The 54,255-nt window shown below is 64.0% G+C and carries 59 protein-coding genes (2 of these 59 only partly in view); 30 read left to right on the forward strand and 29 right to left on the reverse strand.

What is annotated here, in order from left to right; translation table 11 throughout:
• The 4 genes from G9C82_RS09485 to G9C82_RS09500 all read left to right on the forward strand — a co-directional run.
• A protein-coding gene (locus G9C82_RS09485; RefSeq protein ID WP_127013965.1) for a lamin tail domain-containing protein crosses the window boundary here: on the forward strand, positions 1-93 show its 3' end. Its footprint begins 1,359 nt before the window's first position; the window shows 93 of its 1,452 coding nt (coding positions 1,360-1,452); its start codon lies off the left edge, out of view; it ends in the stop codon at positions 91-93.
• Complete coding sequence (locus G9C82_RS09490) at positions 93-377, forward strand: DUF3006 domain-containing protein (RefSeq protein ID WP_004959787.1); 285 nt, start codon at positions 93-95, stop codon at positions 375-377. Before G9C82_RS09485 ends, G9C82_RS09490 begins: the two co-directional genes overlap by 1 nt.
• A 60-nt stretch (positions 378-437) precedes the next feature.
• Positions 438-605, forward strand: a complete 168-nt coding sequence (locus tag G9C82_RS09495) for a hypothetical protein (protein ID WP_004959785.1) — start codon at positions 438-440, stop codon at positions 603-605.
• A gap of 145 nt (positions 606-750) precedes the next feature.
• On the forward strand, positions 751-1,056 hold the full coding sequence (locus G9C82_RS09500) for a hypothetical protein (RefSeq protein WP_007189535.1): 306 nt from the start codon (positions 751-753) through the stop codon (positions 1,054-1,056).
• Positions 1,057-1,151: 95 nt separating this feature from the next.
• Here G9C82_RS09500 and G9C82_RS09505 read toward each other — a convergent pair whose 3' ends face one another.
• Both G9C82_RS09505 and G9C82_RS09510 read right to left on the reverse strand, forming a co-directional pair.
• Positions 1,152-1,889: a ribonuclease H-like domain-containing protein gene (locus tag G9C82_RS09505; protein WP_007189534.1), complete on the reverse strand. Its 738-nt coding sequence runs from the start codon at positions 1,887-1,889 to the stop codon at positions 1,152-1,154.
• A gap of 85 nt (positions 1,890-1,974) precedes the next feature.
• On the reverse strand, positions 1,975-2,139 hold the full coding sequence (locus G9C82_RS09510; protein WP_161618944.1) for a hypothetical protein: 165 nt from the start codon (positions 2,137-2,139) through the stop codon (positions 1,975-1,977).
• Positions 2,140-2,286: 147 nt separating this feature from the next.
• On the opposite strand from G9C82_RS09510, the gene G9C82_RS09515 reads away from it, so the two are divergent.
• Positions 2,287-2,661, forward strand: coding sequence for a universal stress protein (locus G9C82_RS09515; RefSeq protein ID WP_127013966.1), 375 nt, complete (start codon positions 2,287-2,289; stop codon positions 2,659-2,661).
• Here the strand turns inward: G9C82_RS09515 and G9C82_RS09520 are convergent.
• The 3 genes from G9C82_RS09520 to G9C82_RS09530 are packed head-to-tail and all read right to left on the reverse strand — an operon-like array spanning position 2,658 to position 4,515.
• Positions 2,658-3,386, reverse strand: a complete 729-nt coding sequence (locus tag G9C82_RS09520; protein ID WP_004959778.1) for a ParA family protein — start codon at positions 3,384-3,386, stop codon at positions 2,658-2,660. The genes G9C82_RS09515 and G9C82_RS09520 overlap by 4 nt on opposite strands.
• A gap of 42 nt (positions 3,387-3,428) precedes the next feature.
• Positions 3,429-3,857: an HIT family protein gene (locus G9C82_RS09525; RefSeq protein WP_004959776.1), complete on the reverse strand. Its 429-nt coding sequence runs from the start codon at positions 3,855-3,857 to the stop codon at positions 3,429-3,431.
• 34 nt (positions 3,858-3,891) lie between these two features.
• Positions 3,892-4,515 (reverse strand): uracil-DNA glycosylase family protein, encoded by a 624-nt coding sequence (locus tag G9C82_RS09530; protein ID WP_127013967.1) that lies wholly within the window; start codon positions 4,513-4,515, stop codon positions 3,892-3,894.
• 100 nt (positions 4,516-4,615) lie between these two features.
• Between G9C82_RS09530 and G9C82_RS09535 the strand changes: the two genes are divergently transcribed.
• Together G9C82_RS09535 and ileS are read left to right on the forward strand one after the other, a co-directional pair.
• Positions 4,616-4,807 carry a hypothetical protein gene (locus tag G9C82_RS09535; protein WP_049944667.1) on the forward strand — a complete coding sequence of 64 codons (192 nt, stop codon included), beginning with the start codon at positions 4,616-4,618 and terminating at the stop codon, positions 4,805-4,807.
• A 52-nt stretch (positions 4,808-4,859) separates the two neighbouring features.
• Complete coding sequence (gene ileS / locus G9C82_RS09540; protein WP_127013968.1) at positions 4,860-8,084, forward strand: isoleucine--tRNA ligase; 3,225 nt, start codon at positions 4,860-4,862, stop codon at positions 8,082-8,084.
• A gap of 283 nt (positions 8,085-8,367) precedes the next feature.
• On the opposite strand, the gene G9C82_RS09545 is transcribed toward ileS, so the two are convergent.
• From G9C82_RS09545 to G9C82_RS09555, 3 genes are all read right to left on the reverse strand, one after another.
• Positions 8,368-9,222, reverse strand: a complete 855-nt coding sequence (locus tag G9C82_RS09545) for a ribose-phosphate diphosphokinase (RefSeq protein ID WP_007189529.1) — start codon at positions 9,220-9,222, stop codon at positions 8,368-8,370.
• Positions 9,223-9,331: 109 nt separating this feature from the next.
• Complete coding sequence (locus tag G9C82_RS09550; RefSeq protein WP_007189528.1) at positions 9,332-10,135, reverse strand: hypothetical protein; 804 nt, start codon at positions 10,133-10,135, stop codon at positions 9,332-9,334.
• A gap of 1 nt (position 10,136) precedes the next feature.
• On the reverse strand, positions 10,137-11,474 hold the full coding sequence (locus G9C82_RS09555) for a glutamate-1-semialdehyde 2,1-aminomutase (RefSeq protein ID WP_127013969.1): 1,338 nt from the start codon (positions 11,472-11,474) through the stop codon (positions 10,137-10,139).
• A 177-nt stretch (positions 11,475-11,651) separates the two neighbouring features.
• Between G9C82_RS09555 and nasA the strand changes: the two genes are divergently transcribed.
• From nasA to G9C82_RS09570, 3 genes are all read left to right on the forward strand, one after another.
• On the forward strand, positions 11,652-13,757 hold the full coding sequence (gene nasA / locus G9C82_RS09560; protein WP_127013970.1) for an assimilatory nitrate reductase NasA: 2,106 nt from the start codon (positions 11,652-11,654) through the stop codon (positions 13,755-13,757).
• 391 nt (positions 13,758-14,148) lie between these two features.
• Entirely contained in the window at positions 14,149-15,471 is a 1,323-nt protein-coding gene (locus G9C82_RS09565; RefSeq protein ID WP_127013971.1) for an MFS transporter, read from the forward strand.
• 421 nt (positions 15,472-15,892) lie between these two features.
• On the forward strand, positions 15,893-17,659 hold the full coding sequence (locus G9C82_RS09570; protein WP_127013972.1) for a nitrite/sulfite reductase: 1,767 nt from the start codon (positions 15,893-15,895) through the stop codon (positions 17,657-17,659).
• A 263-nt stretch (positions 17,660-17,922) separates the two neighbouring features.
• Here the strand turns inward: G9C82_RS09570 and G9C82_RS09575 are convergent, their stop codons facing one another.
• The 5 genes from G9C82_RS09575 to G9C82_RS09595 all read right to left on the reverse strand — a co-directional run bounded on the left by G9C82_RS09575 (position 17,923) and on the right by G9C82_RS09595 (position 22,457).
• The gene (locus G9C82_RS09575) at positions 17,923-19,278 is read right to left on the reverse strand and encodes a substrate-binding protein (protein ID WP_127013973.1); all 1,356 of its coding nucleotides are present in this window, start codon (positions 19,276-19,278) and stop codon (positions 17,923-17,925) included.
• Between the two features lie 171 nt (positions 19,279-19,449).
• Entirely contained in the window at positions 19,450-20,094 is a 645-nt protein-coding gene (locus G9C82_RS09580) for a chemotaxis protein CheC (RefSeq protein ID WP_004959744.1), read from the reverse strand.
• Between the two features lie 208 nt (positions 20,095-20,302).
• The gene (gene lrp, locus G9C82_RS09585) at positions 20,303-20,761 is read right to left on the reverse strand and encodes an HTH-type transcriptional regulator Lrp (protein ID WP_004959742.1); all 459 of its coding nucleotides are present in this window, start codon (positions 20,759-20,761) and stop codon (positions 20,303-20,305) included.
• A gap of 9 nt (positions 20,762-20,770) precedes the next feature.
• On the reverse strand, positions 20,771-21,136 hold the full coding sequence (locus tag G9C82_RS09590; protein ID WP_004517663.1) for a P-II family nitrogen regulator: 366 nt from the start codon (positions 21,134-21,136) through the stop codon (positions 20,771-20,773).
• On the reverse strand, positions 21,129-22,457 hold the full coding sequence (locus G9C82_RS09595) for an ammonium transporter (protein WP_004959739.1): 1,329 nt from the start codon (positions 22,455-22,457) through the stop codon (positions 21,129-21,131). Before G9C82_RS09595 ends, G9C82_RS09590 begins: the two co-directional genes overlap by 8 nt.
• Positions 22,458-22,921: 464 nt before the next feature.
• Between G9C82_RS09595 and G9C82_RS09600 the strand changes: the two genes are divergently transcribed.
• Positions 22,922-24,532, forward strand: coding sequence for a methyl-accepting chemotaxis protein (locus G9C82_RS09600; RefSeq protein WP_127013974.1), 1,611 nt, complete (start codon positions 22,922-22,924; stop codon positions 24,530-24,532).
• Positions 24,532-25,875, forward strand: a complete 1,344-nt coding sequence (locus G9C82_RS09605) for an ATP-binding protein (protein ID WP_127013975.1) — start codon at positions 24,532-24,534, stop codon at positions 25,873-25,875. The genes G9C82_RS09600 and G9C82_RS09605 overlap by 1 nt, the downstream gene beginning before the upstream one ends.
• A 70-nt stretch (positions 25,876-25,945) precedes the next feature.
• Here G9C82_RS09605 and G9C82_RS09610 read toward each other — a convergent pair whose 3' ends face one another.
• The 6 genes from G9C82_RS09610 to G9C82_RS09635 form a co-directional block, all read right to left on the reverse strand.
• On the reverse strand, positions 25,946-26,428 hold the full coding sequence (locus G9C82_RS09610; RefSeq protein WP_127013976.1) for a hypothetical protein: 483 nt from the start codon (positions 26,426-26,428) through the stop codon (positions 25,946-25,948).
• A complete protein-coding gene (locus tag G9C82_RS09615; protein ID WP_127013977.1) occupies positions 26,425-27,681 on the reverse strand; it encodes a DUF58 domain-containing protein in 1,257 nt (418 codons plus the stop codon). The genes G9C82_RS09610 and G9C82_RS09615 overlap by 4 nt, the downstream gene beginning before the upstream one ends.
• Positions 27,678-28,205 carry a hypothetical protein gene (locus G9C82_RS09620; RefSeq protein ID WP_127013978.1) on the reverse strand — a complete coding sequence of 176 codons (528 nt, stop codon included), beginning with the start codon at positions 28,203-28,205 and terminating at the stop codon, positions 27,678-27,680. Before G9C82_RS09620 ends, G9C82_RS09615 begins: the two co-directional genes overlap by 4 nt.
• Complete coding sequence (locus G9C82_RS09625) at positions 28,202-28,915, reverse strand: DUF4129 domain-containing protein (RefSeq protein WP_127013979.1); 714 nt, start codon at positions 28,913-28,915, stop codon at positions 28,202-28,204. Before G9C82_RS09625 ends, G9C82_RS09620 begins: the two co-directional genes overlap by 4 nt.
• 103 nt (positions 28,916-29,018) lie before the next feature.
• Positions 29,019-29,999, reverse strand: a complete 981-nt coding sequence (gene hemB, locus G9C82_RS09630; protein WP_127013980.1) for a porphobilinogen synthase — start codon at positions 29,997-29,999, stop codon at positions 29,019-29,021.
• A gap of 46 nt (positions 30,000-30,045) precedes the next feature.
• Positions 30,046-30,774 carry a molybdopterin-binding protein gene (locus G9C82_RS09635; protein WP_004959713.1) on the reverse strand — a complete coding sequence of 243 codons (729 nt, stop codon included), beginning with the start codon at positions 30,772-30,774 and terminating at the stop codon, positions 30,046-30,048.
• Positions 30,775-30,953: 179 nt separating this feature from the next.
• Between G9C82_RS09635 and G9C82_RS09640 the strand changes: the two genes are divergently transcribed.
• The gene (locus G9C82_RS09640; RefSeq protein ID WP_007189516.1) at positions 30,954-31,091 is read left to right on the forward strand and encodes a hypothetical protein; all 138 of its coding nucleotides are present in this window, start codon (positions 30,954-30,956) and stop codon (positions 31,089-31,091) included.
• 72 nt (positions 31,092-31,163) lie between these two features.
• Positions 31,164-31,913: a TrkA family potassium uptake protein gene (locus tag G9C82_RS09645; protein WP_004959708.1), complete on the forward strand. Its 750-nt coding sequence runs from the start codon at positions 31,164-31,166 to the stop codon at positions 31,911-31,913.
• A 1-nt stretch (position 31,914) separates the two neighbouring features.
• On the opposite strand, the gene G9C82_RS09650 is transcribed toward G9C82_RS09645, so the two are convergent.
• The gene (locus G9C82_RS09650) at positions 31,915-33,996 is read right to left on the reverse strand and encodes a (Fe-S)-binding protein (protein WP_127013981.1); all 2,082 of its coding nucleotides are present in this window, start codon (positions 33,994-33,996) and stop codon (positions 31,915-31,917) included.
• Between the two features lie 144 nt (positions 33,997-34,140).
• Here G9C82_RS09650 and G9C82_RS09655 point away from each other — a divergent pair, with 144 nt between their 5' ends.
• Both G9C82_RS09655 and G9C82_RS09660 read left to right on the forward strand, forming a co-directional pair.
• Complete coding sequence (locus G9C82_RS09655) at positions 34,141-34,761, forward strand: conditioned medium-induced protein 4 (RefSeq protein WP_127013982.1); 621 nt, start codon at positions 34,141-34,143, stop codon at positions 34,759-34,761.
• Positions 34,762-34,877: 116 nt separating this feature from the next.
• Positions 34,878-35,540 carry a hypothetical protein gene (locus tag G9C82_RS09660; protein WP_127013983.1) on the forward strand — a complete coding sequence of 221 codons (663 nt, stop codon included), beginning with the start codon at positions 34,878-34,880 and terminating at the stop codon, positions 35,538-35,540.
• A gap of 33 nt (positions 35,541-35,573) precedes the next feature.
• On the opposite strand, the gene G9C82_RS09665 is transcribed toward G9C82_RS09660, so the two are convergent.
• From G9C82_RS09665 to G9C82_RS09675, 3 genes are read right to left on the reverse strand one after another with little or no spacing between them, the layout of a single operon-like run.
• On the reverse strand, positions 35,574-36,158 hold the full coding sequence (locus tag G9C82_RS09665) for an L-threonylcarbamoyladenylate synthase (protein ID WP_004959696.1): 585 nt from the start codon (positions 36,156-36,158) through the stop codon (positions 35,574-35,576).
• Positions 36,159-36,160: 2 nt separating this feature from the next.
• A complete protein-coding gene (locus G9C82_RS09670; RefSeq protein ID WP_127013984.1) occupies positions 36,161-36,670 on the reverse strand; it encodes a redoxin domain-containing protein in 510 nt (169 codons plus the stop codon).
• Positions 36,670-36,948 (reverse strand): glutathione S-transferase N-terminal domain-containing protein, encoded by a 279-nt coding sequence (locus G9C82_RS09675; RefSeq protein WP_127013985.1) that lies wholly within the window; start codon positions 36,946-36,948, stop codon positions 36,670-36,672. Before G9C82_RS09675 ends, G9C82_RS09670 begins: the two co-directional genes overlap by 1 nt.
• 98 nt (positions 36,949-37,046) lie before the next feature.
• Between G9C82_RS09675 and G9C82_RS09680 the strand changes: the two genes are divergently transcribed.
• A complete protein-coding gene (locus tag G9C82_RS09680) occupies positions 37,047-38,432 on the forward strand; it encodes a hemolysin family protein (RefSeq protein ID WP_004959689.1) in 1,386 nt (461 codons plus the stop codon).
• A gap of 50 nt (positions 38,433-38,482) precedes the next feature.
• Complete coding sequence (locus tag G9C82_RS09685; RefSeq protein ID WP_004959687.1) at positions 38,483-38,854, forward strand: cupin domain-containing protein; 372 nt, start codon at positions 38,483-38,485, stop codon at positions 38,852-38,854.
• Positions 38,855-38,908: 54 nt separating this feature from the next.
• Here G9C82_RS09685 and G9C82_RS09690 read toward each other — a convergent pair whose 3' ends face one another.
• Positions 38,909-39,121 carry a hypothetical protein gene (locus G9C82_RS09690; protein WP_004959683.1) on the reverse strand — a complete coding sequence of 71 codons (213 nt, stop codon included), beginning with the start codon at positions 39,119-39,121 and terminating at the stop codon, positions 38,909-38,911.
• 115 nt (positions 39,122-39,236) lie between these two features.
• On the opposite strand from G9C82_RS09690, the gene G9C82_RS09695 reads away from it, so the two are divergent.
• The 3 genes from G9C82_RS09695 to G9C82_RS09705 all read left to right on the forward strand — a co-directional run bounded on the left by G9C82_RS09695 (position 39,237) and on the right by G9C82_RS09705 (position 40,302).
• Positions 39,237-39,551, forward strand: a complete 315-nt coding sequence (locus G9C82_RS09695) for a hypothetical protein (RefSeq protein ID WP_004959681.1) — start codon at positions 39,237-39,239, stop codon at positions 39,549-39,551.
• Positions 39,552-39,581: 30 nt separating this feature from the next.
• Entirely contained in the window at positions 39,582-39,995 is a 414-nt protein-coding gene (locus tag G9C82_RS09700; RefSeq protein ID WP_127013986.1) for an SRPBCC family protein, read from the forward strand.
• A 100-nt stretch (positions 39,996-40,095) separates the two neighbouring features.
• Positions 40,096-40,302, forward strand: a complete 207-nt coding sequence (locus G9C82_RS09705; RefSeq protein ID WP_004959675.1) for a hypothetical protein — start codon at positions 40,096-40,098, stop codon at positions 40,300-40,302.
• On the opposite strand, the gene G9C82_RS09710 is transcribed toward G9C82_RS09705, so the two are convergent.
• Positions 40,299-41,600 (reverse strand): GTP-binding protein, encoded by a 1,302-nt coding sequence (locus G9C82_RS09710; RefSeq protein ID WP_127013987.1) that lies wholly within the window; start codon positions 41,598-41,600, stop codon positions 40,299-40,301. The two genes, G9C82_RS09705 and G9C82_RS09710, sit on opposite strands and share 4 nt — an antisense overlap.
• 145 nt (positions 41,601-41,745) lie before the next feature.
• Here G9C82_RS09710 and G9C82_RS09715 point away from each other — a divergent pair, with 145 nt between their 5' ends.
• The 3 genes from G9C82_RS09715 (at position 41,746) to G9C82_RS09725 (ending at position 45,085) form a co-directional block, all read left to right on the forward strand.
• Positions 41,746-42,042, forward strand: coding sequence for a hypothetical protein (locus G9C82_RS09715; protein WP_004959670.1), 297 nt, complete (start codon positions 41,746-41,748; stop codon positions 42,040-42,042).
• On the forward strand, positions 42,042-43,016 hold the full coding sequence (locus tag G9C82_RS09720) for a TRC40/GET3/ArsA family transport-energizing ATPase (protein WP_127013988.1): 975 nt from the start codon (positions 42,042-42,044) through the stop codon (positions 43,014-43,016). The genes G9C82_RS09715 and G9C82_RS09720 overlap by 1 nt, the downstream gene beginning before the upstream one ends.
• A 173-nt stretch (positions 43,017-43,189) precedes the next feature.
• Entirely contained in the window at positions 43,190-45,085 is a 1,896-nt protein-coding gene (locus tag G9C82_RS09725; RefSeq protein ID WP_127013989.1) for a carbon starvation protein A, read from the forward strand.
• A 41-nt stretch (positions 45,086-45,126) separates the two neighbouring features.
• Here the strand turns inward: G9C82_RS09725 and G9C82_RS09730 are convergent, their stop codons facing one another.
• Positions 45,127-45,726: a DUF6517 family protein gene (locus G9C82_RS09730; protein ID WP_127013990.1), complete on the reverse strand. Its 600-nt coding sequence runs from the start codon at positions 45,724-45,726 to the stop codon at positions 45,127-45,129.
• The gene (locus G9C82_RS09735; protein WP_127013991.1) at positions 45,723-46,406 is read right to left on the reverse strand and encodes a hypothetical protein; all 684 of its coding nucleotides are present in this window, start codon (positions 46,404-46,406) and stop codon (positions 45,723-45,725) included. Before G9C82_RS09735 ends, G9C82_RS09730 begins: the two co-directional genes overlap by 4 nt.
• Before the next feature lie 176 nt (positions 46,407-46,582).
• On the opposite strand from G9C82_RS09735, the gene G9C82_RS09740 reads away from it, so the two are divergent.
• On the forward strand, positions 46,583-46,798 hold the full coding sequence (locus G9C82_RS09740; protein WP_007189501.1) for a hypothetical protein: 216 nt from the start codon (positions 46,583-46,585) through the stop codon (positions 46,796-46,798).
• Between the two features lie 5 nt (positions 46,799-46,803).
• Here the strand turns inward: G9C82_RS09740 and G9C82_RS09745 are convergent, their stop codons facing one another.
• Positions 46,804-48,003, reverse strand: coding sequence for an inorganic phosphate transporter (locus G9C82_RS09745; protein ID WP_007189500.1), 1,200 nt, complete (start codon positions 48,001-48,003; stop codon positions 46,804-46,806).
• A 126-nt stretch (positions 48,004-48,129) separates the two neighbouring features.
• Here G9C82_RS09745 and G9C82_RS09750 point away from each other — a divergent pair, with 126 nt between their 5' ends.
• Positions 48,130-48,411, forward strand: a complete 282-nt coding sequence (locus G9C82_RS09750; RefSeq protein WP_004959649.1) for a hypothetical protein — start codon at positions 48,130-48,132, stop codon at positions 48,409-48,411.
• 82 nt (positions 48,412-48,493) lie between these two features.
• On the opposite strand, the gene G9C82_RS09755 is transcribed toward G9C82_RS09750, so the two are convergent.
• Positions 48,494-49,192: a DUF5828 family protein gene (locus tag G9C82_RS09755; RefSeq protein WP_004959646.1), complete on the reverse strand. Its 699-nt coding sequence runs from the start codon at positions 49,190-49,192 to the stop codon at positions 48,494-48,496.
• A 258-nt stretch (positions 49,193-49,450) separates the two neighbouring features.
• Here G9C82_RS09755 and G9C82_RS09760 point away from each other — a divergent pair, with 258 nt between their 5' ends.
• From G9C82_RS09760 to G9C82_RS09775, 4 genes are all read left to right on the forward strand, one after another.
• On the forward strand, positions 49,451-50,143 hold the full coding sequence (locus G9C82_RS09760) for a type 1 glutamine amidotransferase domain-containing protein (protein ID WP_007189498.1): 693 nt from the start codon (positions 49,451-49,453) through the stop codon (positions 50,141-50,143).
• A gap of 201 nt (positions 50,144-50,344) precedes the next feature.
• On the forward strand, positions 50,345-51,382 hold the full coding sequence (locus tag G9C82_RS09765) for a TAXI family TRAP transporter solute-binding subunit (RefSeq protein ID WP_004959637.1): 1,038 nt from the start codon (positions 50,345-50,347) through the stop codon (positions 51,380-51,382).
• Between the two features lie 61 nt (positions 51,383-51,443).
• Positions 51,444-51,932, forward strand: coding sequence for a DUF1850 domain-containing protein (locus tag G9C82_RS09770; RefSeq protein WP_004959634.1), 489 nt, complete (start codon positions 51,444-51,446; stop codon positions 51,930-51,932).
• On the forward strand, positions 51,929-54,255 hold the 5' portion of the coding sequence (locus G9C82_RS09775; RefSeq protein ID WP_127013992.1) for a TRAP transporter fused permease subunit. The gene runs 475 nt beyond the window's last position; the window shows 2,327 of its 2,802 coding nt (coding positions 1-2,327); its start codon is at positions 51,929-51,931; the stop codon falls past the right edge of the window. Before G9C82_RS09770 ends, G9C82_RS09775 begins: the two co-directional genes overlap by 4 nt.

The following is a 54,255-nucleotide window of genomic DNA, read 5'->3' on the forward strand; positions in this document are numbered from 1 at the left end:
TGGGGGTCGGGGCGTCCGATATGGAACAACGGCGGCGACACAGTCACTGTGACCGACGCCGACAACGAGAACATACTGAAACGGAGCTACTAATGCTACCTGACGGAACCTACACCGCCGTCGTCGACCGGATCGAAGACGGGATCGCCACGCTGGAAGTGGACACCGAGGCCGGACTGTCTGCCCTCGACATTGCGGCGACCGAACTGCCGACCGAGGCGCGGACGGCCGACGTGGTTCTGGAAATCACTGTTGCAGACGCGGCGCTTGTGGATGTAATCCATGAGCCCGACGAAACCGATAACCGGGCGAGCGAGACACAGCGTCGGTTCGACCGATTATCCGAGCGGCCGCCACAGGACAGCGACGACACGTAAAACTGCCGCACACTCCGTAGGAGCCTGATAACAATATGTATTGAGTGCGTAGCTCGATGCATGTGGGACAGTGACACAGAAACGGTTGACCCACCGCTCGGGCAGTGTCCAGCCTGTGACGTGACGATTCCCGCAGCGAATCTCGTCATCGCGTACGACAGGGCCGGCGACTGGCCGCGGATGCTCGCCGCGTGCCCGGATTGTGGGGACGCCGTGAATCCAGTGTAATTCCTGTCACAAAATGACAGTACCTGTGGACGTGAATACACATAGACGCGCTGGCGCGGTCGTCTATCTGTGTAGTGACCATCGATTAGGTGCGGTATACTGTTGATTCGATTAATGATACCGAGGCCAGACAGGGGGAGTGAGGGTGGGGTCATCAAGCGGTGATAGCCCTCCGCTCCCGCACCGGAGCGACGCCGACAGACTGCGACTGACAGACCTCGGTCAATACCTCGATACGCTCGTGTTTGCGGCTCGCGGGGTCTGGACCGTGACACTCGTCGGTGTCCGACCGTTTGCGTTCTGGGGTGCGGTATTGCTGCCGCTGCTGTATCTCCCGTCGCTCTACGGCATCGGTACGGGGCAGAATACGGCGCTGTTCCTCGACCTCGTTGTCTGGCACGTGGCTTCTATCGTCCTCGGCCACGGCCACACGCCGTTTTGGAGTCGATAGCTCGGTAATACTCCCGCTAACACTCCACGGCTGCCAGCCACCGCCTCCGCTCCACCTGAAACAATGGGGTGTGGTGACGATTCTCGTCCCTGGAATCAGCCAACAAAAATCTGCTCATCAAGCCGCTCGGTGGCGGTTTCGGCCAGCGTCTTGAGATTCACCGTATCCTCACGGTTGTATGACACCAGTGTTTCGAGTGCCCCGTCGCGGCCCTGCTCGTGTTCCCGCCAGAGTCGCACCGCGTCTTGGCCCGAGATGTCCGGCCGGTCCCGCTCGATGCCGATGTCCTGCTCGACCTGTTTGAGTCCGCCGGAGAGTCCAATTTTCTTGCAGGTGTACATCAGGTCTAGATGCGGGCGGTCAAGGTCGACATCGAAGTTCGCTTCGAGGAAGGGCACGTCGAAGCGCTTGCCGTTGAACGTCACCAGTAAGTCCGCACCGTCGAACGCGGCCCGGAGGTTCCCGGCCGTCAGGTCGTCACCGGCGATGAGCGTCTGTGTGTCCCCGTCCTGATGGAGGCTCACCGTCGTCACCTGGTTGCGGTCCTGGTCGAGTCCGGTCGTCTCGATGTCGAAGAAGCAGGCCCGTTCACGGAAGGTCTCGTACAGCCGCCAGCGCTCGCTGCTGGGAAACGCGTGGTCAAAATAGGTAACGTCGGTCTCGGCCACCCGGTCCCGTCCCTCGTCGATGAACTGCTGGATGCGGTCGCCGCGCTGGCCGCCGACGACGGACGGTTCGAACTCGTCCCAGTGGGTGACGCCCTGCTCCCAGATGGACCGCTCGGTCTTCTCCCCGACGCCGTCGGTTCCGATGAAACTGTTCTCGACGCGCACGCTCTCGGGTACAGGTTGGGCTGTATGTAAGCCCGTCGGTGCGACTGGAGTCGTGAAGGGCCTGCAACGCGTTCGACTGGCCGGCCTACGTCCCGCACATCGAGAGGATATCGCGATACACGAACTGGTTTTCCAGCGGGACGACGACGGTACTATCGCAGTTTGCACACGTCGATTGCGGCTGGTCGAACGTCTGCTCGCAAAACGGACAGACGAACACCGACACACCGGTTGGATGGGCGTTGGACATATCTCTCGGTGGGATACCGTGTACGAGTGTTCGTCTGCTATACGTATGCGGTGGCTACGAGCCCCTGACTATGTGTATAACACTCCCCGCTGTGCGCAGCTACTGACGAGCGAAAGCACGAAGCCGAGTGGAACCCATGGACACACAATGACGACGTTTCTGCTCGCCACCAGCTCTGTCCACGTCACCGCGGCCGCCGCTGACTACCTCCAGCACCGCCTCGACCCGGCAGCCGATCACGACATCGTCGTGGTCGCGGTCCACGACCCCGATGCACCGTCGCGCGACGCCGGTGACGCCGTCAACGTCGCCCGCTCGCGGCTCGCAGCCTTCATGCCCGCGACGGAGACGCGAGACGGAGCGCCCGTAACGGAGATACTGGCGGCGGTTGACGAGCACGACCCGGACGAACTCCTCATCGGCCCCCACCGTGGGACCGACGACAGCGACGGCGTCGGGTCGATGGCTCGGGACCTCCTGACCAACGTCGACCGCCCCGTTATCGTCCTCCCATTGCCCTAGCGGGAGAACAGGCCGTCGTCCTCGAAGGTCAGACCGAGGTCGACATCGAGCAGGTCCTCGGCCATCGCGGCGACAGTTGGAGCGACATCCGACTCGGGGTCCGTCGCAAGTGGTCTGGGTGCGCCCGGTCCGATGTGTGGAACGGTGTGTGCCGCGTCTTCGACGGATTCACCGCCATCGCCGTGCACGCGGGTGGCGACAATGGCCGATGCCGGTGCGCCGATGTCACGGAGTCGGCCTCGTTGCCTCGGAAACAGGTCGCTGCCGCGCTGGCTGGCCGGCACCACGAGCGCCCGCCGCTGTGCGGTCGTGGCAGCGGCGACGGCCTGATTCGATGCGATCGGCGGCACATCGAGCAGGACGTGGTCGAACCGGCCGGCTACCTCTTCGATAGCCTGTTCGAGCGCCTGTGCGCTTTCGGCTGACTTCGCTCGCGCGAGGCGCTCAAACGGCGCGTGGGCCGGACAGAGCGCGACCCGCCCGTCGGCGTCGATATCCCACTCGAACAGTGCCTCATCGACTGACGCGTCGCCGACGGCTACCGCGGTCACGTCGGCATCGAGCCGCCCGTCGACGTACGTCGCCAGCCCCTGTGTGCCGAAGGCTGCGTCGACGACAGCGACGGACCGCCCACCCCGGGCCAGTGTCGCCGCTGTCTCGACTGTCAGCCTTGTTGTTCCAGCCCCACCAGTACACCCGACGAACGCAAGCGTCGAAACCCCCATGCGTTGCTGTTGGCGTATCTTTCGGTAAAAAGATGCGGAATTTTACGCTTGCTCAGCGACGATGTCGTTCTCGATGTCGTCCAGTTCGTCGTCAGAAATGTCGGGACGGTCGTTGACCAGCACGTGAATCGGGCGGCCGCCGTCGTCCTCGAACCGCGGGATAATGTGGCCGTGGACGTGGGGGACCTCCTGACCGGCCACCTCACCGTTGTTGAACGCAACCGTGCTGGCGGGGGCGTCGACGGCCGACTCGACGGCGGGGACGAGTTCGTGCAACGTCGACATGACTGCACTCGCCACATCGGCGGGCGTGTCGTTCAGCCGCTCGTGGTGGGCCTTCGGAATGACGAGCGTGTGGCCTGGCGAGAGCGGATTGGCGTCCAGAAACGCCAGCACGGTGTCGTCCTCGTAGACGGTGCGGCCGGGGATGTCGCCGGCAACGATCTGACAGAAGATGCAGTCCTCGCTCATGGTCGTCCCTGCGTCCGGCGGTCACAAGAAGGTTCTAGGTGTCGGCGACACCGGCGACCGCGTCCGTGAGAGCGTCGACATACGTCTCGCGGTCGTAGCCCAGCCGCGAGAGCCAGACTTCCTGATACGACGGGTGGAGCAGCGGAACCACGGGCACGCCCAGCGCCTCGCTTCGGCGGGGGTCGAGCACGCTGTCGAGGAAGCCGTCAAGCGACTCGCCGTCCAGCGCCAGTACTGTCTTCGTCGCGTGTTTCCCGGTCGCCACGACCGCAGTCGGCTCGATCGCCTCGACTTCTTCGACGAGGTAGGGCCGGCAGTTCGCCAGTTCCGCATCGGTCGGGTCGCGGTTCCCCGGCGGGTGGCACTTCACGGCGTTGGTGTAGTAGCAGTCGTCGTGACTGAACCCGGCGTCGGCGAGCAGGTCGCGGACCTTCCGGCCGGAACGCCGTGACGTGTAGGCCATCCCGGTCAGATTGCCGCCCTGCCAGTGCTCGGCCTCGGAGTCGCCCTCGGCTGGGGCCTCGCCGACTACCACGAGGTCGGCGTCCAGCGGACCGTTGCCCCACGAGATGCAGGTCCGGCTCTCGGCGAGTTCAGGGCAACGCCGACAGTCCGCTGTGAGGGTGTTTCGCTCCGCTCCGTCCGGAAACGTTGGCACATCTGTGGTAAGGGCTGTGCGTGGCAAGTCGGTGGCGGTACCGACGTACTGTCTGGGCCACCACAAGACGTTTATCGCCGGTGGCCGCTCCAGCATCTGTATGCCCTCCTACGAGTACCGCACTATCGAGGTTGACAGTGATGTCATGATCGCCGGGCTCGGCGGCGAGGTCACGCCGCCGGTCGAGCAACTGAACGAACTCGGAGCCGAGGGGTGGCATGTCGCCGCTCCGCTCACGGACAAGACCGGCGAGACGGTCAGCTTGCTCCTTCAGCGTGAGCGCGAGCGCTGAACGGCACACATACAACCGATTGTCCTTTATTGGAGGCGGCGAATGTGCCGGTATGGAACGTTTCGCCGCTGTCGATGACCAGTACGACCCCGACGCCGTCGAGGACGGCGTCTTCGAGTACTGGGACGACGTCGACGCCTACGAGCAGACGAAGGCCCACCGGGCCGACGGCGAGGACTACTTCTTCGTTGATGGACCGCCCTACACCTCCGGCGCGGCCCACATGGGCACGACGTGGAACAAGACCCTGAAGGACTGTTACATCCGCTACCTGCGGATGCAGGGCTACGACGTCACCGACCGGCCCGGCTACGACATGCACGGCCTCCCCATCGAGACGAAAGTCGAGGAGCGCCTCGACTTCGAGAACAAGAAAGACATCGAGCGCTTCGGCGAGGAGAACTTCATCGAGGAGTGCAAAGACTTCGCCGAGGAGCAACTCGAAGGCCTCCAGACGGACTTTCAGGACTTCGGCGTCTGGATGGACTGGGACGACCCGTACAAGACGGTCAACCCGGAGTATATGGAGGCCGCCTGGTGGGGCTTCCAGCAGGCTCACGAGCGCGACCTCGTCGAACAGGGCCAGCGCTCCATCAACCAGTGCCCGCGCTGTGAGACCGGCATCGCAAACAACGAGGTCGAGTACCACGACGTGGGCAAGCCGTCGATTTACGTGAAGTTCCCGCTGGCGGAACAGGATGGCAGTCTGGTCATCTGGACGACGACGCCCTGGACAATCGTCGCCAACACCTTCGTCGCCGCCGACGGTGACCTCGAATACGTGGGCGTCGACGCCGAGAAAGACGGCGACACCGAACGCCTCTATCTCGCCGAGGCCTGTGTCGAGGATGTACTGAAGGCCGGCCGGTACGACGACTACGAGGTCGTCGAGGAACTGTCCGGCGAGGAGATGGTCGGCTGGGCGTACGAGCACCCGCTGGCCGAGGAAGTGCCGGACCACGCCCAAGGCGAGGGCTCTGGGCAGGTGTACACCGCCGACTACGTCGAGGCCGACCGCACGGGCCTCGTCCACTCCGCGCCCGGCCACGGTGAGGAGGACTTCGAGCGCGGACAGGAACTCGACCTCGAAATCTTCTGTCCGGTCGGGAGCGACGGCGTTTACACCGACGACGCGGGCAAGTACGCCGGGACGTTCGTCCGCGACGCCAACGACGAGGTCATCGACGACCTCGACGAGAACGGCGTCCTGCTCTCCAGTGAATCTGGCCACACCGTCCGCGAAGGGCAGTGCTGGCGCTGTGACACCGACATCGTCCGTATCGTTACCGACCAGTGGTTCATCACGGTGACCGACATCAAGGACGAACTGCTTGCGAATATCGAGGACAGCGAGTGGTACCCGCAGTGGGCCCGCGATAACCGCTTCCGGGACTTCGTTGAGGACGCGCCGGACTGGAACGTCTCGCGGCAGCGCTACTGGGGCATCCCGATCCCCATCTGGCTCCCTGAAGACTGGTCCGGTGACATGGACGACGCCATCGTCGTCGGCGACCGCGAGGAACTCGCCGAGCGGGTCGACCAGGACATCGACCCCGAAAACGTCGACCTCCACAAGGGCACGGTCGACGACCTCACCATCACCGAGGACAGCACGACCTACACCCGTGTCGGCGACGTGTTCGACGTCTGGCTCGACTCCTCCGTCGCGACGTGGGGGACCGTCAACTACCCCGAGCAGACGGAGGACTTCGATGAACTGTGGCCCGCCGACCTCATCATGGAGGCCCACGACCAGACCCGCGGGTGGTTCTGGTCTCAGCTGGGAATGAGCACCGCCGCGACCGGCGAAATACCGTACAAGCAGGTGCTGATGCACGGCTACGCCAACATGCCCGACGGCCGTGGGATGTCCAAGTCCAAAGGCGTCCTCATCGACCCCCACGAAGTCATCGAGAAGCACGGCCGCGACCCGATGCGGCTGTTCCTGCTATCGGTGACTGCTCAGGGCGAGGACATGAACTTCTCCTGGGAGGAAACCGCCGAGATGCAGCGCCGGCTGAACATCCTCTGGAACGTCGCCCGGTTCCCGCTGCCGTACATGCGGGCCGACGACTTCGACCCCGAGGAAACGACGGTCGAGGACCTCCGCGACGACCTCGAACTCGTCGACGAGTGGGTGCTCTCCCGGCTCCAGAGCGTCACCGAGGCGATGACCGACTCGATGGACGACTTCGAGAACGACAAGGCGGTCGACGAACTGCTCGAATTCGTCGTCGAAGACGTCTCTCGCTTCTACATTCAGGTCGTCCGCGAGCGGATGTGGGAGGAGGAAAACAGCGCCTCGAAGCAGGCGGCCTACGCCACCCTCTATCGCGTGCTCGAATCCGTGGCCGCGCTGTTTGCTCCGTTCACGCCGTTCGTCGCCGAGCAGGTGTACGGCGCACTCACCGGCGACGCCGGCCACCCGACGGTCCACATGTGCGACTGGCCCGAGGTCGACGCTGACCTGCACGACCCGGCGCTCGAACGCGAAATCGAGGTCGTCCGCGAGGTCGAGGAAGCGGGTTCGAACGCTCGCCAGCAGGCCGAGCGCAAACTCCGCTGGCCCGTCACCCGTGTCGTCGTCGACGTGGACAGCGACGACGTGGCCGACGCCGTTCGAGCCCAAGAAGCAATCATCGCCGACCGGCTCAACGCCCGCGCCGTCGAGGTTGTCGGCGCTGACGACGAGTGGGGCGAACTCCAGTACTCCGCCGAGGCCGACATGAGCGAACTCGGCCCGGCCTTCGGCGACGACGCCGGCCGCGTCATGAACGCGCTCAACGAGGCCCGCGTCGCCGAGCAGTCACTCGATACCCTCGAAGGTACAGTACGCGAGGCGCTCGGTGAGGACATCGACCTCACCGAGGAAATGGTCGAATTCCGCCGCGAGACGCCCGAGGGCGTCACCGGAACGGAGTTCGCCGCGCTCGACGGCGGCGGCGTCGTCTATGTCGACACCGCGCTCACCGAGGACATCGAGAGCGAGGGGTACGCCCGCGAGGTCATCCGCCGAATCCAGGAGATGCGCAAAGACCTCGAACTGGACATCGAGGAACGCATCGCCGTGGACCTGACAATCGACGACGAGCGCGTGGATTCGCTGGTCCGCGAGCACGAGGCCCTCATCAAAGAGGAGGTTCGCGCTGACGAGCTAGACGGCGTCGAGGACGGCCATCGGAAGACGTGGGACGTCGAAGGAACTGATATGGAGATTGCGATTGCGCCGTGCGAGGCCGACCAGCGGGAGGCCTCGGAACAGGCGAGCGGCGACTAAGAGGAGCCGCGAGCCGTGGCGGCTGCGGAAGCGTCTGATTAGAACAGCACGCGACCAGCGGGAGCGTGCTGCTTTTTCGCCCACGTTTTTCGAGGAGCGGTTCGCGAGCATCGCGAGCGGACCCGACGATGAAAAAGGTGGATGCGGGATAGCGATTGCGCCGTGCGAGGCCGACCAGCGGGAGGCCTCGGAACAGGCGAGCGGCGACTAAGAGGAGCCGCGAGCCGTGGCGGCTGCCGAAGCGTTGGAGCCCTGCCCTCGTTAGAGGCGAAAGAACGAGTGACTACAACCGGTCTGCGACGACCGGCGCGGCGCTGACTTCGCTGACAGCGCGTTCGAGCGTGTCCGTCCCGTAGACGGCTTCGACGCCGGCACTGTTGAGCTTCGTCAGGGCATTGCTGGCGAGCATCGGGTGGACGCAACTGACGAACACACGCTGGGCGTCGCGGTCGTCAAGGACGCCGACGGACTCGCTCATCGTCGACCCGGTGGCGATGATGTCGTCGACAAGCACCACATCCCGGCCCTCGACCGGTGCGTCGCTGGGGCTGATTTCGATGTCGCCGGTGTTGTAGTCCCGGTCCTTCTCGAAGAAGTCCGTCTCGCCCTCACCGTATGCGTCCCGGACCGTTGTCGCGAGAGCGATTGCGCCTTCGTCGGGCGAGAGAAAGAGCGGGTCCTGCAGGTCCGCAGGCAGTGGGTCGGCGAGAACACTCGCCGCGTCAACGTTGGTAGCTGGCACGTCGAAAAAGTCACAGACGGCCGGCTCGTGTGGATTTACCGTCAGCACGCGGTCGGTTCCCGTTGAAATAGCGCGGGCCATTGCCCGCGAGGAGACCGGCTCGCCGGGCTTGAACGCCTCGTCCTGACGGGCGTAGCCCATGTATGGAATGACGGTGATAACCTCACTTGCACCGCTTTCGCGGGCCGCGTCCTGCAACTGGAGCAACTGGAGGTGTGCGTCGCTGTCGACGGTTGAGGCGACGACGACGGCACGCTCGCCGGAGACTGCTTCTGGGACCTGAACGACGTGTTCTCCGTCGGGGAACCGTTCGTACTCGACCCGTCCCAGCCGCTCGCCGGTCGCCTCGGCGAGGGTCGCCGCGAACGCCTGTGTGTCCGCCCCGGGGATAATCATATCCGGTGGGTGGCTGCCCGGGCTAAACCCTGTTTCGGTTCCGTAAGCGGATGTGGCGCGTGAGACAGGCACGCGACTGATTGGTGCTGCCGGGGTGGGCCGTGTTCGGTCAGGCGACGGCGACGCCGACGACATCGGGGACGCCCAGTGAGCGCTGTCGCCAGCCGCCCTGTCCGTCGGCTGTCGCCTCGGCCGCAGTCGCAACGAGGAAGGTCCCGTTCTCGGTGATAGCGTAGGTGTCGTCGCCGTGGGTCACGTCGACCACGCGCTCGTCGACGGGGAGCGTACACGGCTCCCACGACCCGTCGGTTAGCTCGTACAGCCCGTCCGCCGCGGCAGCGTGCACCTGCTCGCCGTCGCTTGCGACCGCCACGTGCCGGCCAGACCGCACCTCGGTCCACTCGCCGTTCTCGCCTCCGTAGCGGTACAGCCCGCTCTCGGTCGCGGCGTAGTCGCCGGACACGTCGGCCACGTCCACGAGCCCGAGTCGGTCGAGCGACGGAAGCGCGTACACGCCCTCGGCCGCAGCGAGGCGGTCGCCGTCGATGGCGTAGACGGCTTCGACCTCGCCGATACCTTGCCACTCCCCGGTGTACCGAGCGACGCGGCTGTCGCCGGCTGCGAGCAGTCCGTCGCCGTCGTAGCCGACGGCGGTGGCCGGTCCGAATCCGGTCGGGACGAAGCCGTCGTCGGTCAACACGAGCACGTCCTCGTCGGTGGCGACCGCGACTTCGCCGCTCGCCCCGGCCACATCACGGGCATTGCACCGCTCGCTCAGACTGAACCGCCCGATCTGGCCACCGGCCGTCTCGACACGGGTGACGCCCAGTCCTGACGCGACGTACGCGTGGGTCTCCGGGCGCTTCGCCCCGTACATCCGCTTCTCCGAAAGTGCGATGTCGTCGTCGCTCACCTCATATCGCCTCTTTGTACGCTTCGAGCGCATTCTCAATGTCTTCACCTGTGTGGGCATCACAGATGAACTGTGACTCGAACTGGTTCGCCGTGAGGAACACGCCCTGGTCTTTCATCGCGGGCCAGAACAGCCGCTCCCACCGCTCGGTCTCGGCCTGTGTCACGTCGTGGCCGGTCTTCGGACAGTACTCGAAGCGCGGACAGGACTCCTGTTGCTGGCAGCCAGCCTCACATTGCCCCTCGAGCGAATCCGGACCATCACGGGTGAAGATGACCTTGAACATCGAATCCCGGCCGACGACGGTATACTCGGGAGCTTGGTCTTCGAGGATGTCCTGCAAGCCTGCTCGGAGTCGTTCACCGAGGTCGTTGACGTGGCCGTATACGTCGTGTTCAGCCGCATACCGCAACGTCTCCAGGCCGGCCGCCATCGTCACGGGGTGGCCGGAGAAGGTCCCGGACTGGAACACGTCGCCGGCAGGGGTGAACTGCTCGATGATCTCGCTTTTGCCGCCGATTGCCCCGACCGGGAAGCCGCCACCGACGATCTTCCCAAAGGTGGTGATGTCGGGGTCGATGTCGAACGCGCCCTGTGCACACTGGAGACCGCCGACGCGGAAGCCGGTAATGACCTCGTCGAAGATGAGTAGGGAGCCGTGGTCGTCACACAACTGCCGGAGCGTGTCGTGATAGCCCTCGACCGGGTGGACGATGCCGTAGTTCCCGAGGATGGGTTCGGTGAGGACAGCCGCGATGTCGTCGCCGTGCTCCTCGAACACCTCGTGGGCGGCCTCTTTGTCGTTGAACGGGACAGTTAGGGTGTGTTCGGCGAAGCTTTCGGGGATGCCGGGGCTGGACGGGGCCGTGTGGTCGCCTTCGCCCTCGACCAGCGTGGACTCCTGTGCGCCGTGGTAGCCGCTCTGCATCACGACGATTTTGTCCCGCCCCGTGTAGCCACGAGCCAGTCGGACCGCCGAGACGGTCGCCTCGGTCCCGCTGTTGACGAACCGCAGCATCTCGACGCTGGGGACGTGCCGGGTGACGAACTCGGCCAGTTCGACCTCGACTTCGGTGGGTGCGCCGTACATCGGCCCCTCAGCGGCGTGTTGCTGGATGGCCGACTGGACCTGTTCGGGCAGGCTGTGGCCCAACAGGAGCGGGCCATAGCCCATGACGAAGTCGATGTAGCGGTTGCCGTCGGCGTCGATGACGTGCCCGCCGTCCCCCTTCTCGACGAAGAACGGATAGGGCCGCGTCGCTCGCACGGAGGAGTTGACGCCGCCCGACAGCACCGACAGGGCGCGGTCGTACAGCGCTCGTGACTGCTCGTGGTTCATACGCTGCCGTTTGACCGCTGTCAGAAAGAAACTGTTGTTACTTCGCGGTGCCTCCAATCTAGTGGACGGATGTCACACGCTTGCCGTTGAAATAAGTATTTCGTAAAGAGTCACTGTTATACAGTGTGTGTTCATCTATGGAAATACGATAATGGCATCCGAACGTACTGTAATATCATGCCAAACTGGACAAATGGGCGTCGAGACGGCGCGTGGGCGGCTGTGAGCGACTGGGTGCCGACGACGTGTATGCGGTGTGCCGTTGGCTGTGGCCACATGCATCAGGGCGCTGACGAGGGGTATGGTATCGACGCTGTTCGCGGCGACGCCGCGCATCCAGTCAGCCAGGGTCTCGCCTGTGCACGCGGCCTTCGAGAGAGCAAAGACCCCGACGGGGAGTGGCTCACCCGGCCGATGGTCCGCAGTGACGGCGAACTCCGCCAGACCCAGTGGGACGTGGCGCTGGCTCGCGCCGTCGAGGGCCTTCAGGCCGTCCACCAGCAGGACCCCGACGCTGTCGCCGTCCTCGGCAGCGGCCAGCAGACCAACGAGGCCGCTTACGCGCTGGGGAAGGTCGCTCGCGGCGGCTTCGGCACGACGAACTATGACGCCAACACGACGCTGTGTATGGCCAGTGCCGTCACCGCCTACTACCAGTCCTTCGGTAGCGACGCGCCGCCGTGTACCTACGCCGACATCAGCGACGCCGACCGACACGTCGTCTGGGGGGCGAACCCGGCGGTCGCCCACCCCGTGCTGTTCCGCTGGGTTCAGCAGTCCGCTGACGAGGACGGCGTCGAAATCATCGTCGTCGACCCTGTCCGCTCCGAGACTGCAGAGAACGCCGAACATCACGTCGCACCTGACCCGGGGAAGGACCTCGCACTGGCTCGCGCCGTCCTTGCCCGTATCGTCGAAACAGGGCGGGTCGACCGCGAGTTCGTCGATGAAGCGACCGACGGGTTCGAGGACCTGCTTGCGACGCTGCCCGATGCCGACGACGCGGCCGACGAGGCCGGCATCGAGATGGCCGAGGTGGACCTGCTTGCCGACGCGATGGACCAGCAGGCGCTCATCTACTGGGGCATGGGCATCAATCAGCACGTTCAGGGGACCGAGACCGCACGGGCGCTCATCGACCTGACGCTGGCGACGGGGAACCTTCGACCCGGCGGCGGCCCGTTCTCGCTGACCGGCCAGGCCAATTCCATGGGGACCCGCATCTGCTCCTCGAAAGGAACCTGGCCCGGCCAGCGGGCCTTCGAGGACCCGGACCACCGCCGCCTCGTCGCCGACCACTGGGACGTGCCGGTGGACCGCCTCCCCGACGACACCGGTCCCGGCCCGGTCGGGATGCTCGAAGGCGAACCCGAGGCCGTCTGGGCTGTCGCCACCAATCCTGTTGCCGGGATGCCCGAGGCCGAGAGCGTCCGCGAGACACTGGAAGACGCCTTCGTCGTCGTACAGGACGCCTTCCACACCGAAACGACGGAGATTGCCGACGTGGTCTTGCCGGCCGCGACGTGGGGCGAAAGCGACGGCACGACAACGAACATGGAGCGGACCATCTCCCGCGTCCGGTCGGCGACTGACGTGCCAAGCGGTGTCAGATCGGACCTTGACATCATCGCTACCATCGGTTCGCGGCTGTTCCCCGGGCTGTTCGAGTCCACGTCGCCGAACCCGTCGGCTGTGTTCGATGAGTTCACCGCCCTCACCGAGGGGACGGTCGCTGATTGCTCGGGCATCACCTACGAGCGCCTCGACGACAGCCACGCCGTGCGGTGGCCCGCGCCCGACGACGACAGCGCCGGCGGCTACCGCTACTACGACGACGAGTCGTGGTCGTTCCCGACCCCCTCGGGCCGCGCGCAGTTCTCGACCGGCCGTCAGGGGACGCTTCCGGAGCCGACCGACGACGACTACCCGCTGACGCTGACCACCGCCCGTGAGGCCGACGGATACAACACCGGTGTCCGCTCCCGCGGCGGCGAGGCCGGGGCCCTGGTGGCCCGCATCCACCCCGAGACGGTCGCGGAACACAGCGAACTCGTCACCGACGAGACACTGACCGTCGAGACCCGTCGCGGCTCTGCGACAGTCGACATCGACCGCGATGCGGGCGTTCCCCGCGGGATGGTCTGGCTGCCGATTCACCATCCGGCGACGAACCGGCTGACGCTCTCGGACCGTGACCCCCAGTCCGACGAACCGAACTTCAAGCAGTGTGCCGCCCGCCTCGTCGCCGCCGAGGCTGAACTGTCGCCGGCGACGGCTGACTGATACTGTTGGCTGTAGCTGAGACCAGATACTCGCGGTGGCGAAAGTCCCGAAAGCCGTACAGCTGACAGGCGTCCAGCTACCACGCAGCCCAGTTAGTTCGTCTGCATGATGACATCTCACTCAGTGTGAAATAACCCAATGTATGTCCAACTATACACTCGTGTGGTGGGCGTTCAATGGCCTTAAACAGGTGATATCCGATGATATATTTGCTACCTTTCCACTCAGGCGCTTTAGAATAGCCGTTATGTAAAGGGGTACTGTTATTAAATGACGAGTCTTTTGCCTATCATGTACTGATGTGGGCACACATCCAAAATATAATAGAATTGGTGGACAAAAAACCGGTAATAATCGCAAATGGCGTGCAGTCCGTAACTGAGGTGTCGGCATGGGACTGATCAAGATGACGAAGTACCGGACGCTGCTGCTAGCGACCATCGGCTTCAACTTCTCGTTCCTTATCTGGTTCTCGTTCGCGCCGTTTACTGGCCCGATGGCCGAGGAGTTCGGACTGTCGACGGCGGAGATCGGGATTCTGGCGAGTTCGGCCATCTGGATGGCTCCGTTCGGCCGAATGCTCACCGGCTGGCTCTCGGATAAGTTCGGTGCACCGGCTATCTTTGCCATCGTGCTGGCCTACGTTGGTGTGTTCTCGATCGGGAGCGCCTTCGCACAGGACTACTCCGTGTTCTTCGTGCTCCGACTCATCGTGGCGACGGCCGGCATCACGTTCGTCATCGGCATCCAGCACGTCGCCGAGTGGTTCGAGGAGGAGAACCTCGGTCTGGCGGAGGGCATATACGCTGGTGTCGGGAACGCCGGTGCCGCCGGCGGCGCGCTGATTCTCCCTCGCGTGTTCGGGTCCGGGTGGAACGGGCCGCTGTTCTCGACCAACTGGCGAGCCGCGTTCTTCTACACCGGCATCGTCTCCATCCTCCTCGCAATCGCCTACTACACGCTCGGCGAGGCCGCAAAAAGCGAGGCGAAACGTCAGGCGACCAAGGAGAACACCAACTTCAAAGGCTGGCTCCACACGGCCACGCGCTACGGCACCGTCGTCCTCGCCGCCGCGTACATCATGTCTTTCGGCCTCGAACTGTCGATGAACGGGTGGCTCGCCACCTACTACCGCGAGGCGTTCAATCAGGACAACCTCGTCATCGCGAGCACCTTCGCCGCAACGTTTTCGATTGCAGCGGGACTGCTCCGGCCGTTTGGCGGCTACGGCAGCGACCTGCTGGCCCGCAAGGAGAAGAACATCTTGCCCTTTTTTGAGGGCCAGTACCGCGAGCAGTGGACGTTCCTCGGGCTCTGCTTTATTGTGGTGATGATGTTCGCCATGACGCTGGCCGGCCTCTCCGGGGTGCTGTTGAACGCTGTCGTCATCGGCTTCCTCGTGGGCACGGGCTGTGCCTGGGCTGAGGGCGCTATCTTCGCGCAGGTGCCTGCGATGTTCCCCAACGACTCTGGCTCGGTCGCCGGTGTCGTCGGCGGCGTCGGCACTGTCGGTGGGATTGTCTACCCGCTGTTTTACTCCGCGCCGTGGCTGGCGAACCTCCACCTGGGGTATTCCGTGGCCGCTGTCACGATGATACCCATCGTCGCCCTGTCGGCGTGGGTGTTCCGACCGGAGATCGCGAAAATCGCGAACACGGCCGGGTTCGTCGGAAGTACGCAGGAAGGTCCGACTGTCGCCTCCGGCGACGACTGACCCCCTACGGCCTCTCGTTTACTTCACGCGCGTTCACTGCTACAGCCGCTGCGTTGCGTGTCGCGTCCGTCCGGTTCTGGTTTTGCGCACGCGCGACCGACACCTCAGTTCTACGGGTCCACCCCGGTTGGGCGACCTATCCTCGGGTCGCGTCTCTGAAAGCGAGTGTCAGCGCTCGGCCGGCCAATCGCCTGCAGTACTGCGGTTTTATCCCTTTCGACGGTGTGGTGTATAACTTCTTTAAATACCTCCCAGACGGTATAATTCTGGACAGCTGTTTCCGAACCCACTCATACTCTTTACTTCTTTAACGATTAGGGTTATAAGACAGCAAGCTGAGTAATTAGACGTGAATTAGCGGACATTCAGATACCTATGGGAGATAAAAAACCACATCTATCAAGAGTGAGGGTGCGCGAAGATGGCACATAAAAAAGAGGAGTACAAGGCGGAGCTGTACGGTGATGAGGTACGGGAGAAACTAGAGGAGTTCGCCGAGAAAGGCTGGGACTCGATTCCCGAGGACGAACGCGAGAAGTGGTTCTCGCGGTTCAAGTTCTGGGGTGTCTTCCACCACCGCGGCGGGCAGGAGTCGTATTTCATGATGCGGCTGACAAATTGCGGCGGCGTTCTGGAGCCCGACCAGCTCCGGGCTATCGGCGAAGTCGCCCGCGACTACGCGAAGGGGCCAGCGGAGAACCCTGAGTTCGGCAACGGCTGGATTGATTTCACGACACGACAGTCCATCCAACTGCACTGGCTCAAACTCGAAGACATCCCGGAAATCTGGGAGAAACTCGAAGCAGTCGGCGTTTCCTCGCGCTCTGCGGGCGGGGACACGATGCGGAACATCTCCGGTTGTCCGGTCGCCGGCAAGGCCGAGGAGTACGTCGCGTCCCGCCCGATTCTCGACGAGATTCAGGAGACCATCCGCGACGACAACGACCTCTCCAATATGCCCCGGAAGTTCAACATCTCGGTGACGGGGTGCAAGCAGGGGTGTGCCCAGGACAGCATCAACGACATCGGGCTGGAGCCGGCCCACAAGTTCATTGACAGCGAGGAAATCGAGGGGTTCAACGTCCGCGTCGGCGGCGGCCTCGGTGGTCGCGAACCCCGCGAGGCCCGTCCGCTGGACCTGTTCATCCGGCCCGAACACGCCGTCGAGACGGTCCGTGCTTTTGTCGAGTACTACCACGAGGCGGGCAACCGTCAGAACCGCTCGAAGAACCGCGCCCGGTTTTTCGTCGACGAACATGGGACCGACGCCATCCGCGAGGAACTTGACGAGCGGCTGGATTTCGAGTTTGAAACCGCTGGCACTGACTTCCGCGGGGAGTACACGTACAACGCCGGCAAGTCTGCCGAACACGGTGCCCACGACCACGTCGGCGTCTACGACCAGCAAGACGGGAAGAACTACGTCGGGCTCTCGGTGCCCGTGGGCCGACTCTCCGCAGAGGACACCATCGAACTCGCGGACCTCGCCGACGCCTACGGCTCCGGCGAAGTGCGCCTGACCCGCCGACAGAACCCAGTCATCATGGACGTCCCCGACGGGAACATTTCGAATCTCCTCAACGAGCCGCTACTGGACAAACACTCGCCCGAGCCGAACCCGTTTGTTCAGGGGGCGATGGCCTGTACCGGAACGGAGTTCTGTTCACTCGCGCTCACCGAGACAAAGGCGCGGATGGCTCGCCTGCTCCGCTGGCTCGGTGACAACGTCGATGTGCCCGATGATGTTGACCGCATCAAAATGCACTTCTCGGGCTGTACGGCTGACTGCGGTCAAGCGATGACAGCCGACATCGGCTTACAGGGGATGCGCGCCCGCAAGGACGGCCAGATGGTCGAAGCCGTCGATATCGGTGTCGGCGGCGGTATCGGCGCGGAGCCGACGTTCATCGAGTGGGTCCGCCAGCGCGTCCCTGCTGACGAGGTGCCGGGCATGATCGCCAACATCGTTGAGGCATACGCCGCGCTTCGCTCGGAGGGGCAGACCTTTCGGGAGTGGGTCGACGCCACCGGCCACGAAACAATCGTCGAGCTGGCCGAACCGGAGGAAGTCGAGGGGTACACCGACCCGTGTCTGGCCGACGGCAAGCAATCGTGGTATCCCTTCGACGACGGCGAGAGCCCCGCCCCGACCGACGCCGAGGGCCAGCCGATTTCGGCGGACGACTGACCATGGCTGAGACAGACTGCCCGACCGACAACGACGGTGACGACCCGTCGGAATCCGCGGTCAAGGGGGTGGCATACGACGCGGAACCGGAGCTACTGGAGTAACGCGGCCCCGGCTCCGAACAGCCGGATGTGCCGACGTGACGTGTCCGTTTCAGGGCGCGTCCGTCTGCCTCTGACAGTTGGGGACTGCTTGTGTCCAGTCCCCGCTCGGTTCTCCGTTTTCCGTATTTTCCGTTTCGCAGTAGTCGCTGTGCGCTGGCTCTAGTCCCCGTAGTCTCCGAGTTCGCACTCGGCGGCCGGGCCGCCGTCACAGTCGTACCCGACCGCTTTCGTAACCCTGAGCAGGTCGTAGAACCGACCGAGGGACTGCTCGGACTCGGGAAGCCCTTCGACCACTGGCACGCCACGCTGGGCCTGATGGTCACAGCGCCGCATCGTCTGGCTGCCCAGCCCGACCGAGTATTCCTGGTCTTCTAGCTCTCGGATAACCGCCGGCGGATAGAACGTACCGGCCCGCTCGACGGCCGCGGCGTACTGGAGCGTCTGTGCGTAGGCCAGATGGGCCACGCCGGAGGGTCGCTGTGCGTTCCCGTGCTCCGCGGTGAAGGCGTTCTTGAACGCATTGGAAAGGTCAGACGAGACGCTGGTGTCCCAGGCGACCGTCCCGACGACACCGCCGAGCGCCGTCGAGGCGTTCTGTGCCACGATGCGGTTGTACAGCGGCACCACAATCCCCACCTCGTCAGGGAGAATTTCCTGGGCCGTTGTCAGCGAGTTCGCGGCGTCGAGTCCGTAGTGGTCGAGGAAGACGACCTCCGCACCGGCGTCCCGGGCCTGTTTGAGCGGTTCCTCGTAGTTCGTCGTCCCGAGACGCGTCGGGATGCTCGTGAGTTCGACCCAGCCACTCGAGGTGAAGAAATCACGGATCGACGACTCCATCGTTTGCCCCCAGTTGTAGTCCGCGTAGATCTGGACGTACTGGGCCTCCCGGCCGAACCGTTCCTTGAGTACCGGAAGCAGCGCCTGTGCGGTCATGTACGCGTTGAACATCTCCCGAAAGCTGTAGCGGACACAGTCCGTCCCCGTCGTGTCGTTCGAGTGGGTCAGACAGCACATATACGGGACCTTCTGGGCCTGTGCGACCTCCTGCTGGGCGATAGCAACGGAACTGGACGAGCCACCGGAGAACATGATGACGTCGTCCTGCTCGATCATTTCCTTTGCGTTGGCTGTCGCAACATCCGGCTTCGTTTCCGTGTCTGCAGTGACGTACTCGACGGTCTTTCCGAGCACGCCGTCGCCGCTGAGTACGTCAAAGGAGCGCTGTCCAACCCAGCCGCCGCCCTCGTTGAGGTGTGTGACAGCGAGCTCATATCCCCGGAGTTCGTCGCGCCCTTCGGCGGCGTACGTCCCTGACTGTGGCACGTTGAAGCCGAGTGTGACCGCATCGCCGTCGACCGGATAGTTCCCGAGCGGTGGGTGCTCCGGTGTGTTTTCGGCTCTCGACCCCCCGCCCTGGCACCCTGCCAGCCCGGCGAGCCCCGCGCTGCCGACCCCACCGGCAATCTGTAGTACGGACCGCCTGTCAACTGCCGCTCCCCCGCTTTCCAATCCCATACCAGCTGTTTTGATGATAAATATATATAATACTTATTTCAATAGAAATGGGTGAACAATTAGCATAGTCGGAGCTGGTGTCGGGTATTGAGGGACCGCAGGCTGTTTTCTCGGCGATTAGACTTACTCTGGCCACGCGGTGGACAGGGGTGCAGAAATAGCGTGCCGCTGTCAGTCAAGAATGTCGCTGGCTTCGGTGTCTTTCGCCACGTCAGTGTCGAGGTCGATATCCTGAATCAGTGCGACGAGGTCCTCCAGTTCGGGGAACGTGTACACGGTCATCCCGAGGTCGCCGTCGTCGACGGTGATACGCGAGTCGACGACGAACACCAGATCGGAGTCCGGCCAGCCGCCCATCTCGTCGATGATGCCGTCAGCCGGCCCGAACACGAAGTTCGGGGTCCCCATATCGATGGTCGTCTCCAACACGTTGGCCCACCCGTCGATGAACGCGGAGGTCATGATGTTGCCGATCTCCTGCATCGCCGACTGTTCCATGTCGGAGAACCCTTCACCCTCGCTCGGTTCGCCCATCCCGCCCATCATCGCGCTGGCCATCTGCTTGCTGTCGGCCGGTTCGAGCAGAAATAGGACGTAACCGTAGGGCGGTTCGTTCAGTTCGACGTAGATGCCGACGCCCTTGTCGTCGCCGATGTGTGTCTTGACATCCTCGATGTCGAGAAAATTGATCTGTGAGGTCCGAACTGTCGCGTCAAGCCCGGTCAACTGACCGAGGTTCTCCGCGACTGTCCCGGACCCCTCTTTTGCCATCTGATTGAAAAGGTCCAGCTTCCGCACGTCGACTTTCAAGCCCATATCTTCTGGAACGTCGCAAGCGGCTTAACGCCACCGCTGGGAGCCACACTCACCAGCGGATAGGGTCTGGTAGCCGTCTGTCGCCGGCTCCATCGGACATGAGGGAGGACATTCAGTCACCACGTACTCACTACAAACACGTCCCGGTGCACCTCATAGCGTGTCTCACCGTTCCAAACTGACAGCGAAAACAGGACTGCAGGCGTCTTCAGGCGTCAGTTCCGTCGACCGGGAACTGCTCGTGTTCGCACACCGTGTTCAGCACGACTGATGTCGAGGCAGACCGGATGTCCTCGTCGGTCAGCAGCGTCTTTATCCGCTCGTTCATCGACTGCGTGTCGGTGAACTTCCCGACGGCCACGATGTCGTGGTCGCCGGTCACTTCGTAGACCGCGACCATTTCGCGTCGATCACGTAACTGGTCCACCACCCGTCCAAGCCCGTCGCCCTCGACAGAGAGCTGGAATACGGCGGTCACGTCGTAGCCCAGCGCCCCGTAATCGATGTCGACGGTGTATTCGTCGATCACACCGGTCGACTCCAGGTCGTCCATTCGGCGCGACACCGTGGTTGCCGCGATACCGGTTGCGGCGGCGATGTCACGGGCGCTCGCACGGCCGTCCTGGAGCAGTGCGTTCACTACCTCTCTGTCGGTATCATCGACCATTTCGTCCGCTCAGACTGCCTCTGGACCTTCTTTACCGGTTCGGACCTGGTAGGCGTTGTCCACGGGAAGGACGAATATCTTGCCGTCACCTTTCTCGCCGGTGTGGGCACCGTCGGCGATAGCGTCGACGACATCCTCTGCGGGGATGTCTGCGACCACTGTCTCGACTTTGACTTTCTGGTGCAGGTCGACGACGTACTCCTCGCCGCGCCACTGCCCCTTCTTTGCGGGCTGTGAGCCGCGGCCGGAGACGTTCGTCACTGTCAGCGAGGGCGCGCCGACTTCCGCCAGCGCCTTCTTTACATCGCCGAGCTTGTCCGGTCGAACCATTGCGACCACCATCTTGATTTCAGAGTCGTCGGTTTCGTCAGTCATCTTTGGAACCTCCGTCAGTACGCACGTTCGTGTTCACTTTACCACCATCGGCGACAACGCCTTCGCCGCCACCGAACTCGGGGTAGGTCTCGACGCCGTGCTCGCTGACGTCCAGCCCTTCCTGCTCGTGTTCGGGCGTGACCCGTGCCTGTCCGGCTGCCTTGAGGCCGTACCAGATGAGGCCGGTGGTCACAATCGTCCAGCCGGCGATAACGGCGACGCCAACAACCTGTACGGCGAGGGCGCTGCCGATAGAGCCGACGGTGCCGGAGGTTGCGACGAGTGGGTACATGATGGTGCCCAGCACACCGGCACTGCCGTGGACCGGGAACACAGCGCACACGTCGTCAATTTTCATACGGTTCTCCATGAAGCTGAACACAATCGGAAGCTGACCGCCAGCCAGGAGGCCGACGATGAGTGCACCCCACCAGGTCGTGGTGTCGGGGATCGCCGTGATACCGACTAGCCCGGCGAGCAGTCCGTTTGCGACGTACAGCGTGTCGACCTTGCCGGTCTTCAGCCACGCAACCAGTGCGGCACCGATTGCGCCCATCGCCATCGCAACGGTCGTCGTCATCGCGACGCGGCCAACCGTTGCGAAGGCACCGAGCGCGAGTGCGCCGTCTTCGACGACGAAGACACTCGCTGCGGTCCCGACATTGAACCCGTACCAGCCGAAGGCGAGGATAAGCGTCCCCAGCACGGCGAAGGTCATCGAGTGACCCGGAATAACGTTCGCGGAGCCATCCTCGTTGTACCGGCCCATGCGCGGACCGAGCACGTAGGCGGCCGTGAGACCGGCAATACCGCCCATACCGTGGACAATCATCCCACCGGCGAAGTCCTTGAACACGACACCGCCGAGGCTGATGTGGGCACCGGCCCACGTGAGCCCGGTCACGACGGGGTAGATGACTGCGGCCAGCAGGAACGTGTACGTGATGTACGCACGGAGCTTGGCCCGGCCGGCCACCGCCCCGGAGACGATGGTCGCTGCCGTCATCGCGAAGACGGCACCGAACAGCCACCCGACGTAGTCGTTCGCGGCCTCAGCGCCAAACGCCGGCGCAAAGGACCCGGTCCCGACGAGTGACGAGATGCCAGACCCGATGAGGAAGAACACGACGACTCCGACCGACCAGGTCAGGAGGTTCTTCGTTAGCTGGTTCGCGACGTTCTTCGAGCGCACCTGGCCCGCCTCGAGCATGGCGAAGCCCGCGTGCATGAAGAAGATTAGGAACGATACTGTAAGCACCCACAGGAGATTAACTCCTTCTGCGAGCACGTTCGGATCAACTTGTAGTGCAGTGTAGCTCATTTCTAGTTCACCTGTTTCGTTTTGTTATCGGCTGCCGTCTGCATGTCCAACTTTCCCCCACTCTGGCTCAACTTCTTCAACTCTTTCACGAGAAAGGCTCTGGTAACAACACTACATAAGGTTTGCCTTTATGAATGCGGAAATTAGAGGGGATGTGGTAGACGACCGTCCAGATTATGGTATGATATTATGGATATAAGGTTGTTCTCCGTAAAGAAAGTCCGTATATGTATACTGGAATTTTGGACGTTTGTCGACCCCAGTTCCGGCTACAGGGGGCCAAATAGGCCGTTTTTGCTTGCGCGCGCTCTCGGCTGGCGGGTGTTGCCAGCGACAACAGGGTTATGCCTCGTGACCACAGATTCAGATTTAGCATAAATGTCCGGAAAACAGTGGATAGTCGTGGCACAAAGCCTCGATAAACTATACACGACGGTTAGACGCCAGAGGGTATCTAGCTGATTATGGCTTCGGACCACTACCCATCCGTTCCGGACCAGTCGACGGCTGTGACAGAGGAACGGGCCGTCGCGAACGCACAGGGTGCACTGGATGTCGTTCAGGCGGCGTCGGTGACCGTCGGCGAGCAGCTCGCGGCGATCGACGACCGCGCGACGGCACAGGCGACCGACGCACAGTGGATCGCCGACGAGGTCTCGTCGCTTTCGGCCACAATCGAAGAGATCGCTGCGACCGCGACCGAGGTCAGCGAACAGAGCCAGCGGGCAACGGACGCGGCAAACGACGGACGGGAGGCCGCAGCCGACGCCATCGAGTCGATGGACGAGGTCCGCGAACTGGGGCAGGCGGTCGCCGAGGAAGTGGCCGCCCTGCAGGACCGGGTCGACAGTATCGCCGATGCGCTGGCCGGCATCGACCGCATCGCCGACCAGACGAATATGCTCGCGCTGAACGCCTCGATAGAGGCGGCGCGGGCGGGCGATACCACCGACACAGACGGGTTCGCCGTCGTCGCCGACGAAATAAAGAGCCTCGCTGAGGAATCACAGCAGCAGGCCGAAGAAATCGATACGACCCTGACGGCGGTTCGGGAAGCGACAGACGACACCGTTGCCCAACTCGATGACGCTATCGACGGCATCGACACCGGGGCCGAGCAGGTCACCACGGCGATGGCACGCCTCGACGACGTAGCCGACACTGTTGCGGAAACGGCCGACGGCATCGCCTCCGTCTCGGCGGCGACCGACGAACAGGCGACGACAAGCGAAGCGGTCGCCCAGCGGTGTGAAACGGTGTCTGACCGCGCCGCTGCTATTGAAGACGACCTCTCTGAGATACGTGCCGCCCGCTCCGAGCAGACTGCGATGCTCGACGAGATTGACGACGTGCTTGCCGCCGCCGAGGCCGACCGGCAGGACCGGCTGGCGGATGCGCCGACAGTCCCGACCGGTATCGACGGCCTCGACGACCTCTGTGGCGGCGGCCTCGTCATGGGCGGTCAGGCAGTGATCCGGTCCACCGACGAGACGCAGGTCGACGGCGCTGTTGCCCAACTGTGTGCGACGGCCGTCGCCGCCGGCCGGGCGGTCTCGCTGACGCCACCACCGTCCCTCGACCGGTCGACGCTTGCCGCTGCGTTCGCAGCAACCGACCACTCGCTCGAAGACGCGCTTGATGACGACGCCCTGTTCGTCCTCGATATGTTCGGACACTGGGACGCGCGGTACAACGTGTTCGACCTCAACCGGACTTCGCTCGGTGCTGCCAACGAGACGACGGCTGCCAGACGGGACGCCCCGCTGGTTATCGTCGGGAACATTCAGGGAGAAATACAGCAGATGGGTGAACAGGCCGCCAGAGAAGCTCGGTACGAAAACGACGACGGCGTCTTCGAACCCCACGACACAGTGGTCAACGTCATCGACGACGACGCGGTCCCGGCCACGCTCGCGGCGTTCTACTCGGGCGCTGCCGATCAGGAACTCACGCTAACACAGACTGATGGTCGCGAGTATCTGACGCTTACCGCCTCGCCGCGTGGCACCGTGGGCGAGAAACAGCCAGTATCACAGCTTTCGGGCCCACCCTTCCTCCGAATCAGAGACAACTGATGTTCGGTCTCGATGACACTGGTCGGCTCACGTTTGCGACGAACGAGTTCGCCGCACTGCTCGACCGAACGCCTGACGAACTCGTCGGCACACCCGTCGAAGCACTGGTCACAGCTGAGGACCGCGAGACACTGACGGCGACCAGACAGGCCGTCAGCAGTGCCTCGGACCGGATAACACGGACCTGCCAGGTCACACTCCCGCAAAGCGGCCGTTCTCGTCCGGTTACGCTCGAACTCGCGGCCACAGACGACGGCTCCGTCGTCGGCTCGCTCTGCCGAACGGCCGAGACGGCCGACCCGTTCCAGTACCTGTTTGACCTCATACAGGACGCGGTCGTCGGCTTCGAAATCGTCAATTTCGTTCCGATTGTCCGCACGGTCAACCCCGCGTTCGTCGACACCTTCGGCTACGACCGCGAGGAAATCGTCGGCGAACCGCTCAACGAGTACATCGTTCCCGGCGACCGCGTCGAAGAGGCGGTTAACTACGACCAGCGGACGGCCTCGGGCGAAATCAACTACGCTGTCGTCTCCCGGAAAACAGCCGACGGCTGCCGCGAGTTCATCTATCGTGGCGTTCCGTACGACACAGCTGATGGCCGTCGCTGCGGGTTCGCCATGTACACGGACGTCACAGACAGCCGGCGGCAAAAGCGCCGGCTCCGCGTTCTTCATCGCGTCCTGCGGCACAATCTCCGCAACGAACTCTCCGTCGTGTTCGGGATGTCCGAATACGCCCGCGCCAACGCAGCCGAGTCGGCTGTCTCGCTGGCTGCGTCTCGCGCCCTCGACGCGGCTGACCGCCTCGCCGCGGTCAGTGAAAAGGCCCGGTGCGTCGAAACCGCGCTTAATGGAGATTCAGACCAGCCGGTTGACGCGGCGGCACTGGCCCGGTCTGTCGCCGATAGTTACCGTCCTGACGCACCGGTCGAAACGGCACTCCCGAGCACACTCCCTGTCACTGGCGGGACAGCCGTCTACGACGCCGTTGACAACCTCGTCGAGAACGCGGTCGAACACACACCGCCGGACACAGCCGTCCGAATCACAGCCGAACAGGCCAACGGTGACGCGTTCGTCCGTGTGCTCGACGATGGCCCCGGTATTCCCGCCATCGAGCGGGCCGTCGTGTTCGATGACGAGGACATCACGAATCTCCAGCACGGGAGCGGCCTCGGTATCTGGCTCGCCCGGTGGGTCGCCGAGACGGCCGGCGGCGGCATCGAGTACGACCGAGCCGACGGGTGGACGACCGTCTCACTCCGGCTTCCGCTGTCCGATGCCGATGACGTGCTGACGCTGGTTGATGCCCCGGAATCAGCGTCTGAACCGACGCGGTAGTCGCTGCGACGTTCTCAGAAGGACCCTGCTCAGTAGCCACAGCCGGCCGTGACCGAAACAGCCTCGGCCGCTATCGCCTGAGCGCCGCGGTCAGTGCAATCGCGCCCAGCACGACGCTTGCCAGCGCCAGCGGCGACAACGGCGGCACATCGAGCTGAAAGAGCAGCGTCGTCACCACGATGCTGCCCCCGACCAGCCCTGTCGTTCCTGCGACGTGGGTGAGTTCGACGGGCGTCCCGGGTGCCGTTCCGAGGTCCGCATAGAGGTCGAGAGCCCCATGGGCAAACGTCCAGGCCAGCACTGTCGCGCCGCCGGCGACCAGCACCGTCGTCGTCGTTGCTCCCTGAAGCGCGGCGACCAGCAGCGCCAGAAACAACAACGCGCTGGCGAGGTCGACCAGCCGCCCGGACTGAATCAGTTGCCCGCCGGCGAGCAGCACGACGCCGACGAGGGCGGCGGCAGTCGAGACGGCGCTGATGCCGGCGACGAACAGCGTCACGACGCTCGCCGCCAGCGCCGCACTCCCACAAACGACCCCAGTCCGGGTGCTCATTGGCCACCCCGCCGGACCCGTTCAGTGATTCGTTCCAGCGGCTCCGCCGCAGGCCAGTCGTGGACGGCGATGTCGGCGGCTCGCAGCCGACGGAGGCGTTCGCGGCGTTCGAGCCGCGCCAGCCGGTGGCCCGCCGTGTCCGTCGCGGTCGGGTCGGGACTCAGAACCGTCACCGGGTGGCCGGTGGCGGCGAGTCGGCGGACCAGCGCCTCGCTGTCATCGTCACACAGCGGGCCGAGGAAGACGATGTTCGCCGCCGTCGGCAGTTGTGCGATGAGCTTCGTCGTATCCGGTGTTCGGGTGACCGATGTCGCGGCGAACGCACGGTCGGTCCTGAGCAGGTCGCGGGCCTGTTGCTGGTGGGCGGCGCTCGTGCCCGGTGCGAGCCACGCGTCATGTGGCGAGTACGCCGCGACGCCGACCTCGTGGCCGTCCTCCGGGAGCCCCTCGACGAGCGCGACGGCGGCCATCGTCGACCGCTCGATTGCCGTCTCGGCGTCCGGACGCGGCGCGAGCGCGGCGGCTGCTCGGGCGTCGACGACCACGACCACCGTCGCCGACTGTTCGCGGCGAAACTCGACGGTCCGCAGGTCGCCGGTCCGGGCGTACTGGTTCCAGTCGACGCGCGAGAGCGGGTCGTTCGAGCGGTGCTCCCTGACCGCGTAGAAGGAGACCCCTTCGCCGCCCTCATCGACGGGCACCGTCCCGGGCCGGCGGGCTACCGCCGGGATCAGCGGCAACAGCGCCGAACTGGCCGGCTGCTCCCACGTGACGGTGTCGGGTTCGGCTGTGACGGACGTTCGTCGGGCGACGACGCCGACCACGTCCCTGACGACGACCGTCGCCGGGTCGAACACGCAGCGGTCGGTTCCCCCGGTAATTTCGTAGGTGATTGTCGTCGACGCGTCGGGGCGTAGTGCCGTCCCCAGCGACGCCGACCCCTCGACTACACGAACGGAGTTGGGCACGCCGTCGGCGAGCCGGAGGTCCGGAATCGTCCGTGACCCGTTGTTGTGGACGGTGAGCGCGACAGTCACCCGCTCACCCAGCGCCGGCTCGGTCGGTGTGATGGACCGCTGTATAGATATGTCCGCTGCCGGCGGGACGGCGACGCGGTCGTACGCGCTCAGCGTGACGCCGAGCCCGCCCAGCAACACGAGCGCAGGGACCTGGCCCACCAGCCCGACGCCGACGGCGACCAGCGCGGCCCCGGCCAGCCCGAACCAGCGGCCGGTGCGGTGGACCTCGCTCATCGCTCCTCGTCGCGCTGCCGTAGTTCGGCCGTCGCGTGGGCGACGCGCCGCTGGAACGGATGAACACCGGAGAGCCACCCGGACAGCCGCGCCCGGAGCGATATCGGTGTGCCGTCGAACAGCTTCCGGGCCTGTTCCCTGTCTGTCCACGTGCCCGAGCGCAGCGCCGTCTTCGCCGCCTCGGGCGAGAGGCCGTCACGCTGGAGGACGGTGACTGCGACCCCTTCGACGCGTTGCCGGATTGCCTCTTGTCCGGCCCCAGCACCAAGCGCCTCGTCAACATCGTCGCCGGGGACCGTGACGTACTGGCTGTCAGTGTCCGGGAGCGCCACGCCCCGGTCGCTGTCGAGGGAGCGAACGAGGAGCGCCAGCAGTGCGACACCGCCAGCGAAGACGGCGACCGCGAGTATCGGCAGATCCGAGACAGCGCCGGCGGGCAACAGCGGCGCGCCGAGAGCGGCGAGACTGACGCCGATGGCTGTCGCGACGAGGCCGAGCGCCAGCGGAACCCGGCGCAGTGTCACGTGTTGGCCTCCCCTGCGGACTCGTCGGCGTCTTTGTTCTCAGAAGCCACGTCGTCGGGATTCGCCACGATGTCGTCCGTGTCGTCGGTCGCTCGTTCCAGCGCCTCGCGGGCCTGCGATTCCAGATCTGCGTCCGGCTGGTCTCGGCCGTAGCGAACCCGCTCGAACACCGACCTGAGCGAGGCCACGGCGTCGGGGTCGGCACCGGCAGCCGTCGCGTCCGCTTCGATGTCCTGTGGCGTCGAGGAACTGCGTTCCGGGGCCACTGCGTTTTCGAGGGCAGCCCATGCCCGGTACACGTCGTTGGTAAGCGGAACATCGATCTCGGCAGCGCTATGCGACGGCCGCCGCGCGGATTCCGCCGTTGCGACGGCCGGCGTCTCGCCGCCCGTTTCGTCGATTGTCCGGCTCTGGCCGGCCAGTCGCCAGAGTACTGCGAGCCCGACTGCGAGGCCGACGGCGAGCGCACCGACCGCCGGCGCGGGGACACTCGGCAGCAGCGCGCGAGCGCCGTTTTCGCTTTCGGGCGGGTCGATGCTACCCGGCGGGTCGCTGAGGCCCTGTCCGTCGGGGTTGTCGATCTCGCTGTCGTCACGGGTCATCTCCGCCTGGTCGGACCCGGTTGCAGCGTCGAGACTCGCAGCGCCGACGCTGAACGACAGCAGCGCAATCGCGGCGACAACCGCCACGAGGAGGGACTGTCGCTGCATACGCCCACTCCGCCCCTGGCACATGAATAGGTTAGGGACCTGTCGCTCGCCGGAACGCTCCACCAGCGCGGTTCAAACGGGGACACACGGGAAATAGCCCCGCTCAGAGTTCGTCGGCGAGGTCCTCTGCGAAGTAGGTCAGAATCAGGTCTGCACCGGCCCGCTTGATGGACAGCAGCGACTCATAGGCGACCGCTTCGAGGTCGAGCCAGCCCTTCTCGGCGGCGGCGTGTAACATGGCGTATTCACCGGAGACGTTATAGGCGACAACGGGGTGGTCGTAGGACTCCCGGACCTCCTTGACGATATCCAGATACGGCAGAGCGGGCTTGACCATCAGCACGTCTGCGCCCTGCTCGACATCAAGGGCGACCTCACGACGGGCCTCGCGTGCGTTCGCGGGGTCCATCTGGTAGTGGCGGCGGTCGCCGAAGGCTGGCGCGCCGTCGGCGGCGTCCCGAAATGGGCCGTAGAAGGCCGACTCGTACTTCGCGGCGTAGCTCATGATAGCCACGTCGTCAAAGCCATCGGCATCGAGAGCCGTCCGAATCGCGCCGACCATACCGTCGATCATGCCCGAGGGCGCGACCATGTCGGCTCCGGCCGCGGCGTGGCTCGCGGCGATTTTCCCCAGCAGGTCGAGTGTCTCGTCGTTGCGAACCGTCAGCCGGGGGTCCTCGGCGGCGGCGTCTTCGAGAACGCCACAGTGGCCGTGGTCGGTGTACTCACAGAGGCACACGTCGGTGATGACGTAGGCGTCGGTTTCACCGGAAATCCGGCGGGTCGCCTCCTGCACGACACCGTCCTCAGCCCAGGCACGGCTCCCGCGTTCGTCCTTCGACTCCGGGATACCGAACAGCATCACCGCTTCGACGCCGGTTTCGAGGACCTCCTCGACGCGGTCGACCGCCTCCTCGATAGGGACGCGCTCGTGACCCGGCATCGTCTCGATGGGGACGCGCTCGTCGGTCGTCGCGTCGACGAACACCGGCGCGATGAGGTCCGACGCTGTAAGCTCCGTTTCGCGTACCAGCGGTCGCACGCCGTCGGTTCGCAGGCGGCGCGGGCGCTGTGTCAGGTTCATACTGCCATTTCAGACCGTGGCCGGCATGAACCCACCGCTTACCGACCTACTCCGTCTCGATTCGCTCGCGGAGCCAGGCCGCCGCGTCGGCGACGGTCGCCGGGTCGTCGCCGGTAATCTTCACCCGTCCCGGCGCGTCGTCCTTGCGCGGATAGCTTCCGACAGCTACCTCGAACTGCTCGCGGGCCGCCGTGATGTGGGTCACCAGCGCCCCTTCAGGTGCAGGCGTGTGAATCGTCTCTGTCGTCCGGTCGCCGTCGAACTCGTCGGCGATGGTCTCGTACATCGCTTTCAGCTCTTCAGGGATGCCTGGCAGGACGTACACGCGGTCGATAACACAGCCGGCGGCGAAGCTCTCGTCGGTCAGCAGTGCCTGCCCACCTTCGGGAACCGACGCCCACGCGTCGAGGTCAAGGTCCATGTCGTAGCGGTCCACCATCTCGGGGTTATCGTCGGCAAAGCGCTCGGCCTTCGCTTCGAGATGTGCCCGTACGTCGTCGGGCACGACGAGGTCGCGGCCGAACGCCCGCGCCACGGCGGCCTTCGTGATGTCGTCGGGGGTCCCGCCGATGCCCCCAGTGACGATGACCGCGTCGAAGGCGTCGTGATACCGCGCCACGGCGTCGGCGATAACCGCCTCGTCGTCAGGAATCGTCAGAACCCGGGTGACGCTTGCACCGGCAGCGGTAAGCTGGCGGCCCAGCCACGACGCGTTCGTGTTCTCCGTGTCGCCAGCGAGCAGTTCGTCACCGACCGTGAGCAGTGCGACCTCCATTATCTCGCTGTGAGAGTCTGGTGGCGTTAAGCGTTTGGCTGGCTGGCAGTGACAGGTTGGGTATCCGATGCGACCACCAGTCTCGTACCTGAATACATATTAATGGTATATTATGCCATTAGATTTGGTCTAGCCATATTCCGGCAACATACATATGACAGCTCTGCTGACCGTTTAACATGGTACTTGTCACCAATTGTGCTGACTGCGTCAAACGGGTCTACCCGAACCGGAACCACGTGCCGAACACGGACCGCGGCGATGTCGCGTCCGCCGCGGAGCCACACACAACTCCCGCCGAGACGCTGACAGACTGAGCTCGGCGGCGAACCACGCCAGCGTCGGTTTCGGCGGCGCTGTGCCGCGACCTTCGGTAGACAGCTACAGCAATGGAACGCAGCGACAGCAGTGCAGACACGGACCGGTCGTTGCTCCGGCAACTCTTGAAACCGGTTCTCGCGTTCGTCGGGCTGGTCGTCGCCGGCGTGGCCGGTTTTGTCACGTTTGGCGGGGTCGGCGTCGTCAACGCGCTGTTCTGGCTGCTCGACCCCACGAGCATCGAACTCCACTTTCAGAGCCACGACGGGCCCGCGAGGCTGGTCAAGGGCTACGCCATCGTAGTGCTTACTGGTCTCGTCGTCGCCGGGCTGTGGACCGGCGAAACAGCGCTGTCGGCGGCCTTCGGCGGCCAGATTCAGACGGAACTCACACGCATGCAAATCGCACAGCGAATCAAGGAACTGGACGACCACGTCGTCGTCTGTGGCTACGGGACGTTCGGACAGACCGTCGCGGAGCAGATAGACGACACGGATACCCGAGTGGTCGTCATCGAACAGCAGATGGAACAGTACGAACGGGCGCTTGACGACGGCCACCTCGCGCTGGAGGCCGACGCGAGCCGCGAGGACGCGCTGACAGATGCGGGTGTCAAGCGAGCGGATACGGTTATCGGCGCAATAGATGATACGAACGCAAACATCCAGATAGCGGTGCTGGCGAGCCAGCTCGCGCCCACGGTCCACCTCATCGTTCGAGCCGGCGACCGGCAGGACGAGACCGTGGCCCGTCGTGTCGGGGCGGACGAGGTCATAATCCCCGAGGTTGTGAGCGGGAAACAGGTCTGTGAACGGCTGTAACTCAGCTCTCGCTGACGGCCTCAGCCAGCAGTTCTGTGACGCCGACGATTTCGAGGTCGTCCTCGTACCCGCCGGTCTTGCGTCCGTCCTCGTACATCGTCATGCACATCGGGCAGGCGACGACGAACTTCTCGACGGCCGCGCCCGCTTCGGTGTCTTCGAGGGCCTCGCGCAGGCGTTCCTCGCTGGGTTTCGTCTCTTCTTCGAGGTCCATCCAGAGACCGCCGCCGCCACCGCCACAACAGAAGGAGTCGTCCCTGTTCCGGGGCATCTCGTGGAGGTCAGCGCCGGTCGCGTGGATGAGGTCCCGCGGCGCTTCGAACTCGCCGTTGTACCGCCCGAGGTGACAGGGGTCGTGGTAGGTGACAGTGTAGTCCAGTTCGGTCCCGGAGAGGCCGAGCGCGCCCGCATCTGCGAGGTCGGCGACGACCTGCGTGTAGTGGAACACGTCGTCTTCGCCCCACTCACAGGCCTCGAACTCGGGGTACTCGTTCATGAACGTGTTGTAGGCGTGGGGGTCCGTCGTGACGATGGACTGGAACTCACAGTCCAGTATTGCCTCGGCGTTGTCCTCGACGAGCATCTCGTAGAGCCCTTCCTCGCCGACGCGGCGCACGTCGTTGCCGTCGGTCTGTTCGGCCTCGTAGAGGATGCCGTAGTCCACGTCGGCGGCCTCGAAGACGGTGGCGAGCGCCTGCGCAATCTTCTGGTTGCGCTCGTCGTAGCTCGGGTAGTCGCCGACGTACCAGAGGTACTCCACCGGTTCGTCGCGGGCGTCCGGCACCTCGAAGTCGAGGTCCTCGGTCCAGTCCGGCCGGGCGCGCTCGGGGTCGCCGAAGGTGTTGCCGTGCTGAAACACGTTCATCATCGCGTCCTGCACGTGTTCGTCCATCTCCCCAGCCTCGGTGAGCCGACGGTTCATCTCGGTGAACTGCGTGACGTGTTCGATGTCGACCGGACAGGCGTCCATACAGGCCATACAGGACATGCAGGACTCCATCGTGTGGGCGTCGATGACCGAGGTGCCGCCGTCGGCGACAATAGGCACGTCCTCGCCGCCGGCGTCACGCTCTTCGCGGTAGCGTTTCAGGTCCAGAATGACGTTTCGCGGGTCCAGCGGCCGCCCGGAGGCTTTCGCCGGACAGACCGACGAACACCGGCCACACTTGGTGCAGGCGTCGTGGTCGAGCAACTGTTTCCAGGAGAAGTCGTCGATGTCGCTGGGGCCAATCTCCTCGGGACTCGCGTCGCTTGGCACGCCGGGCAGTCGCACCCCGGCCTTCTCATCGCGGGCGACAAGGTTGGCAAAGGACGAGAGCATGTGGAACGGCTTCGCGTAGGGTATCCAGGCGACGAACCACAGCGCAACGAGCGAATGGCTCCACCAGACAAAGGGGTACGCACCCGCTGCCATCTCCGGTGTCATCCCGGCCATGACGAGCACTTCTTTGACTGACCAGCCGACGAAGCTCACCGTCTCGAAGGAGACATCTCGGACCGTCGAGGTCCCGAGAATCCGAACGCCTTCAGTGAGGTAGCCGCCGACACCCAGCACGAACAACGAGCCGAGAAACAGGTCATCCTCGCGGGACGTGTGGCGGTCGTGGAGGCGGTCTAGCTTGCGGCCGTAGCGTCGCCACAGCGCGACACCGACGCCGACGACGAACAGCAGCCCCATCGCGTCCATGACAAACGAATAGGAGAGGTAGAACTGGCCGACGAAGAAGGACTCACCGGTCAGCGGCCGATAGAAGTCGATATCGATACCCAGAATCGTCGTTCCGATGAGCAGCGTCAGAAAGCCCCAGACGATGAACGCGTGCATCACGCCAGCGACGGTGTCGCGGTCCAACTGCTTTCGATTTGACAGCGCTAACTGCGCCGCCGCAACCGTCCGCTGGGGCAGTTCGTCCAGTCGCTCAAATGGGTCCTCGCTGCCCTTGGCATAGCGGGTGACGCGGTTGTACACACCGTACAGAAAGACGATGACAGCAAGCGCTGCCAGATAGTAAAACAGCGCCTTCCCCACGTCGCCGATACGCCAGAACGTCGGGCGCGTGGTCGTCTGGAGTATAGATGACATACGCTAACACGTGCTTCGTGTCCGCTTAAATCTTGCCACGCCCCGCTGCAGTCTTGCGAGAATTAGGGAACTGTTGAAAGTTTCCGTCGCATTACGTTGCCCATCCGACAGATATATGCCTCCCGAGGAGTAGTATCATGTTCGATGGACGAGAAGACCGAAGAACTCCGTGACATCTTCATGGACGTCTCCGGCGAGGAAGCTGTGACGGAGTCTCAGGAGGCGTCAAGAGGGTCTCTAGCCGATACTGACGAGGCCGGTGTCACGGACCGACTCGGTGATGTCGTCGCGCGGATGCGTGAGCGGTATGAGTTCCAGACCGAACTCGCTGATGAGGATCTGGTGACAGTGGTCCGACTGTTCTACGAGGGGAGCGACGACGAGACTATCGCGGCCGAAATCGGCACGGACGAGTCTGCTGTGGTCGAGGGCCGACTTGACCTGCATCTCCTCCGTGACGAGGACACAGAGGCACCGTTTGACCTGCCCGAGTTCCGCCGTCGTGTCGCCGACGACGACCCGTCCGTCACCGAACTTGCAGCCGAGTTCGATATCGACGAGTCCCGGGCCGCCCACTACCGGCGCGTCGTTGCCGCACAGGACGCCGCCCGCCGTGTCTCCCACCGGTTTCAGAGCCAGTTCGAGGACGTACTCACCGACGCTGGCCTATCAACACACCACGCCGCTGGCCTCCGTGATGACGGCCTCGACGAGGCCACTGAAGACATCGATTCGCTTGACTCCGGCGCTGACGTGTCGATGTGACCCTCGGATACCTTTTGTAGTCGTTTCCAGTCGTGGCAGGGGTAGCCAACTGCGCAGTTGTTTCAACGGCGGCGGCCGCCGAACCTTCTTGTGGGAGAACACGACCACGTAGGCTCATGTCGACCCACACGTTCAGGGAACTGGAAACGGCTGCCTACTGCCCGCGAAAGCTCTACTACCGCCGCCGCGACGGCGCAAGCGAGATTCCCGACGAAATCGAGTCGGTTCGCCGACTCGCCCGGGAGTACGAGCGGTTGCTGACCGACGACGCCGCCCTGCTGGCAGCCCCCATCGAAGTGGGACCCGACGAGTACCGCGACCGACTCAGAGGGCTTCGAGAGCGGCTGGCTGACTGGGACGGGCTGGTCGCCCCGGCAGCGACCGACGCGTATCTCGAAGGGAAGGACGCCCGCGGTATCGCACACAAGGTCGTCGCCGGACGGGACGGTCCCGCGCCGTCGCTCGTGTTCGCCGGTCGGCCGCCGGAAACCGGTGTCTGGGAGCCCCAGACCGTGCGGCTGGTCGCCGCCGCGAAGGCGCTGTCTTGGGAGCGCGAGCGTGATATCGACATCGCCTACGCGGAGTATCCGGCGTACGGCGTCATCCGACGAGTTGAGGTGAACGCACGGCGGGCCGGCGTCTACCGTCGTGCGGTCAGAACTGCCGACAGCATCGACGGACCGCCGGGGCGGGTGCGAAACGACGCCAAGTGCAAGCCCTGTGAGTTCAGCGATGACTGCGGGGTGAAAACGCGGTCGCTACGGTCAATGCTACGCTAAGGCGGCCAGCACCCGGACAGTTCCGGGCGGGTATCAGCTCCGGTCGTTGAGCCACGACTCGACGGCGTCGGCGCGTGCGCCGCGGCGATGAATCGTCCCGCTGTCGACGTTCACGACCGTCGAACCGGTCCCGCCGTCGGTCTCGCCGGCGTCAAGTACGACAGCAGCGCGCTCGCGGATCGCGTCGAGGTCGTCGACGGTGCGAACGCTTGGATTCCCGGATATGTTAGCGCTCGTTGCCGTGAGCGGCCCGGTTTCAGCGAGTAGTTCCAGCGCGAGGTCGTGGTCGGGGACCCGGACCCCGACGCGGTCCCGGCCAGCGACCAGTACGTCCGGGACGACGTCGCGGCGCTCCACGACGACGGTGACCGGGCCGGGAAGGAACTCCCGCATGAACGCCAGTTCACGGTCGCTCAGGCGCGTGTACTCGCGTGCGGATTCGATATCGGGGACGGCCAGCGACACCGGCTTGTCGCGCTCGCGGCCCTTCGCGTCGAACACCCGTTCGACAGCGGCAGCGTCGAGTGCGTCCGCGCCGAGACCGTACACTGTCTCCGTGGGATAGACGACCAGCTTTCCGTCACGGACCGCTGCCGCGGCGTCGTCGACTGTCGCCATCGTTAGAGCTGGGCTTCGACGTCGTCGTAGTCCGGGAAGTCGGGCCATTCCTGGGCCACCCACACGTACTCAATGGTCCGGTCGCTATCGAGGACGAACACCGACGGGCGCGGCTCCTCGATACCGGCCATCCCGTCGAGAGCCATGTCGATGCTGTACTGCTGTGCGACACCGTTGGCGGGGTCCGAGAACAGCCGGTAGTCTCCCTCTATTTCTCGCTCATTGAGCAACTGCTTGTGCTCGTATGGTGTCGAGATGGAGATGCCGACGACGGTGGCCTGCTCGTGCCACGCGCGGTCACGGATCTCGTTCCAGATGTACGTCGCCGGGAACGCGCCGTCCATCGCGTGGAACACGAGGACGACCCGGTCGCTGTCGGCACACACCGACGCGAGCGATTCGTCCTCCCAGAACTCGTCGTTGACGAGTGGGCGTGTGAAATCCGGCGCGGTGTCGCCTTCCTCGGGGTGGTCGACCGGGTCGAGGTCGACGATATCGAAATCAAGGTCCATCAGGCCGCACCCCCTGCTGTCCCCTCGCCTTCGCCGTACGTCCGCTCCAGATACGCGACGATGTTCGCGCTCTCGGACATCGTGACGCCAGTGCTCTCGTCGACGATGGCTGGGACGGTCCGCTTGCCGGACAGCCGCTTGACCACGTCGCGGTCGGCGTGCATCGGCTCGACGAACCGCGACTGGTAATCGAGACCGTATTCGTTCAGCTTCCGGACGACGCGCTCGCAGAAGGGACACGCCTGCAACCGGTACAGCGTGATGTCGGACTCGCTCATACTCTATACGGCGATACGCGTGAAAGCCGGGTAAGGGCTTCGCTGGCAACCCCTCCATGACAAGCCTTAATCCCCGCCCATTACAACTTCGACCGTTGATGGCCCTGGATCCACCTGCGCCGTTCGAGCTGTCTACAGCGATGCTGCAGGCTATCGAATACGCCGGCGTCACGATCCCCGAAACCGTGGTGCTGGCCGGTGGTACTGCCGTTATCGTCTTCCTCATCGTCCTGTCGGCGTTCTTCTCGTCCTCGGAGATTGCCATGTTCTCGTTGCCGGCACACCGGACAGAAGCCCTCGTCGAGGATGGCGTTCCGGGCGCGAAGACGCTCAAGCAACTCAAGGCGGACCCGCACCGCCTGCTCGTGACGATTCTCGTCGGGAACAACCTCGTCAACATTGCGATGTCCTCTATCGCGACCGGGCTGCTGGCCCTCTATCTCTCCCAGGGGCAAGCCGTCGCGGTCGCGACGTTCGGCATTACCGCCATCGTGCTCCTGTTCGGCGAAAGCGCGCCAAAGAGCTACGCGGTTGAGAACACCGAATCCTGGGCGCTGCGCATCTCTAAGCCGCTCAAGGCCGCCGAGAAGGTGCTGCTTCCGCTTATCCTCCTGTTCGACTACCTCACTCGCGTCGTCAACAAGATAACCGGGGGCCGCTCCGCCATCGAGACCTCCTACGTCACCCGCGAGGAAATACAGGACATCATCGAGACGGGTGAGCGCGAGGGCGTCCTCGACGAGGACGAACGCGAGATGCTCCAGCGCACGCTGCGGTTCAACGACACCATCGCCAAGGAAGTGATGACGCCGCGGCTGGACATGACCGCCGTCGCCAAGGAGTCGTCTGTCGAGGAAGCGCTGGAGACGTGTATCCAGAGCGGCCACGCCCGTATCCCGGTCTACGAAGGCAGTCTGGACAACGTCATCGGCGTCATCCACATCCGCGACCTCGTTCGGGACCTCAATTACGGCGAGGCGCTGGCCCGCGACATGGATCTTGAAGACCTCATCGAGCCGACGCTGCACGTCCCCGAGTCGAAGAACGTCGACGACCTGCTGACCGAGATGCGGGCCGAACGCCTGCACATGGTCATCGTCATCGACGAGTTCGGGACCACTGAGGGGCTGGTGACGATGGAGGACCTGACCGAGGAGATTGTCGGCGAGATACTCGAAGGCGAGGAGGAAGAGCCGATCGAGTACGTCGATGACGACACGGTCACGGTCAAAGGCGAGGTCAACATCGAGGAGGTCAACGAAGCGCTGGATCTAGACCTACCTGAAGGCGAGGAGTTTGAGACCATCGCCGGCTTTATTTTCAACCGGGCGGGGCGACTGGTCGAGGAAGGCGAGACTATCACCTACGACGGCGTCGAGATCCGCGTCGAACAGGTCGAGAACACGCGCATCATGAAGGCTCGCGTCGTCCGCCTCCAAACCGACGAGACAGAGCCGGTCGACGCCGAAGAAGCCTCGGACTGAGCACTTGCGGGAGCAGTCGTTTTACGTCGGTCGCTGTCGACAGGGATGACATGGGTTATCACCACCTCGCGGTCGACGACATCGAACCGACACCGGACCGACCGAGCATCCAGCGGTCGATAAGTGATGCAGCTGACCTGGAAAATGCGGCCGTGAATCTTTATGAGGTCGCCCCCGGCGAGGACATTCCGCTCGCGTACCACTACCATGACAATCAGGAAGAACTGTTCTACGTCCTTTCCGGAACGCTGGCTGTCGAGACGCCCGAGAAGACCTACGAAGTTGATGAAGACGAGGCGTTCGTCGTCGAACCGGACAGCCCCCAGCGGGCGCACAACCCTGAGTCGGCGACCGAGCCAGTACGGACGCTCGTCGTCGGCGCACCTGCGGTAGACGACGTGCACCCCTACGACCCCGAGTAAGCCGAGTGTCGCGGTCGTACTGCAGAACCGCTACTGGAGCGTGGCGCAGGCCCGCTACTGAAGTGTGATGGCGTAGGTCAGCGCGAACAGCAGTATCGCGCCGGTCGCGACGTTGATAGCCGTGAGCTCTGCCGCACCGATGACGCTCAGCCCCCAGACGAGAGTGGCCGAAAACACCGTCGAGAGCACGACGTTCATCGCGATAAGTACCCGCGGGTCGCCCTGTGACCCGCTTGCCCCCTCCTCGAACCCGTTCGCGTCGCTCATGCCCACGAACACGGACGGGACGCCCCTTAGCTCTTTGGCAGTCCCCGGTGCTTCATTCTCTGGCCGGGCGCGGCCAAGTCGCGCAACTAAACACATTCGAAGCCTAACACGACGCATGAACGTTCGAAATCGCCATGGGGACCCGGTCGACCCGGTCCCATTTCTCGTCTGCACCGCAACGGCGGTGATGCTACTGTTTTCTGTTGGCCCGCTGTACGGCCTCGCCTACGGGCTTCCCGTCTGGGCCGGTCTGACCGTTTCGACAGCCGGGACCGTCGCCGTGGCCGCCGTCGCGTACCACCGCTTGGTGTGGACGGCCCCGCCGCCATCGGTACGGATAGCGCCGGAGCTTCGTTTTCAACGCCTCATCTACATTGGCGTCGGCTTCGCCGTTCTGCTGGTGGCTGTCTCGGCCCCGCTGGCCCTGTGATTTACCACCCCGGTACGCATGTGGACTGGTATGCGCGAGGTCGAACGCTCTCGGTTCGTGATGGCACGGCCGCCGGCTGTCCACCGCACGCTCTCGCCGGAGGCGGTCGTGGCGGCGGAGGGGACGTTCACAGTGACGGCTGTCGAGGAAACGGAGACGGGAACGCTCGTCACCGCCGCTGGCCCGGGGATGTCAGTCCCCCTGCGCTTCGAGTCGCACGACGACGGGCTCCGGTACACCGCTGAGGGCGAGGTCGGCCCGTTCGACCAGCTGGAGACCCGGATTACCGTCGTGCCGGAGGAAAACGGCTCTCGGGTCACGATGCGGTCGACCGTTTCGCTGAATCTGCCACTCCCCTTTGCCGACCGCATCGCCGCCTGGAAGCGCGGCAACGAAATAGAGCGAGCTATCGAGGAACTGGCGGCGGATGTGCCCGGGCGCTGAATCGGCCGATACCACTACTGTCCGGCCGGGTTGTCGATGCCCGTGAGACGACCGCGCACAACCACGGCACGTTTAGTAGCCTCAATGTACATATACAACCATGAGCATCCTCGACAGCGTCAAGGAGGCACTCACGTCACAGCCGGACGCGAAGTCCCGCCCCGACGATGGGTCGAAGGGCGCGTACTGGTGTGACGACTGCGGCGTTCGCATCAGAGATGTCGACTTAGACGGCGAGCCGGTCTGTCCGGACTGTGGCGAGGAGATGCGCTTTGAGCGCTCGGCGGGCCGCGACTGCGCCTGCTAGGGGCTCCGAATCACCGCCTCCTCGCCCTGCTCCGCCGGGAACGGTCCAGTGAGTGACTCGCTTTCCGTCCATTCTTCGTCTGTCACCAGCGCGTCGTCCAGTGCCGTCCGAAGGGCGCTTTCGTCGTAGTCCGTCCCGATGAACACCAGCTCCGTCCGGCGATCGCCATGCTCGTCGTGCCAGTCAACTTCTGGTCGGTTCGAGCGGTACATATCCTGCTCGACTTCGGGGAGACTCGCAATCCATGGTCCCTGTGCTTCCGCCCGTATCGAAGGACCGGCCTGGCCGATGACGACCCGTCGCTCGCTGCCCGCCAGCCAGACGGTCCCCTTCGAACGGACGACTCCCGACGGCAGGTCCTGCAGTACCTCGGCGAGCCGGTCGGGGTGGAACGGCCGGCGGCGGCGGTAGGTGAAGGACGTGACCCCGTACACCTCCTCGGGATGGTGGTGGTCGTCGTGTCCGTGCCCGGTGTCGCCTTCGTGGGCATCGGTTTCGTGGCTGTCGCCGCCGTGGTCGTGACTGCCTTCACCGTGACCGTGCCCGCTTTCGGCCAGCGCTCGCTTCCAGCCCGGCAGGTCGCTGATTTCGGTCTGGTCGAACAGTGCGCGGTCGAACAACCGGTCGGGGTCGACCTGTGAGAAGGTCGTTCGGATGGTCTCGGCGTCGGGCTGGAGCGCCCGCACCAGTTCCTCGGCTTCGTCCAGTTCCCCGTCCGTACAGAGGTCCGTTTTGTTCAGCACGACGAGGTTCGAGAGTTCGACCTGTTCGACCATGAGGTCCGAAAGCGGGCGGTCGGCTCCGTCGGCTTCTGTGTCGTCGCCGTCTCCATCGGCACTCGCTTCGCCGCTTCCGCGGCGTTCCGGCGTCTCGCCGGCGAACGAGTCGAGAAACAGCCGGGTGTCGAGTACCGTCACGAGCGTGTCGACGCGATAGAGCGCCGCCACGCGCGATTCGGTTGTGAACAGCCGCGCGACGGGCGCTGGCTCGGAGATGCCAGAGGACTCGACGACGAGCGCGTCGAAGTCACGGTCGTCCGCCAGCCGGACGACTGCGGTTTCGAGGTCGTCCTGCAGTTCACAGCAGATACAGCCGTTCGACAGCTCCGCGACCCCGTCGTCCACGTCGAGTTCGGACCCCTCGGCGATGAGTTCCGCGTCGACGTTTACCGTCCCCATGTCGTTGACGAGGACGGCGATGTCGCGGTCACCGGCCTCAGTCAGCAGATGGTTCAGTAGCGTCGTCTTCCCGGCCCCGAGGCTCCCGGAAAGAATCGTGACGGGAATGGTGTCGCGCATACCTCCCGTTGTGGGCCGGCTCCCTTCAAATCGCGCCTCGTTTCCGGCGGTCAAACACGACCGCTGGCCCGTCACCGCGGCTGGGTACTATCGACGGGTAACTGCGACAGCTTTTACTCTGTGCCTCTCGCACACATGACCCACGATGGAACTGGCCGACCGAATCGAGCGCTTTCGCCGGACACTGCGGGAGTGGGCCCGCGGACTGTACCACGGCATGATAACGCACCCGGCCTACGAGAAAATCGAGAAAGAGGCCGAGGACATCGAGGACGCGTTCATGCTGGCCTGTTTCCCCGACGCCTTCGGCATCCCGTCGCCGGTGTCGTACTACACCGCCGAACTGCTGCCGTACCTCGAAGACACCTTCGAGGCCTGGGAGCGGCGGCTGTGGGACAGAGGCTCGTACATCGAACGCAAAGGCCAGCAGTACCACTTCTGATGGAGCCGTTCGTCTTCTTCGGCGGGAAGGGCGGGGTCGGCAAGACCACCGTCTCCTGTGCCTACGGCGTCAAGTCAGCACGGGCCGGTCTTGACACGCTCGTCGTCTCAACGGACCCGGCCCACTCCGTCTCGGACGTGTTTGACCAGCAGTTTGGCGACGAGCCGGCTGCCGTCGAAGGTATCGACGGCCTCGACGCGATGGAGATCGACCCCGAAACCGAGACTCAGCGCCACCTCGACGGCATCCGCAACGACCTCTCCGAGCAGGTGTCGGCGGCGATGGTCAACGAGATCAACCAGCAGCTAGAGATGGCCCACCAGACGCCGGGGGCCTACGAGTCGGCGCTGTTCGACCGCTTCGTCGACGTGATGCGCAACGCCGACCCGTACGACCGGGTCGTCTTCGACACCTCGCCGACTGGCAGCACCCTTCGACTGCTCGGCCTGCCGGAGTTCCTCGAAGGATGGATCGACCGGCTGATGCACAAACGCGAAAAGAGCATCGACCTCTTCGAGAAGGCCGCCATCGGCAACAACGAGCCCCGGCGCGTGATGGACGGCGACCCGGTGCTCGCCCGCCTGCAGGACCGAAAGGAGTTCTTCGAGTTCGCCAGCGGCGCGCTGGAGGCCGACGCCGCCTTCTTCCTCGTGCTCAACCCCGACCAGCTCTCGGTCAACGAGACGCGGCGCGCCATCGCCGAGATGCGCGAGCGCGACCTCTCGGTTCGTGGCCTCGTCGCGAACAAACTCACGCCCGAACCGGACCCCGACGAGGCAGGTCGTGGGGCTCGATATCTCCGAGACCGCGTCGCCACCGAAAACGAACGGCTACAGGAGGTCCGCGAGACGCTCGACCCGCCGCTGGTCGCGGAAATCACAACCCGCACGGCGGAGGTGAAAGGCGACCTGCTCGATGATGTCGCAGCTGAACTTGAGGTCGAGACGGATGCCGAGATGCCAACGTTCGTCTGAAACACCGACCGCCGCTTATGTGCGGGCCGCGCATAACCGATAAGTAATCGGATATTAGATTTTCGCTGACAGTCGAAGCTGTGTGACCGAGCGGATTCTGACGGACTTGAGAAGTATAAGAAATATATAATAACTATTAATAGCTTGATGTTGGTTACCATTCATGCACACACATGACACAGGTAATCTGGATCGTCCTGGCAGTACTGGTGACGTTCAGCGTGGGGTATCTGGGGTATTCGAAGTACCTCGCGCGGTTCCTCGAACTCGACGACGACAACGAGACACCGGCGCACAAGTACGAAGACGGGCAAGAATACGTCCCGTCGAAGAAACCGGTGTTGCTGGGTCACCACTACTCCAGTATCGCGGGTGGGGCACCGATTGTCGGACCGATTACGGCGGGCGCTGTGTGGGGGTGGGTTCCCGCACTCCTGTGGATTGCCATCGGTAACCCGCTGATGGGGAGCGTCCACGACTTCGTCTCGCTGTCGGGGTCGCTCAGACACGAGGGGAAGTCAATCGGCTACATTATTGGCGAGTACATCGGGGAAGGGGGCAAGAACATGCTGCTGTGGTTCGCGTTCCTGACCATCATCCTCGTCGTCGCGGTGTTCGCGCTGGTGGTCGCCATCGTGTTCGACGCGTTCCCACAGGTGACGACCGCGAGCACCGTCTACATCGTACTGGCCCTGCTACTGGGAGTGTACCTCTACCAGTTGAACGGGCCGTTCCTGCCCGGGACCGTCGTGTTCGTGACGCTGGTGTTCGCCGGCGTGTACGCGGGCATTCAGTACCCGTTCGCGCTGTTCCCGGCCGTCGGCGAGGCGAGCTACCCCGCAGGCACGCTCGTGCTCGCGGACGTGCTGAACCTCGGCACTGGACAGTGGATTCCCGGGTCGTCTGCGACAGCGATGAACCCCAACCGTGCGGCGTGGGTGCCGATAATCATGGTGTACGCGGGCATTGCGAGCGCGCTCCCGGTGTGGGTGCTGCTCCAGCCGCGTGACTACCTCTCGTCGTTCCTGCTGTACGCCGGCGTCGGCGGTTCGCTGGTGGCTGTCATCGTCGGCACGATTTTCGGCACGGCTGCCACCGAGACCGGCTCGTTGGTCATCGCGGACTCGATGGGTGCATTCAACGGCTTCTGGGGTGTCGAGGGCGCGGGCCTCGCACCGCTGTTCCCGCTGCTGTTCATTACCATCGCCTGCGGGACGATCAGTGGCTTCCACTCGCTGGTGTCCTCTGGGACGACAGCCAAGCAGCTGAACAAGGAGACCGACGCCCGCCTTATCGGGTACGGTGGGATGCTCGGCGAGGGACTGCTGGCCGCCGTCGCACTGTCGACGCTCGCCGTGGCCGGCTTCGCTGATCCCGCCGGCGGTATCGGTGCTGCGTTGCCGAACTTCGCGACGGGTGGCGGCATCATCTTCACCAGTCTCGGCATCCCCCAGACCTTCGGCGCACCGTTCATGGCGCTCGTGTTGGTGAGTTTCCTGCTGACCTCCACGGACACGGCCGTCCGACTCGGCCGGTACATGATGGAGGAGATCGTCGGGCTCAGGGCGGGCGAAACGGCTTCCGGCTTCAACGTCGGCGGCGGCATCCGTTCGACCCTCGGCGAAATCGGGCGCGGCCGCTACACGAACCCGCTCGTGCAGGCCATCCCGGCCTATCTGATGGTTATCTCCGGCGAGTGGCTCACGCTCTGGGCCCTGTTCGGCGGTGCGAACCAGCTGCTCGCGGCGCTGGCGCTGCTGACCGCGACTGTCTGGCTCGCGAACTGGGACGACAACAAGCAGCTGTACTCCACGGGCGTGCCGATGGCCATCATGACGACTATCACTATTCTGGGGCTGTCTTGGCTGGCGTTCTACAGCAACCTCTACCAGAACCTCATTCAGGGCGGTGCCGAGGGGACTGCGGCCATCGCGTCCTCGACCGTCCAGATGGTACTGGCGCTGGTCCTCATCGGCCTCGCGCTGGCCCTCGTGAAGAAAGGGTACGACAACATCAGCACGGTCCGTGACCGTGGTCCCGCCAGCGCGGTCGAACCAGGCGACGACTGAACCGCGACTCCGTTTCCGTTTTTTATTGTCGACAGCGACAGTTACGCGTCCCGCGTGACCGCGCCGAACGGCGGCGCGGCGTCATCCGAGATAGTCGCTATCGCCGTCACTGAATCCTCGCCGGCACGGACGCGAATTCGCGCGAGCTTTCGCTCGGTCCCGTTGAGCGTTGCCGTCGCTGTCGTCCGCGTCGTTTCGGTCCCGAGAAGCGTCTCTGAGCCGCGTTCGCGCCACTCCGAAACAGTGTCCACGTCGGTATCCATCGCAAGCGAAACGACCCGGGTGCTGTCCACCGCCGTCAGCGGGTCACGGACGACTTCGGGCTGGTCGACGACTCGCACGGCTGGGGCCGTCAGGAGCCCGAACTGCTCCCCGTTTGCGGACTGGTACACGCGCTGGAACACCGTCGCGATCACGTCTTGCCGCGACGTTAGTTCCACGTCCCCAGAAAAGTCGACGGTCACCGTCGTCTCGATGGTGCGGCTATCTTCGGCAACGAGCGAGTAGCCGCTGGACTCGGGGAGCACTGCCGGCGCGGCCGCGCTGGCTTCGATGGGCTCGCGCTCCTCCGGCAGGACGCTACAGCCGGCCAGCGTCGCCGCACAGCCGACGACGAAGGCACGCCGGGTCGGGAGCGTCATTTCCAGAACCGCTTGGCGAGCCGCGACAGCACTCCTTCCTCGGGCTGGGTCACGTCCTCCCAGAGAACGAACGCCTCGACCACGTCGGCGGCTTCGCCGGCGACGGCAACCTGTTCGTCCGGAACCACGACGCCCAGATTGACCTCGTAGTGGCCGTAGTAGCCGTACTTCAACAGCGTCCGCTCGCGCTGACCCTCGACGAACGACCGAACCTCGTCGGGTATCTCGTCGGCGACGAGGACGAACGTGAAGTCAGTTCGGTAGTGCTCCTCGTTGCCCGACACACGCTCGTCAGCAAGGTCGTGACCCAGTTCGACCAGTCGCTTCAGTTCGCCGACTGTCGGCCGGTCGACGCGGCGGGCGTAGAGGTACTCCTCGGATTCGTGGTCACCGTAGGACAGCGCCGGGTGGAAGAACTGTTTCTGATTGAGAACCCGCATCTCGCCGTAGAGGTCCCAGCGCTCGCCCCGGAGCCGGTGGTTCCGCTCCAGCGTGTAATTGTACATCAGGCGGTCGCCCACCCGGTCGAAGTAGGGGTCATCTGTCCAGTGTGGGACTTCCTCGACGATTTCGTCGGGAAGCTCCGATTTTGGGACTGCACCAGTCATGGGGTCTTCCCAGCTCTCCGCGCCATAGTCAGTCGGGTCCTCACCCGACGTGGACTCGGATTCCTCGCTCATCGTCGTGAGTCACGTAGGTGTTCAGTTCGTACTGGTCCCCTGCCGCGGTAGGTCATACCATGGCGATGCCGTGTCGGGGTCTTAAGGGCGTCGGTCAGCCGACGGTCGTCCACGGGCCGTACACGACCGCCGCGGCAGGTTTTTGACGCTGGCCTCCAAATTAATCACTAACAATCATGGCGAAAGACACTGAGGCCTGTGGCCGGTGTTCGATGAGTGTCGTCGTCGACGCCGTCGACGAGAACGAGGGCGAAAAACCCCACGACCCCTTCGGCGACGACCGAATCGAGGTCGACCAGCAGGACATTGAGCGCGTCTCGCCTGAGGTCTGGATGGGCCGGCTCTCGACCCGTATTGACGAGGCCGTCAGTCGCTACGTCTGGGGTCGCTGACCGGGTCAGAGTGCCGCGTCGATAATCCAGAAGAGCCCGTAGCTTAGCGCAAACGCCAGCGCCAGCGACCCGATCCAGGCAAGCACCGTTTTCCCCATCTTCTCCCGACTGACTTCGCCACCGCCGGCGGCTGCGCCAGAGCCGACGATAGCCGAGACGATAATCTCGTTGAACGACACCGGAATGCCGAAGAAAACGGCCGCCTGCGCAATGATGAAGCTCGGAATCAACGCGCCGATGGAGCGCCGCGGCCCAAGCGAGGAGTAGTCCTGTGCCAGCGCTTTGATCATCCGCGGCGCGCCCGTCCAAGACCCGACGAGGAGGCCGAGGCCGCCGAACAACAGAACGCCGGTGATGGGGATGGCCGCCGTCGGCCCCTCGCCGAGCAGGGGCACCAGCGGTCCCAGCGCCAGCCCGACCTGGCTCCCGCCGGCGGAGAAGGCCACGAGCCCGCCCATCACCAGCAGGAAGTGCCGCTGCCCGGCGGCCGCGTCCGCTCTGATATCTAGATACAGCAGTCCCCCTGCGAGCACCCCGATAAGGAGCGTCACGACGACCATCGACGGGAAGATCGGTGTCCCGGCCGCTCTTGCGACGGCGCGGGCCACAGAGGCCTGCTCGCTACCCGGTGCCAGCAGCACGAACTCGATGTTCGCCAAGATCACACCGACCAGCCCGCCCAGCAGCGGCACGAGCCGTTCCTCGGTCGTGGCCTCGTGCCGGAGCGACCACGCCGTCCCGAAGGCGATACCCCCGCCGACGAAGGGCGTGAGGACCCACAGCGAGACAATTTCGATGTACTTTGCTGTCGCCGGCTGGCCGCCCATCGCCAGCCCGACGCCGACCACTGCGCCGGTGACGGTAAACGCTGTCGCGATGGGGTAGCCGGTGAAAATACCGACGGCGACCAGCACCGCCGCAGTGAGGAGGGCGACGATAGCGGCAATAGCCGACAGGCCGCCGCCGCTCGGGAACAGCACGAGCTCGCTCCCGACGGCTTCTGTGACGTTGGCTCCCTGCAGGATCGCGCCGGCCAGCCCGAGGATGCCGACAAAGAACCCGGCCCGCATCACCGAGATCGCGTTCGCCCCGACGGCCGGCGCGAACGGTGTGGACCCGGACGACCCAGCACCGATGGCCCAGGCCATAAACAGACTCGCGGCTGACGCGATAACAAGCGTCACAATCGTACTCGTCGCGACCATCTGTCACGGCGTTTGCCCCGCCCTGCAATGAGCCTACCGTTCGCGCGCCCTTGTGAGGCCGACTGCCGACACTGACGCGGGCCTCACGGGCAAACGTTCAGGTGGCAGCGCGTGGTTCGCTCCCGTATGTCCGCCACTGAAGAGACTGTCCGCGTCTGGCTGGTCGAACGAACCTACTCCGACGACGAACAGAACCTCATCATCCTCACGTACGCGACGCCCGACGGCGAACAGTACTTCCGCAAGGAGCGCGCCCTGACCTCGTTTTCCGACGTGCGAGAGACCACGGCCGCTGTCGACGCGGACCCGGACAACCTCGGGTCCGTCGACGACGAAGACCTGCAGGCGCAGTACGCTGCCGAAGCGACGCGGATGGCGGAAAAACACGACCCTGACGACGCTATCTAACCGTCTGTGCGGCCATGCTCGTGCTTAGTTCGTTTTTGCGTCGACGATGCTGGAAGCCGATGCCGCTCGCCCAGCGGCGAGCTTAGTTCGTCTTCGCATCGGTCTCTTCTCCCGTCTCGACCGCATCAACACCCTCAGCGGCCTCGACAGCCTCAGTGACTTTCTCGGTGTCGACGTGCCAGCGGTCGACGGCCTGCTCGAAGTCCGCGAGCTTGTTCGAGACGCGCATCTTCAGGTCGTCGTCGTTGACGTTGACCTCGAAGACGTACTCGGGGCGTTCCTCGTCGCCGACGCGACGGAGGTTCGCGCTGATGAGGTCGTTGTCGAAGTAATAGGGCGCGATCTGGGTCATCACGTTGCGGTAGACGGTGTCCTCGACCTTTCGCAGGGCTTTCCGGCTGGCGGAGTCAGCCGCGCGCGCCACGTAGTCGACGGACTCGCTCCAGCGCTCCATCGCCTCGTCCGGCTCGTCGAGGTTCTCGTAGGACTCGCTGAGTTTCTCGCCGGCGGTCTGGAGGTCCTCGTCCGGCCCCTTGCCGGCCTGTTCGCCTTTGCCCTCGTCGACGCTTGCTTGGTCAGCGGTTTTCTCGTTGACGTCCTCGTCCAGTCGCTCGTGGCTCTTGGGTCGCCATTCGTCGAACTCACTGAGGGCGTCCTCGTCGACAGTCTCGCCCGAAGCGATGTCTTTCAGCGCCTGCGTGATGCGCTCGCCGTGCTCGACGACGTCGACCCAGCCGCCTTTCGTCTTGAATCCTGAAACGCTCTCTTCGATGTCTGCCATGGTATAATAGATCGGTCTATGACAGCCGCGGGACCTGCTGCAGTGGGCTGTCCATCTATACACACCGGATTGCTGCTCAGTGGGGTTAAACGTTTCCGCCGTGGCGGCAGCCGTGATACTCTCCCGCGAGCCCCCTCCCCAGCCCTTGATATCGGAGTATAAATGACGCATTCTTACTGTATAGCGGTCTTCCCGCTCGCCCCGCTTCGCTCAACACCGAACGGCTGCTTATAAGGATTGCACGCGAATGGTAGTTTGATGTCATCCGCACTATTCGTCGTAAGCGAACACGGGTACTGGGGCGAAGAATGTATTGAGCCGCTGACAACTCTTACAGACGCCGGTCTGGATATTACGGTGGCGACACCGACCGGCGAGCCGCCGGTGCTTGACGAACGTTCCGTCGACCCCGAAGAAGTCGGCGAAGACCTCTCGGAACACGTTCGGGAAGTCCACGAGACCGACGAGCGCCTGAACAACCCGATTCCGCTGGCACAGGCTGACGCCGAGGACTACGACACCGTCGTGTTCCCCGGCGGCCACGGCGCGGAGTGGGACGTCACGCAGGATGTCCACGCCCGTGAACTGCTGCGCGAGAGCGTCGCCGGCGACGACGGCAAGGCACTCGTCGTCTGTCACACGGTCGGGATTCTGGCCTTCACCCGCAATAGCGACGGCGAGTTCCTCGCCGACGGCCGCTCGGTCACCGGCTTCCCGAACGCTTGGGAGGAAGGCATTGTCGACGAGAACGACCTGCTCCCCGACGGCCGGAAGCTCCCGTACTGGGTCGAAGACGAAGTGAAGGCTGTCGGTGCGGACTGGGACGCCGAACTCGATGCCGACACCAGCGTCACGGTCGATGGTGACCTCATCACGGCTCGTGGCCCACCGTCCTCGGCTGCAGCTGCCCGCACGCTTCTCGATGAGCTTGGTATCGAGACGTCCGCGTAACGGGTCCTGACGTGGCGGTTGTTTGCTGAAATATAACTAGAGCTGAAATTCTCGAAAAATAGAACACTTTGCCTGTCCGTCTTTTCCCATCTCTATTCCGTCCGGTGAAATACTCTGTCACACGCTATCGCACAATATAGTCAAATAGCGACTGTATACTAGCTAACATTCTTGAATACCCCGTGTGACGTAGACATACGTATGACTAACAACTCCACACGTAGGCGGTTCCTCAAGACAGCAGGCGTTGCAGGTGTCGCAGCTCTCGCCGGCTGTGGCGGTGGCGGCGACGGCGGCGACGGTGGCGACGGCGAAACGACCGAGGGCGGCGACATGACCGAGGGTGGCGACATGACCGAGGGCGAAATGACCGAAGGCGACACCGAGACCCGCCTCTCGTGGCACGCCGGCGGCACCGGTGGCACCTACTTCCCGCTCTCGAACGAGTTCAAGACGGTCGTAGAGGACAACACAGACTTCACGCTGAACGTCCAGTCGACCGGTGCGAGCGTCGAAAACGTCGGCAGCCTCGCCAGCGGCGACGCCGACTTCGCGCTCATCCAGAACGATATCGCCTCGTTCGCAAAGAACGGCACTGGCATCGATGCGTTCCAGGACAACGCCGTCGAGAACCTCCAGGGCGTTGCGACCCTGTACCCCGAAACGATCACGGTCGTCACCCTCGCGGACACAGGCATCACGCAACTCTCCGACCTCGAAGGGGCGACGATCAACACTGGCGACCTCGGGAGCGGAACCCAGGTCAACGCGAACCAGATTCTGGAGTCAGTCGGCATCTCCGATTACACCGAGCAGAACGCCTCGTTCTCTCAGGCTGCCGACCAGCTCCGGAACGGCGACATCGACGCCGCGTTCGTCGTCGGTGGCTGGCCGGTCGGCGCAATCGAGGACCTCGCAAACACCAACGACCTCGTCATCGTCCCAATCTCCGGCGACAACCGTGCCGCAGCGAAGGAGGACGCCTCCTGGTTCGCTGACGACACCATCCCCGCCGACACCTACACCGGCGTCGACGAGGCTGTCGAAACAATCGCTGTGCAGGCGATGATTGCGACGAACGCCGAACAGCCCGAAGGGACGGTCGAGTCGGTCACCGCGGCCATCTTCGACAACGTCGACGACCTCTCTATCAAGACGGACTTCATCAGCGCGGACTCCGCTCAGGACGGGATGTCCATCGAACTCCACCCCGGCGCAGCGGCCTACTTCGACGCGTAACGCCGCTGACTGACGCTATCCGTATCGTTAACTAACCACCTTCTATTACTCACCAACTGGAATGAGACGACGATACGTCGCTATCGCGGTGCTCGGTGCCCTCCTCCTCATCGGGACTGTAGCAGCGCTCCCCGGCGGACGTGCACTGGTCGTCGAAGACGCCGAGACCGGTGAGCAGTATCTAACGGTCTCGGTTGAGGACGGCACGACCGTGGCCCTGGAATATATGCACAGTGTCGAAAAAACGCGTGTCTACGACGAGTACACAGTCCGTGGCGACCATCTTGAGATGACCCGTATGGAGTTCGAATCGTTCGGCTGGGGGCTCCCGAGTGGAGCCAACGTCACTCGTGAGGATGGGATGTATGTCTTCGACCCCCCGGGCAACTATACGCGCGTGACAGTCTCTCCCGGTGATGTTGCAGGACATAAACTTCACGTCGGAGCCGAAACCTACGACTTGGTAGCCCGCACCAACGGCCGCTCGGTCCACCTCTATGTGACCCAGCGCTCGTCGTTCGGTGCTGCGACAGACCAGCTCAACACATGACTGAAAACACACGATCTGACGACGACGGGGAGGCCGTATCGGACGAGGAAGTTGACGAAGTACTGCAGGAGATAGAGCGGAAACGCTCCCTTACAGGGTGGGCAGTTGTCCTCGTCGCGCTCATCGGCATCTCGTTTTCGGTGTTTCAGATGTGGCTCGCGGCGAAAGGCTTCGTCCTCTCGATTTCGCTTCCCGGCGTCGGTGATGTCGTGTTCGCGTCACTGCAACTCCTCCAGATCAACGCTGTCCACGTCTCTTTTGGCCTCATTCTGACGTTCTTGCTGTATCCCGGCAGCACCGGCGACGGCCCGCTTTCCCGGCGCTGTATCGCGCTCGGGTCGCTGGTCGATGAGAAACTCGGCGCGGAGCATCCGGTGTCTCGCGTCGTTCACGCTATCGGCGACGCCCTCGCCTGGGCGTTCCTCGACGCCGAGATGGACCGCGTGACACCCTCGGATTTCGTTTTTATCGTCCTGTCGGTGCTGTCGGCCGCGTACTTCGTTACTGACTTCGACGAGATCCAGCGAATGCGTGCGCTGGGACTCGAACGCGGCCGACCGATTCAGGAAGTGTTCACCTTCCTAGAGCCGATGGCGGGGCTTCTCGGGCCGCTCGCCGATACCTCCTACGCGTTCGTGCTCGGCGCGGTCGGCGTCCTGCTCGTCCTCGAAGCGACTCGCCGGGCCATCAGCCTCTGGCTGATGGTCATCGTCGCGGCGTTCGTCGTCTACGCCCGCTTTGGTGTCCTCATCCCACAGGACGCCGCCTACGTCGGCGTGCTCTCCATCCCGGAACTGTCCTGGCCCTCTATCATCCAGAACCTCTGGTACAACACCGAAAACGGGGTGTTCGGAATTCCGGTCACCGTCTCCGTGCAGTTCATCTACATCTTCATCCTCTTTGGCGCGTTCCTCGAAATGTCCGGCGCGGGGCAGTGGTTCATCGACCTTGCGTACGGTGCGACAGGGACGCGGAAGGGTGGCCCGGCGAAGGCGTCCATCCTCGCCAGCGGCTTCATGGGGACCATCTCCGGGTCCTCCATTGCGAACACGGTGACGACCGGCGCGTTCACGATTCCGCTGATGAAGCGGTCGGGCTACTCGCCGGAGTTCTCCGGCGGCGTCGAGGCGTCTGCCTCCTCGGGTGGCCAGATTCTCCCGCCGGTGATGGGGGCCGCCGCATTCCTTATCGTCCAGTACACAGCGACGCCGTTCGCTGATGTCATCGTCGTCGCGACGATTCCCGCTATCGTCTTCTTCTTCGGTGTCTGGGTGATGGTCCACTTCGAGGCGGTCAAGGAGGATATCGGTGGCCTCGACTCTTCGGAACTGGTGAACATCCGTAGCCACCTCCGTAGCGGCTGGTTCTACCTCGTCCCGCTCGTTCTTTTGCTGTACTACCTCATCATCGAGCGGCTGTCTGTCGCCCGCTCGGCGTGGTTCACACTCATCGCAATCGGAGCGCTCATCACGCTCGTCGCGGCCTACGGCGACGAGACGCGTGCCCGACTCGGAATTACATTCGCGTCTCTGTTCGGACTGACAACGCTCACGCAGTCCCTCACTGGCGTCGGTGTTTTCGGATACCTGTTCAATCGGTTCGTACAGGCCACGACAGCGTTCCCGGCGCTGTTCAGTCGTATTGATGGACTTGTCGCGGCAGACCTGACGGCGGAGGGTGCGCTTGCACTGCCCGGCTCACAGCCGCTTGGCTCCGCGTTTTCGGCGGCGCTCGGCAACGTCGGCACGCTAATCATTCTCGCTGGCGTCCTCACGCTGATTACCCGACCCAGACTCGACTCGCCGTTGCTGTCGTTCGACAATGCCGTCGACGATGCCGCCGAAACGACGTCCGATGCTATCGGCCGTCCAGAGCTGGCTTCGAACGGACTGTACAGGCTCGGTGTCTTCGTCGGGAAGTCGATGGAGAGTGGGGCCAGAACCGCGGTCCCGGTCGTCATCGCGGTCGCCGCTGCCGGCATCATTCCGGGCGTCATCAGCGTCTCCGGCCTCGGCCCGAACCTCGTCTCGCTCATCACGGCCGTCGCCGGCGGCTCGCTGGTCTTGCTGTTGCTCGTCACCGCATTCTCCTCGATTATCCTCGGGATGGGGATGCCGACGACGGTGACTTACATCATCCTCGTCTCCCTGCTCGCGCCGGCGCTGACCGAGTTCGGCGTCCCGCTGCTCGCGGCGCACCTGTTTATCCTCTATTTCGGCGTCATCGCCGACATCACGCCGCCGGTCGCAGTGGCTGCCTACGCCGCTTCCGGTGTCGCAAAGTCCGATGCCTTCGAGACCGGCATCGAGGCGTTTTCGCTCTC

Origin of the sequence: Haloarcula sp. R1-2 (assembly GCF_011627385.1) — an archaeon.
Lineage (GTDB): Archaea > Halobacteriota > Halobacteria > Halobacteriales > Haloarculaceae > Haloarcula > Haloarcula marismortui.

Excerpts from the sequence above, each read along its gene's own strand:
- G9C82_RS09730 (WP_127013990.1), bottom strand. The coding sequence starts at position 45,726 with ATGACGCTCCCGACCCGGCGTGCCTTCGTCGTCGGCTGTGCGGCGACG.
- G9C82_RS09535 (WP_049944667.1), top strand. The coding sequence starts at position 4,616 with ATGCCCTCCTACGAGTACCGCACTATCGAGGTTGACAGTGATGTCATG.
- G9C82_RS09495 (WP_004959785.1), top strand. The coding sequence starts at position 438 with ATGTGGGACAGTGACACAGAAACGGTTGACCCACCGCTCGGGCAGTGT.
- G9C82_RS09680 (WP_004959689.1), top strand. The coding sequence starts at position 37,047 with ATGGCCCTGGATCCACCTGCGCCGTTCGAGCTGTCTACAGCGATGCTG.
- G9C82_RS09605 (WP_127013975.1), top strand. The coding sequence starts at position 24,532 with ATGTTCGGTCTCGATGACACTGGTCGGCTCACGTTTGCGACGAACGAG.
- G9C82_RS09510 (WP_161618944.1), bottom strand. The coding sequence starts at position 2,139 with ATGTCCAACGCCCATCCAACCGGTGTGTCGGTGTTCGTCTGTCCGTTT.
- G9C82_RS09660 (WP_127013983.1), top strand. The coding sequence starts at position 34,878 with ATGTCGACCCACACGTTCAGGGAACTGGAAACGGCTGCCTACTGCCCG.
- ileS (WP_127013968.1), top strand. The coding sequence starts at position 4,860 with ATGGAACGTTTCGCCGCTGTCGATGACCAGTACGACCCCGACGCCGTC.
- G9C82_RS09665 (WP_004959696.1), bottom strand. The coding sequence starts at position 36,158 with ATGGCGACAGTCGACGACGCCGCGGCAGCGGTCCGTGACGGAAAGCTG.
- G9C82_RS09515 (WP_127013966.1), top strand. The coding sequence starts at position 2,287 with ATGACGACGTTTCTGCTCGCCACCAGCTCTGTCCACGTCACCGCGGCC.
- G9C82_RS09690 (WP_004959683.1), bottom strand. The coding sequence starts at position 39,121 with ATGAGCGACGCGAACGGGTTCGAGGAGGGGGCAAGCGGGTCACAGGGC.
- G9C82_RS09520 (WP_004959778.1), bottom strand. The coding sequence starts at position 3,386 with ATGGGGGTTTCGACGCTTGCGTTCGTCGGGTGTACTGGTGGGGCTGGA.
- G9C82_RS09570 (WP_127013972.1), top strand. The coding sequence starts at position 15,893 with ATGGCACATAAAAAAGAGGAGTACAAGGCGGAGCTGTACGGTGATGAG.
- G9C82_RS09600 (WP_127013974.1), top strand. The coding sequence starts at position 22,922 with ATGGCTTCGGACCACTACCCATCCGTTCCGGACCAGTCGACGGCTGTG.
- G9C82_RS09760 (WP_007189498.1), top strand. The coding sequence starts at position 49,451 with ATGTCATCCGCACTATTCGTCGTAAGCGAACACGGGTACTGGGGCGAA.
- G9C82_RS09625 (WP_127013979.1), bottom strand. The coding sequence starts at position 28,915 with ATGCAGCGACAGTCCCTCCTCGTGGCGGTTGTCGCCGCGATTGCGCTG.
- G9C82_RS09750 (WP_004959649.1), top strand. The coding sequence starts at position 48,130 with ATGTCCGCCACTGAAGAGACTGTCCGCGTCTGGCTGGTCGAACGAACC.
- G9C82_RS09725 (WP_127013989.1), top strand. The coding sequence starts at position 43,190 with ATGACACAGGTAATCTGGATCGTCCTGGCAGTACTGGTGACGTTCAGC.
- G9C82_RS09590 (WP_004517663.1), bottom strand. The coding sequence starts at position 21,136 with ATGACTGACGAAACCGACGACTCTGAAATCAAGATGGTGGTCGCAATG.
- G9C82_RS09670 (WP_127013984.1), bottom strand. The coding sequence starts at position 36,670 with ATGGACCTTGATTTCGATATCGTCGACCTCGACCCGGTCGACCACCCC.
- G9C82_RS09490 (WP_004959787.1), top strand. The coding sequence starts at position 93 with ATGCTACCTGACGGAACCTACACCGCCGTCGTCGACCGGATCGAAGAC.
- hemB (WP_127013980.1), bottom strand. The coding sequence starts at position 29,999 with ATGAACCTGACACAGCGCCCGCGCCGCCTGCGAACCGACGGCGTGCGA.
- G9C82_RS09610 (WP_127013976.1), bottom strand. The coding sequence starts at position 26,428 with ATGAGCACCCGGACTGGGGTCGTTTGTGGGAGTGCGGCGCTGGCGGCG.
- G9C82_RS09595 (WP_004959739.1), bottom strand. The coding sequence starts at position 22,457 with ATGAGCTACACTGCACTACAAGTTGATCCGAACGTGCTCGCAGAAGGA.
- G9C82_RS09745 (WP_007189500.1), bottom strand. The coding sequence starts at position 48,003 with ATGGTCGCGACGAGTACGATTGTGACGCTTGTTATCGCGTCAGCCGCG.
- G9C82_RS09615 (WP_127013977.1), bottom strand. The coding sequence starts at position 27,681 with ATGAGCGAGGTCCACCGCACCGGCCGCTGGTTCGGGCTGGCCGGGGCC.
- G9C82_RS09645 (WP_004959708.1), top strand. The coding sequence starts at position 31,164 with ATGGAACGCAGCGACAGCAGTGCAGACACGGACCGGTCGTTGCTCCGG.
- G9C82_RS09755 (WP_004959646.1), bottom strand. The coding sequence starts at position 49,192 with ATGGCAGACATCGAAGAGAGCGTTTCAGGATTCAAGACGAAAGGCGGC.
- G9C82_RS09580 (WP_004959744.1), bottom strand. The coding sequence starts at position 20,094 with ATGGGCTTGAAAGTCGACGTGCGGAAGCTGGACCTTTTCAATCAGATG.
- G9C82_RS09555 (WP_127013969.1), bottom strand. The coding sequence starts at position 11,474 with ATGAACCACGAGCAGTCACGAGCGCTGTACGACCGCGCCCTGTCGGTG.
- G9C82_RS09765 (WP_004959637.1), top strand. The coding sequence starts at position 50,345 with ATGACTAACAACTCCACACGTAGGCGGTTCCTCAAGACAGCAGGCGTT.
- G9C82_RS09675 (WP_127013985.1), bottom strand. The coding sequence starts at position 36,948 with ATGAGCGAGTCCGACATCACGCTGTACCGGTTGCAGGCGTGTCCCTTC.
- G9C82_RS09695 (WP_004959681.1), top strand. The coding sequence starts at position 39,237 with ATGAACGTTCGAAATCGCCATGGGGACCCGGTCGACCCGGTCCCATTT.
- G9C82_RS09635 (WP_004959713.1), bottom strand. The coding sequence starts at position 30,774 with ATGGAGGTCGCACTGCTCACGGTCGGTGACGAACTGCTCGCTGGCGAC.
- G9C82_RS09565 (WP_127013971.1), top strand. The coding sequence starts at position 14,149 with ATGGGACTGATCAAGATGACGAAGTACCGGACGCTGCTGCTAGCGACC.
- G9C82_RS09655 (WP_127013982.1), top strand. The coding sequence starts at position 34,141 with ATGGACGAGAAGACCGAAGAACTCCGTGACATCTTCATGGACGTCTCC.
- G9C82_RS09715 (WP_004959670.1), top strand. The coding sequence starts at position 41,746 with ATGGAACTGGCCGACCGAATCGAGCGCTTTCGCCGGACACTGCGGGAG.
- G9C82_RS09525 (WP_004959776.1), bottom strand. The coding sequence starts at position 3,857 with ATGAGCGAGGACTGCATCTTCTGTCAGATCGTTGCCGGCGACATCCCC.
- G9C82_RS09770 (WP_004959634.1), top strand. The coding sequence starts at position 51,444 with ATGAGACGACGATACGTCGCTATCGCGGTGCTCGGTGCCCTCCTCCTC.
- lrp (WP_004959742.1), bottom strand. The coding sequence starts at position 20,761 with ATGGTCGATGATACCGACAGAGAGGTAGTGAACGCACTGCTCCAGGAC.
- G9C82_RS09710 (WP_127013987.1), bottom strand. The coding sequence starts at position 41,600 with ATGCGCGACACCATTCCCGTCACGATTCTTTCCGGGAGCCTCGGGGCC.
- G9C82_RS09740 (WP_007189501.1), top strand. The coding sequence starts at position 46,583 with ATGGCGAAAGACACTGAGGCCTGTGGCCGGTGTTCGATGAGTGTCGTC.
- G9C82_RS09650 (WP_127013981.1), bottom strand. The coding sequence starts at position 33,996 with ATGTCATCTATACTCCAGACGACCACGCGCCCGACGTTCTGGCGTATC.
- nasA (WP_127013970.1), top strand. The coding sequence starts at position 11,652 with ATGCCAAACTGGACAAATGGGCGTCGAGACGGCGCGTGGGCGGCTGTG.
- G9C82_RS09700 (WP_127013986.1), top strand. The coding sequence starts at position 39,582 with ATGCGCGAGGTCGAACGCTCTCGGTTCGTGATGGCACGGCCGCCGGCT.
- G9C82_RS09705 (WP_004959675.1), top strand. The coding sequence starts at position 40,096 with ATGAGCATCCTCGACAGCGTCAAGGAGGCACTCACGTCACAGCCGGAC.
- G9C82_RS09685 (WP_004959687.1), top strand. The coding sequence starts at position 38,483 with ATGGGTTATCACCACCTCGCGGTCGACGACATCGAACCGACACCGGAC.
- G9C82_RS09735 (WP_127013991.1), bottom strand. The coding sequence starts at position 46,406 with ATGAGCGAGGAATCCGAGTCCACGTCGGGTGAGGACCCGACTGACTAT.
- G9C82_RS09575 (WP_127013973.1), bottom strand. The coding sequence starts at position 19,278 with ATGGGATTGGAAAGCGGGGGAGCGGCAGTTGACAGGCGGTCCGTACTA.
- G9C82_RS09720 (WP_127013988.1), top strand. The coding sequence starts at position 42,042 with ATGGAGCCGTTCGTCTTCTTCGGCGGGAAGGGCGGGGTCGGCAAGACC.
- G9C82_RS09545 (WP_007189529.1), bottom strand. The coding sequence starts at position 9,222 with ATGATTATCCCCGGGGCGGACACACAGGCGTTCGCGGCGACCCTCGCC.
- G9C82_RS09640 (WP_007189516.1), top strand. The coding sequence starts at position 30,954 with ATGGTACTTGTCACCAATTGTGCTGACTGCGTCAAACGGGTCTACCCG.